The organism is Frankia sp. QA3, assembly GCF_000262465.1.
In the GTDB taxonomy this organism is placed as follows: Bacteria; Actinomycetota; Actinomycetes; order Frankiales; family Frankiaceae; genus Frankia.
This window is the reverse complement of sequence record NZ_CM001489.1, coordinates 4212106-4269776: the sequence shown is the minus strand read 5'-3', so window position 1 is coordinate 4269776 and position 57671 is coordinate 4212106. Positions and strand designations below refer to the sequence as shown.

The following is a 57671-nucleotide window of genomic DNA, read 5'->3' as shown; positions in this document are numbered from 1 at the left end:
GAGGCGACGTGGGCGCTCTACCGTCGAGTCGGCGGCTCCCCTGCCGTGTCTGTCGCCGCTGACGGGCGGGCGTAGTGTTGCCCCCGTTGAGTAGCAAGCGGTCACCGTGAAGCAAGCGGCCACCCCTGCCAGGGTGGCGCGTCAGGGAAGGAGCGCCGTGGGACCCCGGGTGCTCGTCGACGCGACTTCGGTCCCGGCCGACCGTGGTGGCGTAGGGCGTTATGTCGACGGGCTGGTCGCGGCGCTGGGCGCGGCCGGTGCGGACATGGCGCTGGTCTGCCAACGGTCGGACGAGGAACGCTACAGCCGGATGGCTCCACATGCCACCGTTCTGTCCGGGCCGGCGGCCATCGCCCACCGGCCCGCTCGGCTGGCGTGGGAGCAGACCGGGCTGCCACTGGTCGCGGAGCAGGTGAATGCCGATGTCATCCATTCACCGCACTACACGATGCCGCTACGGGCGCAGCAGCCCGTATGCGTGACCATTCATGACGTCACCTTCTTCACCGAGCCGGACATGCACACGGCGGTGAAGGGGACGTTCTTCCGCTCGGCGATGCGCACCGCGGTGCGCCGCGCCGCCCGGATCATCGTCCCGTCGAAGGCGACCCGTGACGAGCTCGTTCGCGTGCTCGACGGGGAGTCGACGACCACCGACGTCGCTTACCACGGCGTCGACACGTCGACGTTCCACCCGCCGACCGAGGAGGACAAACTGCGGGTGCGCCGCCGCCTCGGCCTGGGCGACGCGCGCTACGTGGCCTTCCTCGGGATGCTGGAGCCGCGCAAGAACGTCCCGAACCTGATCCGCGGCTGGGCCGAGGCGGTGCACTGGCGGGACGAGCCGCCGGCCCTCGTGCTGGCCGGCGGCTCGGGCTGGGACGACGACGTCGACGCCGCGGTCGCCTCGGTGCCCAGCCATCTGCGGGTGATTCGGCCCGGTTACCTGCGCTTCTCCGACCTGCCGGGGTACCTGGGCGGGTCGTCGCTGGTGGCCTACCCCTCGCACGGCGAGGGCTTCGGGCTGCCGGTGCTGGAGGCGATGGCCTGCGGCGCGCCGGTGCTGACCACCCCGCGGCTGTCGTTGCCGGAGGTCGGCGGGGACGCCGTCGCCTATACCCAGCCGGACGCGGACTCCATCGCCCGCGAGATGGGCGCCCTGCTCGACGACGCCGAGCGGCGCAGCCAGCTCGGGCAGGCGGGCCTCGCCCGGGCCAGGGAGTTCACCTGGGCGGCGAGTGCCGAGGCCCACCTGGCGAGCTACGCGCGGGCCGTCGCCGAGCGCTGAGCGCCCGACAGGCGGGCCAGCTCCAGCGCACCGACTAGCCGACCCACGGCGGTCGGTGTGCGTGAGCCTGCCCGCTGATACCGCCTGCCGTGATCCCCTCGGCGCGGGCGGCCGGCCCCGGGGCGAGGACCGCCGCAAAGGGCGCGCTACGGTCTCCTCGGCACGGATGCCGCTCGCCGTCACCACGGTGGCGCGGGCCGTGCCGGTCGGACGGATGGCGGGCGGGCCGGCGAGGCGGGCGGGCCGGTGAGACGGGCGGGCGAGGATATGGATGTGGAGCCGGAGATTCGGGTCGTCGTCGTGACCTTCCGGTCCGGGGAGATCATCGGACCCTTCCTCGACTCCCTGGCCAAGGCGACGACCCGTGCGTACGAGGTCGTCGTCGTCGACAACTCCCCGAAGCTCGACGCGGGCACCCGCGCGGCGGGGGAGCGCCCCGAGGCGCGGCTGCTGCGCCCGGGCCGCAACCTCGGTTACGGCAGTGCCGTCAACCGGGGTGCCGCCGGCGCCGCCGCGCCCTGGCTGGTGATCTCCAACGCCGACATCTCGTTCAACCCGGGCGCGCTGGACGAGCTGATCGCCGCGGCGCAGCGCTGGCCCGGCGGGGGCGCCTTCGGCCCCGGGATCACCAACCCGGACGGTGCCCTCTACCCGTCGGCCCGCGATCTGCCGTCGTTGGGGCGGGGGATCGGCCATGCGCTGTTCGGCTGGTGCTGGCCGACGAACCCGTGGACCGCCTCCTACCGGCGGGAGCGGGGCGCCCCGCGGGAGATGACCGCCGGCTGGCTGTCCGGTTCCTGCCAGCTGCTGCGCCGTGAGGCATTCGAGGCGGTCGGCGGCTTCGACGAGTCCTACTTCATGTTCATGGAGGACGTCGACCTGGGCCGGCGGATCGGGGCGGCGTCCTGGCAGTCGGTGTACGTGCCTACCGCGGTCGTCGAGCATCTCGGCGGGCACTCGACGAAGCGGTCGTCCCGGCGGATGGTGGTGGCCCACCACCGCAGCATGTTCCGCTACCTGTCCCGGCAGTACCCGGGGCCGGCGCGCGCCCCCCTGCGGCTGCTGCTCGGCGTCGGCCTCGGCGCCCGGCTGCTGCTCGCCCTCGCCTTCGCCAAGGACAGCGCCGGGGCCAGGGCGACCCGGCCCGCGGAGCTGCTCACCGCCCGTGGGACCACCCCCGGTGGCTGAGCCCCGGCGGCGGTCGAGCGCGTGGGGTGACCGCTCGGTAAACAGAAAGTATCTGCCTCATGGCGGCACGTTCGGGTAGTGGTCCCGCTGCCCATCCGTCTCCAAGGGCTACCCCATGCCCTGCGACACTGACTCTCCATGGACGCAGTGATGCTTGTCGGCGGTCAGGGGACCCGTCTACGACCACTCACGATGTCGGCCCCCAAGCCGATGTTGCCGGTCGCAGGGGTGCCGGTCACCGCGCACATGCTGGCCCGGGCGCGCGACGCCGGGATCGACCGAGTGGTGCTCGCCACCTCCTACCGGGCGGAGGTCTTCGAGGAGTACTTCGGGGACGGGTCCGCCCACGGCCTCGAGCTGGAGTACGTGACCGAGACGGAGCCGCTGGGCACGGGCGGCGCCATCCGCAACGTCGTGGGGCGGCTGCGCGCCGGCCCGGACGACCCGGTTGTGATCTTCAACGGTGACATCCTGTCCGGCCTGGACATCCAGGCGCTGATCCGCCGGCACACCGTGGCGGACGCGGCGGTCACCCTGCACCTGACCGAGGTGTCCGATCCGCGGGCCTTCGGCGTGGTGCCGGTGGACGCGGACGGTCGCGTCACCGAGTTCCTGGAGAAGACGCCCGATCCACCCACCAACCTGATCAACGCCGGCTGCTACGTGTTCCGCCGTTCGGTGATCGACACCATCGCCGTGGGTCGGCCGGTCTCGGTCGAGCGGGAGACCTTCCCCGGTCTGCTGGCCGCCGGCACGCCGGTGATGGGCTACCCGGACAGCACCTACTGGCTCGACCTCGGCACGCCGGCGGCGTTCGTCCAGGGCAGCCGCGACCTGGTGACCGGCCGGATGGTCTCCTCGGCGCTGCCCGGACCGGTCGGGGACTGCCTGGTCCTGGCCGGCGCAGCCGTGGCCGCCGACGCCAAGATCGGCGGCGGCGCCACCGTGGGAGCGCGCGCCCAGGTCGGCGCGGGCGCCGCGGTCGACGGCGCCGTGCTCTTCGATGGGGCGGTCGTAGCGGCCGGCGCCACCGTGCGGGACAGCGTGATCGGTCGCGATGCCGTGATCGGCCCCGGCGTCGTGCTCGACGGCGTGGTCGTCGGCGACGGCGCCGTCATCGAGCGGGGCAACGAGCTGCGGGCCGGGGCACGGGTGTTCCCCGGCGCGGTCCTCACCGCCGGCGCGGTGCGTTTCAGCTCCGACCGCACCTGACCTGGGCGATCCCGACCCACCATTGCGGCCGATCGTCGGATGTGCCCTGATCCGACGGGCCAGACTGATGTCCGTGCCGGTCAGCGCCTCGCTCAGCGCATCCGACGCGCTCACCGCCGTCGTCGTGCGTACCTTCGCCGCGCTGCGGGTGCTGGGCCTGATCACCACGGCGCTGTACCTGGCGGTCTGGTGGTCCTGGTACGGCCGGCATCCGGTGGGTCTCGCCGCCGCGCTCCTGATGCAGGCGTGGGGGCTCGGCTACGTGGCGCTGACCCTGCGCCGCGGGCTCGGCACCGGGCTCGTCCTCGCCAACGTCGGCGTCGGCGTGGCCGGGGCGCTCGCCGCCGGCGCCGTCGTGCCCGCGGTGTCCGTAGGCGGTGCGGGGACCTGGGTCTACCTCGGCTGCGCCCATGCCGCCCTGGTCGCGGGCGCGATGACCAGCCGGCGAGTGTTCGCCGGCGCGCTGGTCACCCTGTGCGCCGCCCTGGCCGGCGGGGTGGGCGTGGCCGGCCGGCTCGCCGCGGCCGTGCCCACCGGCACGGGCTGGACGGCGTCCGCCGCGGCGCGCGCGGCGTCGGACCCCGGTGGGTCGCACCGCCGGGTCGCCGTCGCCATCCTGCTCGTCGCCTTCCTGTCCCTGCTCGTCCGGTTCGGGGTGGGGCGGCTGCGGGCGACCGCGGGCGGGGCCGACGACCGGCTGCGGGCGGCGGCGAACCATCAGCGGGCCGAGACGATCGCCGCGGCCCGTGCCCGCGCGGAGCGGGAGCGTGAACGCGTCCTGCACGACACGGTGCTCAACACGCTCGCCGGCATCGCCTGGGGCGGTGGCGACGACGTGCGGCTCGCCCGGACCCAGGCCGAGGAGGCCATCACCGCGGTCCGGGGTCTGCTCGCTGGCCCAGCCGGCGGGGGCACGCGCAGCCTCGACGCTCGACTCGACGCCGTCGCCGACGCCGCCCGGCTGCGCGGGCTGCGGGTGCGGCTTGGCCGGACCGGCACCGTCGGCATGCCCGGTTCGCCCCTCCCGGGCACCGGGAACGGGCAGGACCTGCCCCCCGAGGTGGCTGCCGCGCTGGCCGCCGCGACCGCCGAGCTGCTGTCCAACGTCCGCCGGCACGCCGGCACCGGCCAGGCGTGGGTGACGGTGCACCACACGCCGACGGCGGTCGGGGTGATGGTGCGCGACGAGGGGCGGGGTTTCGACCCGGCCGCCGTCCCTGCCGACCGGCTCGGGCTGAGCCGCTCGGTCCAGGCCCGGCTCGCGGAGGTCGGCGGCCGCGTCCGGCTGGCCGCCGCCCCCGGCCGCGGCACCCGTGTGCTGCTGACCTGGGCGCGGATCGCGCCCGCCGAGCCGGACGCCGCAGGCGAGCCGCCCGGATCGTCCCGGTCGGCCGCCGCCCGCCGGGCCGTGTTCGCCCGGCTGCCCCGTGCGTTGCCCGTCCGGAGGCCAACCCGCGCCCGCGAGCCGGGACCGGGCCAGCCGTCCGCCGAGGAGCTGCGCCGCGCCTACACGGCGAGCCTGCGCCGCGCGGTGGCGACGGCCGCCGTGATCTGGTACCCGTTCACCGGGCCGGTGCTGATCGTGCTGCCCGGCGGGCTGCGCACGTCCCCGGCCGCCATCGGGCTGTGGTTCCTGCTCGGCGCCGCGGTCGTCGTGGTGACCCGGCGGGTGCGCCGCCGCCCGGCCACCCGGGTCGAGGCCCTCGGCCTGGTGGCGTGCGGGCTCGCGGTGACGGTCGCCACCGCCGCGCTGGTCGGCACCGCGGATCCGGGGGCGAGCCGGGTCGCGGCCTGGCCGGTGTTGGTGCTGCCGCTGCTGCTCATGCAGGTCACGGTGTCCCGGCCGCCGGTCGAGTGGATCGCCGCCCTGGGCTGCGCGGCCGTCACGCTCGCCGGCGTCGCGGCATTCGGCGCCGCGGCGGGGCCGTTGCCGTTCGCCCAGCTCCTGTCGGTGCTCAACGCCATGGTCGCGTTGCAGATCATGGCGGCGATGGGTGGTCCGGTGCTGCGCCGCTCCGCGGACGCGGCGGCCTGGGCCATCGGGCAGGAGGCCCACCTCGCGGCCGGGCGGGAGGCCGAGGTCCGGATCCGGATGGATCGGGCCCGGGCGCTCGGCATGATCGAGCGTGCGGTGCTGCCGCTGCTCGCGGCGGTGCGCGACGGCCTGCTCGACCCGCGTGACCCGGCGGTGCGCCAGCGGTGCCGACGGTTCGCCGCGATGATCCGCCGCACCCTCGTCGCCAGTCACGCGGCCGCTCTCGGCGACCTCGCACCGGCGCTGTTCGACGCGGAGTCGCACGGCGTGCGCATCGACGCCCAGGTCTCCGGGGATCTGCGGGCAGCCCCGGCGCCCGTGCGCGCCCGGCTCGAGGTGCTGCTGCCGCGGGTGCTACGGGCGATCCCGGGCCGCCGGGCGCTGCTCACCCTGATCTGCGACGCCACCGGAGGCAGCCTCACCCTCACCGCGGCGGGCTCCGCGATCCCGCCGGACTGGGCGCGCGCGATCACCGTCCCGGGCGTCCCGGGCGTCCCGGGCGGCGCGGGCGGCGCGCCCCAGCCGGGCGCTACGGCCGTGACGGTCAGCGCCGACGGCGACGATGGTCGGCTGTCCCTGCAGATGAGCTGGACGGTGGCCGCCCCGGGCGCCACCGACCGGACGGCAGGCGTCCCGCGCGGCGCCGGCCGGGCGAAGGCGAACACCGATCGGTGAATGCAACGATTTCCGGCCGAGGGCGGGGACAATCGGCCCCATGAGGTTCAGCGTGGAACGCGACGTGTTCGCCGACGCGACCGGCTGGGCCGCCCGGCATCTCCCGAGCCGGCCGGGTCTGACCCCGAACGTGCTGACGGGCCTGCTGCTCGAGGCGGCGGCGCCGGCGGCCGGCCCGCAGCCGGGCGCCGGCCTGCTGGTCTGCGCCTTCGACACCGAGGTGGCCGTGCGGGCGCCGGTGGCGGCGGCGGTCGAGGAGCCGGGCCGGGCCCTGGTGCCCGGCCGGCTGCTGGCGGACATCGTGCACAGTTTGCCGGCGACGACGGTCGAGGTCGCCATCGACGGCGACCGGCTGGTGCTGCGCTGCGGCAGCGTGCGCTTCACCGTCCCGCTGATGGACCCCGCCGACTATCCCGAGCTGCCGCGCTTTCCCGCCCCCATCGGCGAGGTGGACACCCTCGGGTTCGCCGCGGCGGTCGGCCAGGTCGCCCCGGCGGCCGGGCGGGACGAGACGGTGCCGGTGCTGACCACGGTCCGGCTGGAGATCTCCGGGCGGGGCCTGATCCTCGCGGCCACCGACCGCTACCGGCTGGCGGTGCGCGGCATCCCCTGGCAGCCGACCGTCGATGATCCGTGGGCCCTGGCGCACGTGCCGGCCAAGGTGCTCGCCGAGATGGCCCGCACGCCCACCTCGGCCTCCCGGATCGTGATCGGGCTCGACCTCGCCGATCCGGCGGGCGCCCGGCTGGGCCTGGCCGCAGCCGGCCGGCAGACCATCGTGCGGCTCATCGACGGCACGTTCCCCAACTACCGCAAGCTCCTGCCCGAGACGGCGGCGTACACGGTCACCGCGCAGACCGCCGTGCTCGCCGCCGCGGTCCGCCGGGTGGCCGTGGTCGCCACCCGGACCGCGCCGCTGCGCTTCACCTTCACCCAGGACCAGGTCGTCGCGGAGGCGGGGGACGGCGGCGGGGCCCAGGCCAGCGAGACGATCCCCGTCGAGTACTCCGGGCCCGAGCTGTCCGTGCTGTTCAACCCCTCATACCTGCTGGACGGGCTCGGCGCCGTGGAGGACGACGAGGCGACCATCGGGTTCGTGGCCGCCGACCCGGCCGAGGCCACCGCCCGCCCGGCCGTGCTCACCGGCAAGGACAGCGGCGGGGTGCGCGAACCCGGTGGGCCTCCCGTCGACGAGGGCGCCTTCCGCTACCTCCTGATGCCGATCCGCACCGGCTCCGCAGCCTGAGCCCTTCCGTCGCCCGACCCTTCCGCCAGGGTGCGGGCGTCGGTCAGGGTGCGGGCGTCGGTCAGGGTGCGGGCGTCGGTCAGGGTGCGGGCGTCGGGCTGGTGGGGGACAGCGACATGGTGCCCGCGCCCGGCGTGGGCGTGGCGGCGGACGCGCCGCCCTGGGCCGTCAGCGGGCCGTCGGCCGACACGTCGAGGGTGCCGCCCTGCGCGTTCGTCTCGGGCGCGGTCGGCGAGTCCCAGGTGGCCCCGGCCGGATCCGGGTTGGCGTACTTGTCGACGAAGTCGGTGATGACGTCCTCGGAGACGGTGGTGCACCGCTGGGTGCGGTCCCAGGCGGTCAGCACGAAGTGCTTGCCGTCCGGGAACGCGGACCGGGTCCAGGGGACGCCGATGAACCGCGGACCGGCGTTGGCGGCCAGCGACCGCAGCTTCTCGACCTGGGCGGCCGGCAGGCTCTTGTCGTACCACCCGACGACGAAGCCGTGTTCGAGGCTGTGGACGGCGCGTTCGACCGAGATGCCTGACGCCGGGTTGTAGAACGGGATGCCGTCGGGCAGCGGGTCGGGGTTGTGGCTGCCCGAGGACGGCGGCGAGGCCTTGTAGTTCACCGTCGTGCCGACGTGTGCGGAGCCCTGGGAGGCGTCGTTCACGGTGCCGGTGCAGCCGGCCGCGGCCGCGGCCGCGGACGCCGCCGTCACGTAGCCGACCTTGCGAGTCTTGTTCTTCGAGTGGGTGTCGGCGACGCTGTAGATGATGATCCCGACCAGGAGCAGCACCACGACGAACCCGGACGTGCCGTAGATGAGCAGCGCGCGACGACGTTCCTTGCGCTTCTGCTCGCGGCGCAACTGTTCGAGCCTGACGTTGCGCTCGGCGCTCTTCTTACCCACGAAGACTGATCCTACGAAGTGTCGAACCACTTCTCACCGGCAGGATGTGTTCGACCCGCCGGACGACACTCGGACCGCCCGGTTTCGGCGCCCTGCGTCACCTCCATACCCCCACGTTCCGCCCGGTAGTCGGGCGTAGCGGACGCCCGGTCTGGTTTCGTCGCCCGTCCCGGCTTCCTTGCCCTTCCGCAGGGCTACGCGCCCGCTTCGTCCCTGTGGCAAGGCAAGGCAGGGCCCAAGCCACCCCCAGCGGTGAAGATCGCCGTGCGGGCTGATCGGCGGTACGCGGAGATCAGCGGCGCAGGAGGAACGCCCCCGGATCGCGCGGGGCGCGCGGGGGGGCCGGCGCGGCGGCGTGCCCCACACCCACCGCGCCCATGGGTACCCAGCCGGCCGGCAGGTCGAGCACCGTGCCGACCACCTCGGCGCAGAACAGCGTCGAGGAGACCCAGCAGGAGCCGAGCCCCTCGGTAGCCAGCGCGACCAGCAGGTTCTGCACCCCGGCGCCGACGGCGACGGTGAACATCCGCTCCTCGGCCGCGGCGCGGCGGGCGTCGGGGTAGGGATGCGCCCCGTCCAGCACCATGATCGGCACGATGAGCAGCGGGGCCCGTCGCAGCACGTCCCCGCGCTGCAGCCGCCGACCGACCGCGGCCTCGTCGAACCCGTCGCGGCGCAGGTCCTCGGCCCAGGCGGCGGCCATCGCGTCGAGCAGCTCGGCGCGTCGCTCGGTGACCAGCACGAAGCGCCACGGGGTGGTGTGGTGCGGGGCCGGGGCGGTCAGCGCCGCCGCGACCGCCCGTTCGACCGCGACCGGGTCGACCGGGTCGGCGGTGAACTCGCGCACGGTGCGCCGCTCGCTCAGCGCCGACCGCCGCGCCTCCAGTGAGCCGAGGCGGAACATGTCCTCACCACTCGGCCGCAGCAGCGAACGCGCCCCCGTCCCGTCGTCGGGGAGCCGGCCGTAGCCGCGCACGACCGCCACCGGGGTGGCGCCGAGCTTGCCCTTGACCAGGTCGGCCGCGGCCGCCAACTCGTCGGCCTCGGCGACCTCGGTCATGCCCAGCTCGTTGCCGTAGCCGTCGATGTCGCCGATGTGGCTGCGCAGCGCGGCCATGCCGGCGACGCCGATCGCCATGTCGGTCAGGCCGCGCCGCCACGGCCGCCCGGCGGTGTCGGTGATCACGACCGCCACGTCCACTCCGAGCCGCGCGGCAACGCCGGCCCGCAGCCGGGCGGCGCTGGCGTCCGGATCCACCGGGAGCAGGGCGAGGGAGTCCTTGGCGATGTTCGACGCGTCGACGCCGGCGCTCGCCAGGACGAAGCCGTGATGCGTCTCGACGATCCGGGTCGGCCCGCGGCGGGCCACCTCGCGGACGGACTCGCCGTCGATCGCGGCCTGCCGGGCGGCCTCGCGATCGCCGGTGACGGTGATCAGCTGCCCCTCGGCCTTGGAGACGATCTTCGAGGTGACGACGAGGACGTCGCCGTCGGCGAGCGGCTGGCCGGTCGTGGCCGCGGCCACCGCGTCGGCGAGATCGTCACCCGGCCGGATCTCCCCGATCCCGGTCAGCCCGAACACCGTCAGCGCCCCGCTCGGCGGCACGCCCGTGGATCCCGTGGTCGGTTCGCTTCTCGTGGTCGGTTCGCTTCTCGTGGTCGGCTTCCGCTCAGACACCGGCGACCTCCAGGGCCGCCCGGACGATGGCCACCGTCGCCTCCAGGTCGGTCATCAGCAGGGGCCGGGCGAGCACGGTGGCGCCGGGCACCGCCGCGCCGGCGTCGACCGTGTCGACCAGCCAGCCGTCGAGCAGCCCCGCCTGCGACCCCCCGCCGGCCGCCGCGGGCGGCACCGCCGCGCGCCCGCGACCCCCGTAGTGCACCCCTACGGCCTGCGCGGACGTCTCCACGCCGATGGCGGTCAGGCAGGCGTCGGCCATCCCGCGCACCGCTGTCCCCCCGATGATCGGCGAGACCCCGACCACCGGCGCCGCGGTCTCCCGCACGGCCTCGCGGATTCCCGGCACGGCGAGGATCGTGCCGATCGAGACGACCGGGTTCGACGGCGGGAGCAGCACGACGTCCGCCTCGCCGATGGCGTCGAGCACCCCCGGCGCCGGCTTCGCCGTCTCGGCCCGCAGCGGCACGATTGCCTGCGCCGGCACGGCAGCGCGCAGCCGCAGCCACCATTCCTGGAAGTGCACGGCGCGCTGGCCGTCGTCGTCGGTGATGACCACGTGCGTCTCCACCCGGTCGTCCGTCATCGGTAGCAGCCGCACCCCCGGCTGCCAGCGTTCACACAGCGCCCGCACGACGTCCGACAGGGGATAGCCGGCGTCGAGCATCTCGGTGCGCACCAGATGGGTGGCGAGGTCCCGGTCGCCGAGCCCGAACCAGGCGGGCCCGACCCCATAGGCGGCAAGCTCCTCGGCCACGACGAACGACTCGTCCTCGCGGCCCCACCCGCGTTCGGCGGAGATCCCGCCGCCGAGGGTGTACATCACCGTGTCGAGGTCGGGGCAGATGCGCAGGCCATGCAGGGTGATGTCGTCGCCGGTGTTGCCGATCACCGTCACGTCGGCGTCGGGCAGCGCCGCGAGCACGCCACGCAGGAAGCGGGCGCCGCCGATCCCGCCGGCCAGGGCTGTCACTCTCACATCGAGCGATCCTGGCACCGACGCCCGGCGGATGGCTCACCGGCTGCTCCCGTGGCCCACCCGCCGGGGCGGGTTTCCGGCCGGTCGGGGAGCGTCAGCCGAGCCGGGGGCGGGCGAACAGCGGGGCAACCCAGCCGTTGAACTCCGGCCGGGCGGGCGGCGAGGCATCCCGGCAGAACGAGGCCAGCAGGAAGTGCACGAGATGGCTGGTCGGCCGGCTGGGCGCCGGGTTGGCCAGGCCACCCTCGATCGTGGCGACGACCGCGTCCGCCGCCAACGCCCGGTCGGCCTCGGGCACGTAGTCGTGCACCGCGGCCAGGGCGAGACCGTGCAGCCAGGCATGCAGCCGCTCGTGGTACTCCATCACCGGCTCGGCGTGCGGGGCGCGCTCGGCGACGCAGGGATGCAGCGTGCGCCGGCGTTCCACCGAGTCGAGGGCGAGGAAGAGCTTGTCCGCCGGGTTGCCCGGCAGGCCGGCGATCCGGTCCACCTCGACGTCGAGCAGGCGGTTGAGCACGGCCGCGAACGCGTGGTCCTTCGACCGGAAGTACCAGTAGACGGATCCGGGCTCGATCCCGGCGGAGCGGGCTATCTCCGCGATGGACGTCCCGGCGAAGCCGCGGGCCAGGAACTGTTCCTCGGCGACGGCGAGCAGCGCGTCGATCCGTTCCTCGCGGGGAACCTCCTGGCGGTTGCGTGGCACCTGATCAGCGTAACGACTTTGGCGCTCGGAAAGGAGTAATTCGTTTGGGAGCACACCGTGCTCGGCTGCCATACCCAGGCCGGCCGGTGGCCAAACGTGCGGGCAGGCGTGGTGACCCGAATCACGCCCGGTGGGCCCGGGGTGGCCGGCCCCTGCGCATTCGGGTGCCATCCGAGCAGGTCAGGGACCCGCTGCGGGCGGGCTTCCCGGATAGCCGGGCGGTCGTCCGGGGATGACCGGATCGTCGTCCCGCCGCGTGCGCCAGAGTGCCGGCCGGGATGTGTCGTCCCTCACCCGGTTTCTCTTGATTCCGGTTAGAGAGAGCTGTGAGAGTGAACGTGAGCTCTCCACGTCGCTGGAAGGACCGCCATGTCCGACATCAGGACCACCAAGAGCCTCGAAGCCCTGTCCGCCTCCCTCAATCGCGCGCTCGCGGGAGCGCGCGCCCCCCAGGTCGTCGCCGCCCGCCGGGCGCAGATGCGGCGGTCCGCGGCGATGGCCGCCGAGCCTCCCGCCCACGGCGGGGCCGACCGCCCGCACCGCCGCGCCCAGGCCGAGACCGACGTCCTCGCCGCCCGCAGCCGGACCAACATGCTGATCGGCACGCTCGACCGGTTGCGCCGGCCGGGCACCGGCTGGCGCGCCGCCGGCCGCGCGACTCCCTGACCCGATGGGTGCCCGGGCCGCCGGCGCCCCCCGCTGCCGGCGTCCCGGCGCCCGTCACCCGGATCCGCACCCGACCCGAGCGCCCCGCACCCGACCCGAGCGCCCCGCACCTGACCAGCCCCCCGCACCTGACCAGCCCCGCACCTACCAGCCCGCGACCCGGCCGGGCCGGCGCGTGCGCGGCGACTCCATCCCCGAGATGCCCCAGGTTCCGGCGCCGCTGTGGTGTCGTCGTTTCTGCCGATGTCCGCAACCCAGTGTTCCTTAACCCAGTGTTCCTTCGACACCGATGGTGACGGGCCGGGCCCGCCGGCCCGCCGGGCGGCGGCCGGCCCGGCGCCACGGAGAAGCCCGAGGAAGTCATGACCAGTACGGCGGCGACACCCGACGGCGCGGGCGGCCTGACGGCCGACCCCGACCCGGGCCTGCCCCACCCGTCGCCGGGCGCCGACGCCGTGCCGGCCGTGTCGGCGATGCGCCGGGCGCTGCGCCGGGCCCGTGACGGTGCCACCCTCGACGCCGTCGAGGCGGCGGTACTGCTGGCCGCCCGCGGCGAGGATCTCGCCGACCTGTGCGTGTCGGCGGGTCGGGTGCGCGACGCGGGCCTGGCTTCGCTCGGCCGCCCGGGCGTCGTCACGTACTCGCCGAAGGTCTTCATCCCGTTGACCCGGCTGTGCCGGGACCGCTGCCACTACTGCACGTTCGCCACGGTGCCGCACCGCCTGCCCGCGCCGTACCTCACCGTCGACGAGGTGCTCGACATCGCCCGGGCGGGCGCGGCGGCCGGCTGTGCCGAGGCGCTGTTCACCCTGGGCGACCGCCCGGAGGACCGCTGGCCCGCGGCCCAGGAGTGGCTCGACGCTCACGGCTACGACTCGACGCTGGGCTACCTGCGTGCCGTCGCGATCGCCGTGCTGGAGGAGACCGGCCTGCTCCCGCACCTGAACCCGGGCGTGCTGAGCTGGGCCGAGCTCGCCCGGCTCAAGCCCGTCGCCCCGTCTATGGGCATGATGCTGGAGACGACGGCGACCCGGCTGTGGTCACAGCCGGGTGGTGCGCACTTCGGCTCGCCCGACAAGGACCCGGCGGTCCGGCTGCGGGTGCTCACCGATGCCGGCCGCCTGTCGATCCCCTTCACCACCGGCCTGCTGCTCGGCATCGGCGAGACCCGGGCCGAGCGCGCCGAGACGATCTTCGAGCTGCGCGGGCTGGCCCGCCGGTACGGCTCCATCCAGGAGGTGATCGTCCAGAACTTCCGGGCCAAGGACGACACCGCGATGCGCTCCGCGCCCGACGTAGACGCCGAGGAGCTCGCCGCGGCCGTCGCCGTGACCCGGCTCGTGCTCGGCCCCACGATGCGGGTCCAGGCGCCGCCGAACCTCATCGACACGGCCGAGTGCGCCCTGCTGCTGTCCGCCGGCATCGACGACTGGGGCGGCGTCTCGCCCGTCACCCCGGACCACGTCAACCCCGAGCGGCCCTGGCCGGACCTGGACGTGCTGCGTGAGGCGACGGCTCGGGCCGGCTTCACGCTGCGCCCCCGGCTCACGGTGTATCCGTCGCACCTGGACGAGCCGTGGATCGACCCGCGCGTGACCGGGCACGTGCGCGCGCTGGCCGGCCCGGACGGGCTGCTCGCCGACGGCGCCCTGCCCGTCGGCCGGCCCTGGCAGGAGCCCGACGGCGGTCTCGGCGACACCGGCCGCGTCGACCTGAACACCGCGGTGGACACCGTTGGACGCCACAACGCCACCCGAGCTGACTTCGACACCGTCTACGGCGACTGGGAGTCGTTGCGGGCGGAGGTCAGCGCGGCCGGCACCGGTGTCGACGGCGTCGTGGGCACCGGCAGCCGCGCCGTAGCCGCCCGGGCCGCGGCCGCCACTGCCGCCGGCGCCGGCGCCGGTGCTGCTGGGACTGGCGCCGGCGCACCGGAGCGGATCGACCCCGAGCTGCGGGCCGCGTTGCGCAGTGCCGGCACCGACCCGGCCGGGATCACCGAGGCCGAGGCGCTCACCCTGTTCGGGGCCGAGGGGGCGGCGCTGGAGGAGCTCTGCTTGCTCGCGGACGGGCTGCGCCGCGACGTGGTGGGCGACGATGTCACCTACATCGTCAACCGCAACATCAACTTCACGAACGTCTGCTACACCGGCTGCCGGTTCTGCGCGTTCGCGCAGCGCCGCGGGGACGCCGACGCGTTCACGCTGTCGCTGTCGGAGGTGGGCAGCCGGGCCGCCGAGGCGTGGTCGGTGGGCGCCACCGAGGTCTGCGTGCAGGGCGGCATCCACCCGGACCTGCCCGGCACCGCCTACTTCGACCTCGCCCGCGAGATCAAGCGAGCGGCCCCGGGGCTGCACCTGCACGCGTACTCCCCGATGGAGGTCCTCAACGGGGTTACCCGGACGGGGATGTCCATCGAGGACTGGCTCGTCGCGGCCCGGGAGGCCGGCGTCGACACGATCCCCGGCACCGCGGCGGAGATCCTCGACGACGACGTCCGCTGGGTGCTGACCAAGGGCAAGCTGCCCACGGCCAGCTGGGTCGAGGTGGTCACCACCGCGCACCGGGTGGGCCTGCGCTCGACGGCCACCATGATGTACGGCCACGTGGACACCCCGGCACACTGGGTCGCGCATCTGCGGCTGCTGCGCCGTATCCAGGACTCCACCGGGGGCTTCACCGAGTTCGTCGCGCTGCCGTTCGTCCACCACAGTTCGCCGATCTACCTGGCCGGAGTGGCCCGGCCGGGTCCGACGGTGCAGGAGAACCGGGCGGTGCACGCGATGGCGCGGATCCTGCTGCACGGGTCGATCGACAACATCCAGTGCTCCTGGGTGAAGCTCGGCGTCGACGGCTGCCGCTCGGTGCTCGCCGGTGGGGTGAACGACATCGGCGGGACGCTGATGGAGGAGACGATCAGCCGGATGGCCGGCTCCCAGCACGGCTCGCGGCGATCCGTGGCGGAGCTGGAGGAGGTGGCCGCCGGGGCGGGTCGTCCCGCTCGGCAACGGACCACGACGTATGGGCGGGTCCCGGACGAGCGCTTTCACGCTGCCCGGGGCGGCCCCGTCCGGACGATGCTGCCGGTGGTGTCCTGACACCCGCCAAGTCGCCGCCACCGGAAACTACTCTAAGTAGTCGCGGGGGCTAGCTTGGCCAGATGTGATGCCTGGCCGGTATAGGTTTACAACGGTTGTCTGATTGCGTCCTTGCCCGTTTAGGCCCTTTATGTCCGTTAGCTTCGGACGGCATAATGCGGTCATCGTCGTCGGACCGATTGCACACAGTTACTGATCGGAAGGTCACCTGGACCCTCGGCGATGGTGTGTAGTGACTGTGAGCTATGGTCTCATCGCTGGTTGTAGAAGATGTTGCGCTGGTGGGGTTGACGCGACCGACTCGGGAGCGTGTAATTACCGGCGTGTCATTCCCCTCGCTGGCGAGGTTCGTGCGGTAGTGCGTCGCCTGACCGGTGTGGAACCAGTCACCTGCGCGCCGGCGCCCAGGGGGTGGCCGACCGCACCGCGACGGGTCTGGAGGAGTCCCCATGGAGCACACCGACGCGGGCGTCCACACCGTCCTCGCGGACGTCGAGCGTCCCGCTGAGCATGACCCGTTCGGTGACCACTCCGAGCGGGTGCTTGCCGAACGGCCCACCCAGGCCACACCGGAGCCGTGCCCGCGGCCGCAGCTGGCCGCGGCCAGCGTCCCACCGGCCCGGTCGGGCTCGCCCGGCCTGGTCACCGGTGCCACCCCGTTCGCCTCCGGCCCGCGGGCCGAGGCGGACGTCGACGTCATCGTGCGCGCGGACGATGAGGTCGACGTCGACGACGACCCGGCCGCCGACGATCCCGACGTCGACGACCTGGCCGCCGAGGCCGCCGACGACCCCGTCGGCGACGCGCAGGACACCCTCGCCCCAGTGATCGATCTGGGGTTGGGTGACCTGCTCGGCGAGGCGATGGAGTGGCAGGAGCGCGCCCTGTGCGCGCAGACCGATCCCGAGGCGTTCTTCCCCGAGAAGGGGGGGTCGACCCGGGAGGCCAAGCGCATCTGTTCGGGCTGCGAGGTCCGGGCGGAGTGCCTCGAATACGCCCTGGAAAACGACGAACGGTTCGGGATCTGGGGCGGCATGTCCGAACGGGAGCGACGCAAGCAGCGGCGCCGAGCGGTCTGAACCCGGGCGGTGGGTGGCGTCCGGCGGGGTGCAGGCGGCCCGGCCGCGCCGCGCGCCCTCGCGGCCCCGCCCGGACCGCGCCGGACGGCGGCGACGTCGCGGGTCGTGGTCGTCTGCGTGCACGGCCGGCGGCCGGGCGCCGCGCAGGCCCTGCGGTCGGCGGTGTGGGCGCAGGCGCCGCCGCCCGACCAGGTCCTCGACCTGCAGGTCGTCGAGGTCCGCGTCGGCGGCGGCGTTTCCCCCGGGCCCGACGCCGCGCCGTCGGCCGCCGTCCACCTGCCACGGCCGCGCAGCGCATCTGCGGCCGAGACGGTCGCGGCTCCCGTGCCCGCGCCAGCTGACGGACCCGGCTCGCCGTCGACGTCCGGGGTGATTCGTGGACCGGCGGGACGCGGCCCGGGCCCCGGCCGGTTCACCGTGGTCCAGCTCGCCGCCGGCACCCGTTTCGGGACGGCGGTGGCCGCGGGCCTGGCGCGCCACGGCGGGCTGCCGCGGGACGGCTACGTCTGGCTGCTCGACGACGGCGCCCTGCCCACCCCCGACGCCCTGCGCACCCTGCTGGCCTACGCGCGGCTCGATCCCGGCGCCGCCGTGCTCGGCCCCAAACTGCGCGCCGGACCCCCGGGGCCGTCGTCCGGGCCGCTCCTGCTGGAGGCGGGGGTGAGCGTCGACCGGGCGGGCCGGCGGCACACCGGTGTGCGCCCCGGTGAGGTCGACCGGGGCCAACGCGACGGGGTGCGCGACGTGCTCACCGTGGCCTGCTCCGGCATGCTTGTCCGGGCGGCCGCCTGGCGCCTGCTGGGCGGCCTCGACCCCGAGCTCGACGGCGGCCACGACATCGACCTCGGCTGGCGGGCCGCCCGCGCCGGGCTGCGGGTCGTCGTCGTCCCCATGGCGACGATGAACGCCCTCGCCGACGCCGACGCGGCCGGTCAGGCCGACCCCGGCGGCCCGGTCGGCCCGGTCGGCCCAGGCAGTCAGCACGGGCGGGGCGGGCGGAGCAGGCAGGCATGGGTGCCGGCCGACCGTGCCGGCGCGCTACGGGTCCGCCTCGCGAACACGGCGTGGCCGCTGCTGCCCGTGGCCGCCGCCGCCATCCTCGTCGCGGCGGTCCCGCGGGCCCTCGGCCTGCTGGTGCGCGGGCGGCCGCGGGCGGCGGCCACCGAGATCGCGCTGCCCTTCGCCGTGCTGGGCCGGCCGCGCCAGCTGGCTCGGATGCGTCGGCGCGCCGTGCGTACCCGTGCCGTGTCGCACCACGCAATCCGCTCCCTGTTTCCCGCCCGGCTGAGGCGCCGACCCGGATCCGCCGGCGCCCCGGTTCCCAGCGGGGCTCTCGATGAGGCCAGGGCGCGCCACGACGTCCCGGTCGGGGTTGACGTCCTGGCGGGCGTTTCGTCCGACCGGCGCTCGACCCGGGCTGCGGTCCTGCTCGCGGTCCTGCTCGGCGTCGCCGGCCTGGTCGCGATGCGGGGGATGCCGGCGGACGGGCTCGGTGCCGGCCTGCCGCTGCCCGCCGGGGCCCGCGACCTGTGGGCGGCGGTCTGGTCCGGCCGGGTCGGCACCGCCGGCGCCCCGCTCGACGACGCGGGGCCCCCGTCGCCGTGGACCGCGCTGCTCGCCGCCGCCGCGAGCCTGCTCGGCGGCCGGCCCGCGGCGGCGGCCTGGCTCCTGCTCGCCGCCGGACCGGCGCTTGCCGGGCTGACCGCGCACCGGGCGCTCGCCCGGCTCGGTCCGCGGCCGGCCACCCGCTTCGGGCTTGCCGCCGCCTACGGGGCGAGCCCGGCGCTGACCGGCGCGGTCGCCGCCGGCCGCGGCGACACCGTCGGCGCGCTGATCCTGCTGCCAGCCGTGCTCGTTGCTACGGACACCGTGCTGCGCGGCCGCCCCGGTCGGGTCGGTGGGCGCCTGCGGGCGATCTGGCTCCTGGCCGTCTGCCTGGTCGGACTCCTCGCCTGCGCCCCGTCGATGGCGCCGCTGGTATGGCTCGGCCTGCCCGCCGCGGCGTTGCTCATGGCCCGGCGGCGGCTGCCCGACGTCGCCGCCGCGCTCCCGGCGACGATCATCCCGCTGATCCCAGCGCTGCACGCGGGGGGCGCGGGGATCCGCGCCGAGCCGGCGGTGGCACTGGCCCGGTTCCCCCAGGCCTCCGTGGCGCTGGTGGCGGGCGCGGGGGAGCGCCCGAAGGCCGCTGTGGTCGGATTTCTGGCCGGCTGCCTGGTCTGCTGGCTGCTGGGCCGGTGTTCCGGCCGGGCCGGGCCGGGGTGGGCCGGCCGGGTCGGCTGGTCCCTGGCCGGCCTGGGCCTGCTCGCCGTGCCGCTCACCCCGTACCTGGCCGGCGACGCCGACCAGCGGGTCGCCGGCGGTGAGGGCTGGTGGGTCGGCCCGCAGTACGGCCTTGTCCTCGCCGGTGCCCTGATCGCCGCGGCGAGCGCGTGCCGCCCGGTCCGCGGCGCGCTGCGCAGCCGGGGTGCCCCCAGGGCCAGGGCGGCACCGGGTACCGGCCGGCTGGCCCGGATCGTCGCGGTCCTGGTGACGGCGCTCGTCCTCGCCGGTTCCGCTGGGCTCGCCGCCGGCCATCTCGTCGCGGCCACGGGGCGGCACGCCAGCCCGACCGGCTGGAACCGAAACTCCGCCACACCCGCGGACAAGACCACCCCCGCGGACAAGACCACCCCCGCGGACAAGGCCACCCCCCTGGACTCGACCATCCCCCTGGACTCGACCACCGCCGTGCGCCCGACCCCAGTCGCCGCTCCGGGCGCGCCCGCCGGCCCGGCCGGCTCGGAAGATCCTGCGGCGGAGAAGGACCCGGCCGGGGCCGCGGGTGACGCCGGGGGATCGGCCGCCGGGGTCACCGCCGCCCCCTGGTCGGGCACTGGTGAGTCGGCGGTGGCGCGGGCGGTCCAGGCCGAGACCCGGACCGCGCCCGCCGGCTCCCGCCTGCTCGTCCTGTCCCGGTCCGATCGGTTCGGCCTGATCCGGTACACCCTCGCCGCGGCCGACGACCCCCGCTTCCCGGCCGGCCAGGCCCGCCCGCCCCGGCGGGCCGCCACCTTCCTCGCCGACGTCGTCGCCGATCTTGCGGTCGGGGGTGACCATGCGGCCGGCTGGCTGCCCCTGCTCGGTGTCGCCGCGATCGCCGTCCCCGCCGCGGACGCGCCGGCGGACCTCGTCACCCGGCTCGATGCGACCCCGTCGCTGTTGCGGGACCGGGCCCGTCCGGGAGCCCTGCTCTGGCGCCCCGCGGCCACCGACCAGGCGGGGCCGGCGTCGGGGTCCCGCCCGCCCACCGCCGCCGTCCCGCCGGCCTTCGTGGTGGACTCCGACCTGCAGCCGGAAACCGCTCCCCGGGACCCCGCACCCTCGGGCCCCGTCCCCCGGGACGCCGCGTCGGCGGGTCCCGCGTCGACCGACGGCCCCTCGGCTACGACGGCTGCTCACCGTCCCGGTGGCGCCGGGAGCTCTGCGCCCCCGGGGACGGCGACGCCGCCGGTGCCCGAGCCGTTGCCGGCGGCCCCGGCGACCGAACACCGGTTGTCGCCCGACGGCCGCGTCGCGGCCCTGCCCGGCGCCGCGCAGTCCCCGAAACGGGACCTGATCCTCGCGGTCCCGGCCGGGACGGGATGGCGCGCCTGGTTGGACGACCGGCCGCTGCGGCCGTTCGCGGCCTGGGGCTGGGCGGCCGGTTTCCGGCTGCCCGCCGAGGGCGGCACGGTTCGTCTTCACCGCGACGACAGCCGCGGACACGAGCTGGCGCTCGCGCAGGCCGCGGCGCTCGGCGTACTGCTGCTGCTGGGCATTCCGGTCGCGCGCCGGCCGAGCCGCTCCCGACTCGACGCCAACGCCAACGCCGACACCCCGCCCACCCATGGTCCCTCCGGGTGTGAGACCGGCCCCAGGGGCGGGCCCGTGGACGGAGCGGATCATGGCCGTGCCGTCGCTGCCGGATCTGATCCCGGCCGCCCCGGCGGGCTCCCGCCGGCAGCCGATGGCGCTTGCGGGCGTGATGTCGGACGCGTCCGCCGGGCCGGCCCTGGCCCGGATCGCGGTGGCCCGGATCGCGGTGGCCCGGATCGCGGTGGCCCGGACCGAGAAGCCGGGGACGCGGCGGGCGGATCGAGATCGGCGGGTGAGAGGCCGTGACGCCCACAGCCGGAGGGTCCGGGGCGACCAGGCCGCCGCTGCGGCGCCGCGCCGCCGCACGGGTGCTCGTGTCGTTGGCCGTCGTCGGGATCGGTGGGGCCTTCCTCGCCGACGAGGGCGCCAGCCCAGCTCCGTCCGCCAGTTGGCCCGTGTCGGCCGCGCTGCTGGCCTGCCCGGAGCTGACGACGACGCCGTCCGGTGCCCGCGGTCCGGTGCTGGCCGGCCCCCTCGACCTCACCGTGCGTACCGCAGGGGCGGCCGACGGCCGGGTACGGGTGGCCACTCGGCCCGCCGAGCTGCGCACTCGCCTCGGTGGCGCGGCGCTGACCCTGCCACCCGCCGCGGCGACGAGCGGCCGCGGCTCGGTGCTCGTGTCCGCCCGGGGCGCCTCGGCGGCGGGATTGTCCGCGATCGTCACGGGAGTCGGTGACGGCGCGGGCCCAGCGCGGGCGCGCTGCACCCCGCCGCGGGCCCGCAGCTGGTTTGCCGGACCGTCGACCATGGCCGGCCGCGACCCGATCGTGATCCTGTCGAATCTGGCCGACCAGCCCGCTCAGGTCGGCGTGCGGGTGTTCACGGACGGCACGGCCACCCCACCGCGGGACATCTCCGTGCCGCCGGGGCGTGCGGTGACCCGCCGGCTCGCCGCGCTCGCGCCGGAGGCCGCCGTGACGGCACTCGACGTCGAGGTGCGGTCCGGCCGGGTGCTCGCCTGGATGGCGGACCGGTCAAGCGCCGGCGGTCCGTTCGCCGCACTCCGACTCGTGCCGGCGACCGCCCCGCCGGCCCGCCGGCTGCTGCTCGGTGGGGTGGTCGTCCCGGCGGGACCGCCCGGCCCGGCGGCCAGCCTGGTGCTCGCCGCGCCCTACCGGAGGGCCACCGTGCGCGTCAGCGTGTTGACCGCGTCCGGCCGGCACACCCCGGTCGGCCTGGAGGCGGTGCGGGTGCCGGCCACCGGTGCGATCATCATGCCGGTGCCGCTGCCGCCGGGTGGGGCGTCGGCAGTCCTCGTCGAGTCGACCACCGGCGCCGCCCCGGTGGTCGCCGAGCTGGGTGTGGCCTCGGGCTGGCCGGGCGTGTCGACCTGGGCGAGCGCCGTCCGGCTCGACGCCGCGCCGGGCCGCCGCGGTCTGGACGCGTTCGGTGCGGGCATCGGGCTGTCCGACCCGGCCGGCCCCACCGCCGGTGCCGGCACCGCGCCCGATGCGGTGGTCGGCGTGCCGTCGCCCCCGGCGGGAGCCGCCGGCGCCGTCGTGCTCGCCGCACCGGCGGGGCCCGTCACCGCCTGGCTTGACGGTGATCCCGTGCGGCTGCGGGCCGGCACGGTCGCCGTGGTCCGCGGACCGTCGGGCCGGGCCGGGGGTCGCCTCGTCGCGATCGGCGGCCCGCTGGTCGCGACCGCCGTCGCGGGCGCCGCCCAGCCGCTGGTCCCGTCCGCGGCGCAGCCCCAGGACACCTCACCCGCCGGTCCCCCCGTCGCCGGTCCGGCCGAGCCCCCGCTGGTGCTGCCGAAGATCCTGTCCACAGTCGTCGCGCTGGGGGGAGCGCCACGCCTGCTCGACGCCCCGCCGGCAGTGGCGGATCCTGCGGTCCCGTACCGCTGAGTGAGGTCCGCCGGCGGCGGCCAGAACCCCGAGCTGCGAGCCGCGGGTCAGCCTGGACTTCGGACTCGCTTGCTCGTCTAGGCCGGGCGGCGGCCCGCCGCGGCGAGGAAGACCCGGCCGGTGCCGGTCAGGGTGACCGCCGCCTGGCCCGCCACCAGCGCCGATTCGCCGCGGCGCAGCTCCAGCGGGGCGGCGGGTGTCCCGTCGCCGGCCGTCGCGGTGACCTCGACCCGCCCCTCGACCGCGAGCAGCACCGTCGGGTGCCCCACCGGCACGCTGCCGCCGGTGCAGACGGCCTCGGTGAGGGCGAAGTCGGCGACGGGAACGTCCCAGCCGAGCAGCAGCCCACCGGGAGAGTCCGCCACGGTGCGGGGGGTGCGGACCGGCGCGTCGCTCGGCGTGGGATCGAAAATCCGTAGCAGCTCGTCGACGTCGATGTGCTTGGGGGTCAGGCCGCCGCGCAGCACGTTGTCCGAGGTGGCCATGATCTCGATGCCCAGCCCGGCGACGTAGGCGTGCAGCATCCGGGCCGGCTGGAACAGCCCCTCCCCGGGGCGCAGCGTCACATCGTTGAGCAGCAGCGCCGCCGCGATGCCCACGTCGCCCGGGTGCGCCGCCGCGAGCCGCCCGACCAGGTCCGCCGCCCGAGCGAGGTCGTCCTCGCCGTCGTCTGTCGGGTCCTCGAGAGCCGGTCGGCCGCTGCTCCCGCCCTCGGCCTCGCCACCCGCCGGGCTGCGCCCGCAAGCGCGGTGCAGCCGGTCGGCCGCCGAGACGACAGCGTCGATCAGCTTCTCGGCGGGGCCGGCGGGCATGGTCAGCAGGGTCCCCAGCACCGTGGCCGCCCCCGCGGCGGGATCGTCCGCGAGGGGGCGGAAGGCGGCCACGAGGGCCGGTGTCCCCAGTCCTTCCACGACCGCGAGGGTGCGTGCCGGATCCCGGACACCCGCGAGCGCCCGGAACGGAGAGAGGGCGACGATGAGCTCGGGCTTGTGGTTGCGGTCGCGGTAGCGCCGGCGGGGATCGTCGACGGCGAGGCCGGCGGCCTCGTCCGCGTCGAAGCCCACGGCGGCCTGCACCAGGTCGGGATGCACCTGCAGTGACAGCGCCTTGTCCGCCGCCAGCACCTTGAGCAGGAACGGCAGCGGGCCGACGAGGTCGGCGGCCGGGCGGCGGGCGCCGTCCGCCTCGACGAGGGCCGGCGCCACGGGATGGGTTCCGAGCCACAGCTCCGCCACCGGCCCGCCGGCGGCGGGGGTGCCGAGCAGCTCGGGGATGGCCGTCACCGACCCCCACGCGTAGGGCTGCTCGGCGCCGTGCAGCGCGAGCAGGCGGGGGGACCCGACCGGCACCTGTGGGCCCGCGCCGGCGGATTCGCCGGCGGGCTCGGACGATGCGCCGACGGGTGTCGTGGACGCGGGGTTCCTGGTCACGGTCTCCCTCGGACGGGCATGGCTGCTGGGGGCGGGCATGGTCACTGGGGCGGACGCCCCCTCGAACCGGCTACTCCTTCGGACGCGCGCTCCCTACAGGCGGGCGGTGGGCGGGCCTGGCTACTCCTCCTCGCCCCAGCCGTGGCCCTCCGGGTCGATCACGGCCGGATCTACCCCCATCATCTCAGCCACCTCGTGGATGATCGCGTCGAGCACGAGCTCGGCCAGGTCCTCGCTGTCCACCGCTCTGGCCTCGATGGGCCGGCGATAGACCACGATGCGGCGGGGGGTGCCCGAACGGCCCTTTCCGGTGGCCGGCTGGAATCGGGCGAGCGGAATCTCCTCGTCGGTCACCGCCACCGGTGGCACGTCCTCGACGGCGAATTCGACGTCGGACAGCTCCGCCGACCACCGGTGGTCGAGATGTTCGACGGCGTCCAGGACGAAGTCGTCAAAGCGATCCCCGCGGGTGGCGTAGGCCGGCACGTCCGGCGGGAGCAGCGTCCCGCGGATGCCCCGGCCCCGGCGGTCGCGGCGCCGGCGGGGGGGAATCGGCCGGGCGGCCGCAGGGAACCGCTCGAGCTCGGTCACCCTGTGAGCGTAGCGTTCGTGGCAGGCTCGCCGGCCGGCGATCGACGGGCGCGTGTCCACCCCGGCACCATTCGGGGTGTCGCGCGCCCGCCGATCGCCGGGTGGTCGGTCCCGGCGGCCGTCGTGATCCGGCCGCTCCGCCAACCCCCGCCGTCCCGGCGGTTGACCCCGAATTCCCCTCCCAGCCCGAGGAGGTTCCACGATCTTGATGATCTCGATGCCGCGTCGGATGCCTTTGTCACGCGAGAGTTCGGACGCGAGGCGCAACGATATGGTCGACAACGCGTGACGATTCAGCCTCGCGCCACGCGACACGACGATAGGTGGTGGCCGTCGCCCGTTCCGGGGGCTACCGTCCGGAACGTGAAGCCTCGGCGCTGCTCCCGCTCGGCCTGTTCCGCAGCCGCGGTCGCCACGCTCACGTATGCCTACGCCGAGTCGACAGCCGTACTGGGCCCGCTGTCCCCGTACGTCGAGCCGCACTCGTACGACCTGTGCGGCACGCACGCCGACCGGCTCACCGTGCCGCTCGGCTGGGCGGTCGTCCGGCTCGAGGCCGAAGCGTCGCGTGAGGGTGGACGTGAGGTTGCCGGGGATGACCTGGAGGCGCTGGCGGACGCCGTGCGCGAGGCCTCCCGGCGCGGTCCCGAGGCGCCCCGGCGCGGTCCCGAGCCGCCCCAGGGGCCCCAGGGTCCACAGGGTCCGCAGGGCGGCCCCCAGACGCCCCCAGGGGGCCGCCGCGGTCACCTGCGGGCGGTGCCCAGCCCCTCCTGAGGCGCTCCCGGCGTCCGTGACCCCCGGGTGGGGACCGGGCAGTGGGCCGAGGCCCGGCCATCCGCTGTCCCCGTGGTCAGCCGGGCCGTGCGGCTGCCGGGCCGGCCCCGCGGGTGGCGTGTCGCGTGGCGTGTCCCGCGTGGGCTTCCCCGGACGCGGTCCCGGGTCTGTCGGACCCTGCGGATATGGTCAACCGAGTGCGGTCGCAGTGGCGCCGTGCGGGCCCGGGGCACCGTTCACCCGGTGCGGGGGACACCAGGGAGAAGGGTGGGGACCGGATGCGCGACCTCTCGCGGATCTTCAAGGCGTACGACGTCCGGGGTGTCGTGCCGGCAGAGTTCGATGCCGAGATCGCCCGTCAGACCGGCGCCGCGTTCGTGCGGCTGCTCGATGCGGAGCGGATCGTCACCGCCCACGACATGCGGGAGTCGTCCATCCCGCTCGCCGCGGCCTTTGCCGAGGGCGCGGCCAGCCAGGGCGCCGACGTGATCGCCGCCGGCCTCGGCTCGACGGACCTGCTCTACTTCGCCGCCGGCTCGCTCGACATCCCGGGCGCGATGTTCACCGCCTCGCACAACCCGGCGAAGTACAACGGCATCAAGCTGTGCCGGGCGGGCGCGGCGCCGATCGGCCAGGAGACCGGGCTCGCCGAGATCCGGGCGATGGTCGAGCAGGGCGTGCCCGACGGTCCCGGTCGCGTCGGCACCGTCACCAGCCGTGACCTCCTCGCCGACTATGCGCGCCACCTGCACACCCTGGTCGACCTGTCCGGCATCCGGCCGCTCACCGTCGCGGTCGACGCCGGCAACGGCATGGGCGGGCTGACCGTCCCGGCGGCCTTCGCCGGCCTGCCGCTGACCGTGATCCCGCTCTACTTCGAGCTGGACGGCTCCTTCCCGAACCACGAGGCGAACCCGATCGAGCCGGCGAACCTGCGCGATCTGCAGGCCGCGGTCCGCAGCTCCGGGGCCGACCTCGGGCTCGCCTTCGACGGCGACGCCGACCGCTGCTTCGTCGTCGACGAGCGCGGGGAGATCGTGTCTCCGTCGGTCATCACGGCGCTGGTGGCGGACCGCGAGCTCGCCCACGAGCCCGGCGGGACGATCATCCACAACGTCATCGTCAGCCGGGGCGTGCCCGAGCTCGTCGCCGAGCGCGGCGGCGTCCCGGTCCGCACCCGCGTGGGCCACTCGTTCATCAAGGCCGAGATGGCCCGCACGGGCGCGATCTTCGGTGGCGAGCACTCCGGCCACTTCTACTTCCGGGACTTCTGGCGGGCGGATTCGGGCATGCTCGCCGCGCTGCACGTGCTCGCCGCGCTCGGCGGCCAGCCGCGGCCGCTGTCCGACCTGCTCGGCGGCTACGCCCGCTACAGCGCCTCCGGTGAGATCAACTCCGAGGTGGCGGACGCCGTCGCGGCGATGAGCGCGGTCGAGAAGGTCTACGCGCCGCACGCCGCCGATGTCGACCATCTCGACGGCCTGACCATCTCGTTCGCGGACGGCTCCTGGTTCAACCTGCGCCCCTCCAACACCGAGCCGCTGCTGCGGCTCAACGTCGAGGGCCCCGACGACGCCACGATGCGCCGGCTGCGCGACGAGATCCTCGCGCAGGTCCGGAGTGGAAGGGAATCCTGATGAGTCTCGACCCGCTGCTGCTGGAGATCCTCGCCTGCCCGTGCAGCAAGCACGGTGAGCTCCGGCCGGACGAGCTCGACGGCGCGCCCGTGCTGGTCTGCCTCGCCTGCGACCTGGCCTTCCCGGTCCGCGACGACATCCCGGTGATGCTCCTCGACGAGGCCGTGCCGTTCTCCGGCAAGGCCGCGTCGGCGTCGAGCTGACACCGCGCGGCATCGGCGTGTACCTCGACGAGGCGATCCTCGACGACACCAGGCGGATCGACACCGGAAACGCCGCGGCCCTGCTGCCGCACATCGCCTCCGCGGCCCTGCAGGTGCGCCAGAGCGCCGTCCTCGCCCAGGAGGCGGGGGTGGCCCGGCTGGGTGTCGACGGCCGCCCGCGCGCGGTCCTCGTCGCCGGGGTCGGCGGCTCGGCGCTGGCCGCCGGCATCCTGGCCGCCGTCGCAGGCCCGGCGAGCCCGGTCCCGGTGATCGGCCATCACACCCATGGCCTGCCGGGGTGGGTCGGCGTGTCCGACATGGTCCTCGCCGTGTCCGCGTCCGGCACCTCGGCCGAGACGTGCTCCGTGGTGGAAGAGGCGGCCCGCCGCGGTGCCCGGATCGCCGTCGTCGCCCCGGCGGACACCCCGCTGGCCCACCTCGCCGACCTTGCCGGGGCCCCGTTCGTCCCGCTCACCGGGCAGCGACCGGCCCGGACCACGCTCTGGTCGCTGGCGGTGCCGCTGCTCGTCGCCGCCCGGGCCCTGGGCATCGTCCGGCTCGCCGACGATGCCGTCGAGGCGGCCGCCGCCCGGCTGGAGGACGTCGCCACCCGCTGCCGGTCGTCGAGCGAGTCGTTCGTCAACCCGGCCAAGACCCTGGCCCTGCAGCTGGCCGGCACCCTGCCGCTCATCTGGGGCACCTCGCCGGTGACCTCGGTGGCGGCCGAGCGCGCCGCCTCCCAGCTCGCGACGAACGCGAAGTACCCGGCCGTCGTCGGTGCGCTGCCGCATCCCGGCCACCATCAGGTGGCGCTCCTCGACGGCCCGTTCGGGGCCGGACTGGACACCGGTGGGACCAGCGGCCAGGACGAGCTGGAGGACTTCTTCCGCGACCGGGTCGAGGAGGAGCAGTCGATCCGGCTGCGACTGGTCCTGCTGCGTGACCCCGACGCCGAACGGCCCGAGGTCAGCCGCCAGGCGGAGGCCGCCGTCGCCGTCGCCGTCGAGCGCGGGGTCGGCGTCACCGAGCTGCGCGCCGAGGGGGCCGGGCCGCTGGAGCGTCTCGCCTCCCTGATCGGCCTGTTCGACTTCACCGCCGTCTATACGGCGCTGGCGCTCGGGATCGACCCGTCCCAGGTGCCGGCAGTCCGCGATCTCGGTCGGTAGTCGTCGCAGGTCAGCCAGGCTGACCGTTTCGTACGATTTTTTCCGGTCTAAGCGGGCCGGTGTTCCGACCCAATGTCACGGGCCCGGTTGCCGGATCGGTGACCAGCGCGCCGGCCAAGGTGCTCGAAACGTCGGGTCGGCCGCGGACGTGGTGGTCAGAATCGGGCAAAGCGGATTGGTCGGGGGGGCTCTGTATGGTCGTGCCTGGCCGGCATGGCTGATGGGCCGAGAGGACGTGCGGGTGGACGGGGGATCGAGTTCGGGGAGATCGTCACCAAGGCCACGCTGGCCGAGGCGCTCGCGCTCGCGCTGCGCCGCGACGGGTTCCGGTTCGTCCGCCGCGTGGCCGGGGCCGAGAGTCGCTGATGGACCGCATCCCCATCCTGAAGATGGGAAACCTGCTGCTCGTGTCGATCCAGGTGGATCTGCACGATCAGCTCGCCCTCGACCTGCAGGACGACCTGTCCGAGCGGATCGTGGCGACCGGTGCCCACGGCGTTCTGATCGACATCTCGGCACTGGAGATCGTCGACGGCTTCATCGGCCGCATGCTGTCGACGATCGCGTCGCTGTCGCGGCTGCTCGACGCCGAGACCGTCGTGGTCGGGATGCGGCCCGCCGTCGCGATCACCCTCGTCGAGCTCGGGCTGTACATGCCCGGTGTGCGCACCGCGCTGACCCTGGAGCACGGGCTCGCCCTGCTCGGCGCCGAGGTCCGGGTGACCCGGTCGGACGAGGACGGTGAGCCAGCCGGAGAAAACGAGATCGACTCGCTCGCCGGGTATGCCGCGGCGCGGGCCGGACGGGTGGTCGGTAACCCTGGTGGGAGCCTGCCCGGTCGCGAGATGACGGGCACGGACTCGCAGCGCCATCCCATCGGGACCGAGGGGTGGACCAGCGGTTCCGGTCTCGGTCTCACGGGCAGCCGGCGGCTCGTCGAGGAGTTCGCGATCGACAGCAGTCCCGGGGTGGGCACCACCGTGCGGGTCGTGAAGTGGTCGCGCTGACCGCGTTCGGAGCGTTCCCGCGGGTGGAGGACGTCGCGTGGTTCGGCGCGGGCGACGCGTCGGCGGCCGGGGCCGCCCGGCGGGCGGCCGTCACCCTGGCCGGCGGTCTGACCCGCCCGATCACCGGCAAAACCGTCCGCGGCGACGCCTACGCCGTGCGCCACCGGCACCGGACTCGCGCTGCTGCTGTGCGACGGGCTCGGCCACGGGGAGCTTGCCGCGCGGGCGGCCGGGAGGCGGTGCGGATCTTCCTGGCCGCCACCCCTGCCGCCGGACGCGCTCGTCGTCCTGCACAGCGACGGGGTCGGCACCCGCTGGAACCTCGCCGACCATCCCGGCGTCGCCAGCCACGACCCGCTGCTCGTCGCGGCGACGATCCTGCGGGACGCGGGTCTGCGCCGCGACGACGCATCCGTGGTCGTGGCCGGTCCGCCGCAGGCAGCGGGGTAGCCATGGGGGCGAGGCACGACGGCAACTTCGTCCGTCAACGCCGGGCACCTGCCGCCGCTGCTGATCGGACCGGACCGGCTGTCCTACTGGGAGGCCGGTGGCGGGGTGCTGCTCGGCATCGACGCCAGCGCCCAGGTCCCGGACACCATGCCCCTGTTCCCGGGCAGCCGGCTGATGCTGTTCACCGACGGCCTGGTGGAACGGCGCTCGGAGCCGATCGAGGTCAGCCTCGCCACCCTCGCGGGCTCCGTCGCGGCGGCGCACGGCCTGTGCGGCGGCACCGGGCCGCGGCGGGTCCGGCGGTCCATCGACGACGTCGCGGACGGTCTGCTCGCCGCCGCCGACGGGGCCGCCGACGACGTCGCACTCGTCCTCGTGGAGGCCACCGGCCCCCGCTGAGCCGTCCGGCTCCACACCCCCTCGGGCCCCGCCGCACCGGCGCGGAGACCCTGCCGGTTAGCGGCCGCCGCCTCCTGGCCCACCCCGGTTCTGGCCGTTCGGCTGCCCGCCGTTCTGACCGCCGCCGCCATTCTGACCGCCGCCGCCATTCTGACCGCCGCCATTCTGACCGCCGCCATTCTGACCGCCGCCGCCGTTCTGACCGCCGCCGTTGTTCTGGCCGTTCGGGACGGCCGGCTGGGCGCCGTTCTGGCCGCCGAGCGGGGCACTGCGGGCCTGCGGCTGGCCGAACAGGCCGGGCAGGACCTGCTGGCCGAGGTTCTGGAGCATGTCGCCGAGGCCCTGGCCCGGCGACGGCGCGGGCGGGGGCGGGGGGGTGTTCTGCAGGCCGCCCTTGGTGCCGCGAGCCACCGTCGGGTCGGCGCCGGGCAGCGGGACCACCGGCTGGTTGGCCAGCGCCGCCCGCATCGACTTGCCCCAGATGATCGCCGGCAGGTCACCACCGAAGACCCGATCCCAGGTCCGGCCGTCCGCGACGACCCTGCGCAGCGGGTGGGCCTCGGCGCCGGTGGGGTCGCCGACGGACACCGCCGCGGTCATCTGCGGGGTGAAGCCGACGTACCAGGCGGCGGAGTACTCGTCGGTGGTACCGGTCTTACCGGCCGACGGCCGGCCGATCGCGGCGTTGCGCCCGGTGCCGTTGATCGGAACGCCGGCCAGCACGCTGGTCACCGTGTCGGCGACGCCCTTCGCGAGCACCTGCTCGCACTGCGGCGGGCGGGCGATGTCGATCGGGTCCTTGCTGGAGTCCACGGCCCCGGTGGCGAACCGGGGGGCGCAGCGTAGGCCGCCGCCGGCGATCGTCGCGTAGGCGTCGGCCATCTGCAGCGGCGAGACGTACATGTACTGGCCGCCGCCGATGGCGGTCGCCCCGTCCGTGGCCCCGATCTTGTCGGCCTTCGGCGGGACGACGCCGAGCCGCTTGGCCATCTCCAGCACCGCCGGGATGCCGGTCTTCTCCGCGAGCTGCACGTAGAAGGTGTTCACCGAGTCCCAGGTGCCGCGGGAGATGTCGTAGATGCCCGCTTCGGCCGGGTCGGAGTTGGAGAAGCCCTTGGCGCAGTCGCCCTCGCCGCGGTCCAGCGGGAACTTCGGACTGACGTAGCAGGCCGGTGAGTAGAAGGCCGTCGACGTGCCGTAGCCCTGTTCGATCGCGGCGGCGAGCACGAACGTCTTGAACGTCGACCCGGGCTGGAACGTCGCGTTCGTGGGCAGCGGCACCACCGTCTGGTTCAGGCCGGCGTTCGACCCGTACACCCGGTTGACCGCCATCGCGAGGATGTTGCCGGTGCCGGGCTGGATGACCACCTCGGTCGCCGACACCCGGTTGTCCGGGGCGATCGTCGAGTTCACCGCGTCCTGCGCCGCCTGCTGGACCAGCGGGTCCAGGGTGGTGCGGATCACGAGGCCGCCCTCGTAGATGCGCCGGTTGCGTTCCTCGACGGTGGTGCCGAGCGCCGGGCTCGCCCGCAGCTGCGAGCGGACGTAGTCGCAGAAGAACGGCGCGGTCGACGTCTCACAGGAGTCCGCGGCCGGCGGCGGGGCCGGCACCACGTTCAGGGGCATCTGCTTCGCCGCGTCCGCCTGCGTCGGCGAGATGTACTCGTTCTCCGCCAGCTTGTCGAGCACGGTGTTGCGCCGGACCGTCGCCGCCTGCGGATGCGCGGCCGGGTTGTACCGCGACGGGCTCTGCACCAGCCCGGCGAGCAGGGCTGCCTGCTCGAGGGTGACCCGGGAGATGGGCACCCCGAAGTAATGCTCGGCGGCCGTGCCGACGCCGTACGCGCCGTCGCCGAAGTAGGCGATGTTCAGGTAGCGCTCCAGGATCTCGTCCTTGGAGAAGCGCTTCTCGATGCCGAGGGCGTAGCGGAGTTCCTGGATCTTGCGATCCAGCGAGTCGCCGGCGGCCACCTCACGTTCCTGGGTCGTGCGCGCGTTCTGCAGCAGCACGTTCTTGACGTACTGCTGGGTCAGCGTCGACCCGCCCTGGGCGACCCCGCCGGCCTCGCTGTTGCGCAGTGCCGCGCGCAGGACGCCCTGCGGGTCGACCCCGCCATGCTCGTAGAAGCGGGCGTCCTCGATGGAGACGATCGCCTCCCGCATGATCTTCGGGATGTCGCTGCCCGGGACGACGATGCGGTTCTCGGCGCCTCGCAGCGTCGCGATCACCGAGCCGTCGGCGGCGAGAATCGTCGAGCTCTGCGGCAGCGGCGGGGTGATGAGCTCGCTCGGCAGCCCGAGAAAGTGATCCGCGCTGCCCTTGGCGAACAGGCCCACCGCACCCACGAACGGCAGCGACAGAAGGGCGACGACCACGCCGAGCGCGGTCGCCGTCAGCGCCATCTTCTTCAGCACGCGCCGCCGGTTGACCGGCGGCCGCTGGAGCACGCCGGCGCCCGGCCCGCCACCCGCCGCGCTCCCCGCCGGTGCCTGGGAGTCGAGGGTGTCAGCGCGCCCCGGGCCGCCCGCGGTCTGGTCCTGTCCCCTCGTGGCGGCGTCGGCCGGTGTCGCCGGGCCCCCGTCGGCCGCCGGCCGGACGGTCGTCGCCGTTGCGTCGGCCGCGTCCGAACCGGTCCCGGCCGGCTTCGGTCGCGGCGGCGCGCCGGCGCGGATCTTCGCGTCGGCGGCAGCCGGTCCCGCCTTGCTCGCCGGTCCCGCCTTGCCCGCCGGTCCCGCCTTGCTCGCCGGTCCCGCCTTGCCCGCCGGTCCCGCGGTGCCTCGCGGCCCTGCCTTGCCCGCTGGTGCGCCCCGCGGGGCCGCGGCCGCCCGTGGCGGGGCGGCCGCTCGTGGCGGGGTGGCAGCGCGTTCGGCCGGGACGCCGCGGGGCGTGCCGTCGGCGCGGGGGGGTACCCCGGCAGATCCCCCTCGCGACGAACCACCCGCGGGTGCGGGCGGGCTGGGTCGGGATGGAGTGCTCGACTCCCGTCCGCCAGACGTCGACGTCACCCCCTCGGTGGGCCGGCGGAACCGCCGGGATCTTCGTGGGACCTCAACCAGCATGCGTGTCCCGGCGCTTGGTCGCTCATCGGCGCCGGGGGCTCGCGGGCTGACCGAACAGTTCGGGCGAAGCGAACCTGGCTGCGGACGGGCGCCGATTCACGGCAGTTGGCATGGACGGTCCGATACCGCTGGTAACGGTAGACGAGCGTTTCCCGCCCAGACGAGCCGGCGGGTCAGGTGTGTGCGGTACGCCTCGGATTGTTCAGCGACCGTTAGGGGCGTGGGGCTCCGATGGTCCGGCTCCGACGGGCCGAACGGGTCCCGGCATGCGCAGCAGCCGGCGGGCCTTCTGCGCATCGAAGTCGAGGGCGGCGACCGGCGGGGACGGCGGGATGCGGCGGGTGAGCTGCCCGAGCCGGCGGACGTCGGCGGCGACCTCCGCCTCGGCCAGCACCCGCAGGGCGAAGGCCAGGTCGCTGGGGCTCACGTGGTAGCGCCGCTCCAGCTCGTCCGCGTAGGCGGCGGCGAGTAGCTCGCGCTCGCCGTACTCCCGGTGACCGCCGGGGGAGCGGGCGGGTACGAGCAGGCCCAGCGACTCGCGGTAGCGCAACATGCGTGGCGTGGTGTCCAGCACCGCCGCCGCCCGGGCGATGGGGAGCCGCTGCTCGGGCCGCAGCTGGACCCGCTGGCGTAGTCGCTCCAGCACATGCCGCACGGATGAGTCCTCCCGGCGGGGTGGGGCGGCACCCTCCCGGCCTCTCACGTCGATCCGATCATGCGACGAAGAGTACGGGCAGGGCGCCGCTGGAGGCTCCGAGTCTAACAACAGGCTGTCAGATTCTTTGACATCGTCTCGCCGGGCTCGTCATCGTCCGAGCTGCCGGCGTTCCGCCCCGGATCCCGGCCGCCGCCCCGGCGTCCCACCCACGGCAGGAGCACCATGTCCGATCTGGCCGACCTTCCCGAGCTGCTGCCCGACCGCCCCGACGCCGCCGGGCTGCCGCGCCACGACGTCGCCGACCTGGCCCTCGCCGCGCAGGGCCGGGCCCGGATCGAGTGGGCCGACCGGGCGATGCCCGTGCTGCGCCAGATCCGGGAGCGCTTCGCCGCCGAGCGCCCCTTCGACGCAGTGCGCATCGCGGCCTGCATGCACGTCACCACCGAGTCGGCGAACCTCATGCGGGCACTCGCGGCCGGCGGCGCGCAGGTCACCCTGTGCGCGTCGAACCCGCTGTCCACCCAGGACGACACGGCCGCGGCGCTCGTCGCCGAGTACGGCATCGCCACCTTCGCCCGCAACGGCATCGACCGCGACGGCTACTACGCCCACATCGACGCCGCCCTCGACGCCGAGCCGCACTATGTCTTCGACGATGGCTGCGACCTGGTCAACATCCTGCACACCGAGCGCACCGACGTGCTCGGCGGCGTCCGCGGCGGCTGTGAGGAGACCACCACCGGGGTGATCCGGCTGCGGCAGATGGCCGCCGCCGGGGCCCTGCGTTTCCCCGTGGTCGCGGTCAACGACACCGACACCAAGCACATGTTCGACAACCGTTACGGCACCGGCCAGTCGACCCTGGACGCGATCTTCCGCGCCACGAACACCCTGCTCGCCGGCCGCACGGTCGTGGTCGCCGGCTACGGCTACTGCGGTCGGGGGGTGGCGTCGCGGGCCAAGGGCATGGGCGCCGCGGTGATCGTGACCGAGATCGACCCGACCAAGGCGCTGGACGCGGCCATGGACGGCTTCCGGGTCATGCCGATGAGCGCGGCGGCTCCCCTCGGCGACGTGTTCATCACGGTCACGGGCAACCGGGACGTCGTGCGCCGGGAGCACTTCGTGGTGATGCGCGACGGCGCGATGCTGGCGAACTCCGGCCACTTCGACATCGAGATCGACATCACCGCCCTCGCCGAGCTCGCCGTCGAGGGGCCGCGTCGGGTGCGGCCCTCCACCGACGAGTACGTCCTCGCCGACGGGCGCCGGCTGCTGCTGCTCGCCGAGGGCCGCCTGGTGAACCTGGCCGCGGCCGAGGGGCACCCCGCCGCGGTGATGGACATGTCCTTCGCCGACCAGGCGCTGACCGCGCAGTGGCTGCACACCGCTGGGCAGGAGCTCGCCCCAGGCGTCTACGACGTCCCCACCGCGATCGACAAGGACGTCGCCCGGATGAAGATCGATACGATGGGTATCGAGATCGACACCCTGACTCCGGCGCAGGTCGAGTACCTGAGCTCCTGGGAGCACGGATCCTGACAAGTTGATGTAAGGGTCTACGACTTCTCGATATAAAAATCTGACATTTCGATGTCAAGAATGGTGTTGGCTGTTCAGTGGGGGAGTCTGCCCGGGCCAGGTGCCCCCCGGACCCGGAGTGGGCGGTCGCGTACCCGTCCAGGGGGCGCCCGGCAGCGGGGGGACGGCGCCGGGCGCCCCCTGGGGGGTCACGATCGGGCGCTGCGCGGCGAGCCGTGCGTAGGCCCGGCGGGTGCGTTCCGCGAGCACCGCCGACAGGTAGGCCCAGCCCGGTGTGCCGGGGGGCGGCGGCGGCGTGACGACCGCGCGCACCTCGTCGACCAGGCCGCGCCCCAGGCGGTCCAGCGCCTGCGGCGACAGGGTGTGGGAACGGCTGAGGAACTGGCGGGCGCGCAGGGCGAGGCCGTCGTCGAGTCCGGTCAGGTCGAGCAGGGCCGCCCACCCGAGCAGCGCCGGCGGGACGAACGGCGCGGTACTGACGGTGCGCGGCACGCTTACCTGCAGCACCACCGTCCCGGCGAACACGTCGCCGAGGCGCTTGCTGTGCCGTGAGGCGATCATGCTCACGATGGCGGGCAGGCCGAGCAGGACCCCGGGGCGTTCGACGACCGCACCGATGAGGCCCCGGGCGAAGGCGTGCCGGAACCGGATGGGCCCGCCGTCGTCGCGGACCACCCGCAGGCCCAGCGCCATCTTGCCGAGGGTCCGCCCGCGGCTCAGCGTCTCGCACGCCACCGGGTAGCCGAGCACCATGGTGACGTAGATCAGCAGGAATGTCGCGGCGACCAGCGCGTCGTCGTCGGGCCGCACGACGAGCACGACCAGGGCGCCGAGGATGTAGAGGATGTAGAGCTGGGCGAGCAGGTCGATCAGCCCGGCCACCAGGCGCGAACCCAGCCGGGCCACCCGCAGGTCGATGGCGACCGCCTCGCCGGTCACGACCGACTCCGCGCCCGGCGCCACGCTGGCGTGCCCTGCCCCGGTGGGGCCGCTCCGGACGACCTGGTTCATGGGGCCCCCGGGATCTCGGTGTGCGTGCGGATCTCACCATATGGTGTCCGTCGGGTACCCAGGGCGGCCCGTCCGGGTGATCCGGGACGGCTCCGGTGCCCTCCCCCTGCTGTCAAAACGGTCTGCATCGGCACACTACCGTCACTTACTCGCAGGCCCGGACCAATCACGTTGGTATACAAATCCTGGTTCAGGATCGGGTGTTGTGGGCACATTCGGCGCCCGCCGCCGCCTTCTCCGTGAAATCCGGCCGGTCCGGCGTGCGGACTCTTGACGGTGCCGCGGAAATCCCTCCATCATGCAGGGGTGATCTCCGTTCCGTAGTGTTGAGAGCAAATCGGCCGTCGGTTCGTTCGGCGGCTTTCTCGGATCTCCGACCGGTGGGGACGTGGCGGTGGACGTGGCCGCGGTGCCCCGGCCTGTTCGGATCATGATTGGTAAATCCTTTGTTCGGGCAGTGCTGGGATGCCTGCCGTCAGTGGACCGGATGACGTGGGACCGGTGACCGGAGACCGGGCCGTCGCCCAGCCGAGCGCGCAGTGGTGACCGGGCACCGCTAACACGGCTCCAGTTGCACCAAATTTGCGGTCGATCCTGTCCGCATTTTGTCGGGCCGCCTGCGTCCGGTAAAGCTACGCGTGCGGCATTCTTTTGCTGTCGGCAAAAAGATGGTTGCGCTGTCCGCGCGGGACAGGGGTGGCAGCCTGCCCGCGGTATCGGCGCCGCGCCCTCACCGTCCGGAGCGTGACAGCATGCCCGACCAGTCGATCCACACGTTGATCGTGGAGGACGACGCCGCCCTCGCCGCCGCGCTGCGTGGCTACGTCGAGAGCGTCCCCGGGTTCGTCGTCAGCGGGGTGGCCCGCAGCGGCAAGCAGGCGCTGTCGCCCGCTCTGCGCGGCCGGCTCGATCTGATCCTGTTGGACTTCTTCCTGCCGGACATGAGCGGGCTGGACGTGTGTCGGGCCCTGCGCGCCCGCGGCTCGACCCTCGACATCATCGCCGTCTCCCATGTCCGGGACCTGGCGATGGTGCAGGCGGCGATGTCCTACGGCGTCATCCAGTATGTGGTGAAGCCGTTCACCGCCACGGTGTTCCGGCACTGCCTGGAGCGTTACTCGGCCTTCCGGCGGCAGATCACCGCAGGCCCCGCCGGTCCCGTCGGCCAGCGCGACGTCGACCTCGCCCTGTCCCGGCTACGGCCCGACGGCTCCGGCGTGACGCTGCCCAAGGGGCTGTCCGCCCCCACTCTCGACACCGTGGTCGGCCACCTGCGCGGGGCGGTGCGGCCGTTGTCCGCGGACGAGGTCGCCGGGGGCCTCGGGCTGTCCCGGGTGACGGCGCGCCGTTACCTCGAATGGCTCGCCGGGCAGCGCCTGGCGATCCGGACCATGAGCTACGGCCACACCGGCCGGCCGCGCCACCTCTACCTGTGGCGTCAGCCGTGACGCCCGGCCCGTCCCCGTGGTTTCGGCCGTGACGCCCGGCCAGCCGGCCCCACGGCTCGCCCGGGTCGTCGGTATCGCCCGGGTCGTCGCCGCCGGATCGGGCCAGGCCGACCACTATGACCTAAACGGCGACAGTGCCCGAGCCCCGCGCGAAGGTAGCTGTGGCGGCCTCATCGGCCGGCTCCATGACTGTGGTTACCCCGCCTTCCCCCATAACCCGCCTCCTTGTTCGCCTCCCGGGCCCCGGCATCCGCACGGCGTCTCCCGGGAATGCCGTCGCGCCAGGCGGAGTCGCGCCGCCGACGCCGGCCATCAGCCATTCCGGGTGCCCATCGTTCGTGCATCCCGGTGCGGCGTGGACGGTTCCCGCTCCAATTCTCTCGCGACCTGAGCGCCCGGCGCCGTTGTGCCGCGCCGCCACCTGTGCCCTGCCGCCACCTGTGCCCTGCCGCCCGGACCATATGGAGTGACCGCGATGGCCAATGACCGCACTGTCGCCGCGTCCGGGGAACGGGACGTGCTGCTGACCGGAATGGGATTCTGCCTGCCCGGTCTCGACGGCCCCTGCTTCACCGCGGATGATGTCTGGGCGGTGGCGTCGAAAGGGGTTTCCTGCCTGACGCGGGGCGACATCTACTACGGCTCCGTCGCGCTCACCGAGAAGATGTTCGACGAGCGGCTGCCCGACATCCCGGCGCTTTACCGCCAGCAGCTCACCCGATCGCACCGGCTCGGGCTGATCTCGTTCGTCCAGGCGTGCGCGGACGGTGGACTGGACTTCCGCGCCGGCGACCTCACCGAGGCGGCCATCCTCACCGGCCGCGGCAGCGTCGACGACAACGTCCGCGTCTACCGTGACCTGATCGAGGCGCGCCCCGAGGAACTCACCCCGGATGCCGCCGTCGGGATGTTCATCCAGACCCAGCTCGGGGTCACCCCGTACGACGTCGCGTTGCTGCAGGCGTCCCTTGCCCGCACTCGCGGGCCGAGCTTCTCGGTCACCTGCGGCTGCTCGTCCTCGACGATCCAGCTCGGGAACGCGCTGCGCATGATCCAGGCCGGTGAGGTGGAGGTGGCGGTCGTCACCGGCGTCGACTCCGGTAACGCGGAGCTCGCCCGCCAGGGGCAGGGGATCTTCCTCGCCGCCGAGCGGGGCGGGCCGGCGGGCGCCCCGGGCTTCGTCCCGGACCAGCTCCCCTCCACCGATCATCCCATGCACCCGTACGACGAGCGGGCGGGCAGCGTCGGGTTCGGCGAGGGGTCGGTGACGGTGGTGCTGGAGAGCCGGGCCCATGCCGAACGCCGCGGTGCCCGCCCCCACGGCCGGCTGCTCGCGCAGGCCACGACCCGCGACGGCCTGTTCAGCCCGCTGTCGGTGGACATCGCCGGAACGGCCCTGGTGACCGGGGTCCGCCGCTGCCTGGGCGAGCGGTGGAGCATCGACCAGATCCCCTACATCAACGGGGGCAGCGACGGCGACCCCAACGTGACGAACGTCGAGGTCAACGCCGTACGGGAGCTGTACGGGCCGAGGGAGCCGGCGGTGCTGCTCAGCTCCCAGGAGGCGTGCTTCGGCCACAGCGGCGCGCAGGCCGGTGCGCTGGGCGCGGCTCTGACGACGCTGATGATCGCCAGGGGCGAGGTGTGTCCCACCGCCGGCTGCGAGCGGCCGGCCGCGGACCTCAGCTTCGACCCGATCCCGGGTACGAGCACGCGCCCGCTCGACTTCGACTACGCCCTCAGCTTCACCTACCAGATCGGCGGTCTCAAGGCCGTGATCCTGCTGGGCTCCCCGGACGCGACCTGACGCCCCCCTCCCGGCTCCCCGTCTCGTCTGTCCGCCCGCCATGGCCCGGCGCGGCGCGGCGCCGCTGGTTTCGCCGTGTCCCCGTGCCGCCCGATGCCGGGGCGCGCTGTCGAGAGTCGAGAAAGGAACTGCACACGTTATGAGCGAATATGTGGCCACCCGGCCCGGTGAGCAGCCGGCGTCCGCGGTCGGCGCCGCCGAGGACGGCGGCATCGCGGTGATCGGGATGGGTTGCCGGCTACCCGGGGGAGTGGACTCTCCGGCGTCTCTGTGGCAGCTGCTGGTCGACCGGCGCGACGCCATCGGCGAGCCACCGCCCGGGCGCTGGGTGGCAGAGGAGTACCTCGACCCGACCCTGACGGCGCTCGGCCGGTCGGTGCCGCGGCAGGCCGGCTACCTGGAGGACATCGCCGGCTTCGACGCGGACTTCTTCGGCGTCTCCCAGCGGGAGGCCGACGTGCTCGACCCGCAGCACCGGCTGCTGCTGGAGGTGGCCTGGGAGGCGTTCGACCACGCCGGCCTGCCGGCGGAACGGCTCGCCGACACCTCGACCGGCGTGTTCATCGGGCTGAACGGCTCCGACTACGCCGAGCGGCTCGTCGGGCGGCCCGAGGAGCTGGAGGGGTCGCTGCTCGTCAACGGGCCGTGCGTGGCCAGCGGCCGCATCGCCTACCTGCTGGGCCTGCACGGGCCGTGCCTGACGGTGGACACGGCCTGCTCCTCCTCGCTCGTCGGTGTGCACCTGGCCTGCCGCAGCCTGGCGGGCGGCGAGTGCGATGTCGCGATCGCCGGCGGCGTGGCGATGATGCTCTCTCCCCGGGTGTCGAAGTCGATGGTCCGGATGAGCATGCTGTCGCCGACGAGCCGCTGCCACGCCTTCGACGCCGCCGCCGACGGTTTCGGCCGCGGCGAGGGCGCGGGCCTGGTCGTGCTCAAGCGCCTCGCCGACGCCCGGCGCGACGGCGACCGGGTGCTCGCGGTGATCCGCGGCACGGCGGTGAACCAGGACGGCCGCACCGACGGGCTGAGCGTCCCGTCCGAGCAGGCGCAGTACGCCGTGGCCCAGGCCGCGCTGCGCCGGGCCGGCGTCGACCCGGCGAACGTCGGCCTGGTCGAGGCGCACGGCACCGGGACGCCGGTCGGCGACCCGGTGGAGTTCACGGCCCTGTCGCGGGCCTACGGCGCGGGTACCCAGCGTTGCGCCCTGGGATCGGTGAAGACGAACCTCGGCCACCTCGAACCCGCCTCGGGCGTCGCCAGTCTGATCAAGACCGTGCTCTGCCTGCAGCACGCGCAGATCCCGGCGAACCTGCACTTCCACGAGTGGAACCCGGCGATCGCGGGCGTGCAGTCCCGGTTCTTCGTCCCCACCGACCTGGTCGACTGGCCCGTGCGGACCACGGGCCGGGTCGCGGCGGTGTCCTCCTTCGGGTTCTCCGGCACCAACGCCCACGTCGTCGTCGCGCAGGCGCCTCAGTCCGCCGCCGACCCGCAGGCCGCCGCCGACCCGCAGTCCGCCGCCGACCCGCAGGCCGCCGCCGACCCGCAGGCCGCCGTCGACCCGCAGGCGGCCGGTGTCGCGTCGGGGCCGGGCGGCCCGGACGTCGTCGTCGTCCCGGCCGGTTCGGCCGAGGTGCTGCCGGCCGCCGCCACCCGTCTCGCCGACTGGCTGGCCGGCGGCGCTGACCTGGCCGGCGGCGCTTACTCAGGCGGCGGCGAGGCCGATGCCGGGGCCGGCGCGAATGCCGCCGCGGTGCGCGACGTCGCCTACACCCTGGCCCGCCGGCGCGCGACGGGACGCGGCCGGCTCGGGGTCGTCGCCTTCTCCCGGGAGGAGCTGGTCGCCGGCCTACGCTCGTTCGCCGCCGGGCGTCCCGCACCGAACGTGGTGACGGGTACCGCCATCGCCGGCGTGCCGCGGGACACGGTCTGGGTGTTCTCGGGGCAGGGCTCGCAGTGGGCCGGCATGGGCCGCGACCTGCTGGTCGTGGAGCCGGCGTTCGCCGCGGCGATCGCCGAGGTCGACCCGCTGATCCGGGCGGAGACGGGGTTCTCGGTCCTCGACGCGTTGCGTGCCGGCGAGGAGCTGGCGGGTTGCGACCGCATCCAGCCGGTGCTGTTTGCCGTGCAGCTTGGGCTCGCGGCGCTGTGGCGGGCGCACGGCGTGCGGCCCGCTGCCGTGATCGGGCACTCCATGGGGGAGGTCGCGGCGGCCGTCGTCGCGGGCGCGCTGAGCGTCGCCGACGGCGCCCGGGTGATCTGCCGCCGATCGCGGCTGCTTACCCGCATCGCCGGGGCCGGGGCGATGGCCACCGTCGGCCTCGACCGGCGGGCGGTCGAGGCCGATCTCGCCGCGACCGGCGCCGACCGGGAGGTCTCGGTGGCCGTGCTGGCCGCGCCGGGCTCGACGGTCGTCGCCGGAGCCGCCGACCGGATCGACGAGCTCGTCGCGCACTGGACCGCCCGCGGCATCCCGGCCCATCCGGTCGCCGTCGACGTCGCCTCCCACTCGCCGCAGGTCGACCCACTGCTCGGCGAGCTCGCCACGCAGCTCGCCGAACTCAACCCGGGCCGGCCGGAGCTCGGCTTCTACGGCACGGTCGAGGACTCCCCGCACACGGTGCCCGCCTTCGACGCCGCGTACTGGAGCGCGAACCTGCGCCGCACCGTCCGGTTCACCGACGCCGTCGCCGCGGCCGCCGCCGACGGGCACCGCGTCTTCATCGAGGTCGCCCCGAACCCGGTGGTGGCCCGCCCGATCGCCGACAGCCTGGCCGGTGGCAGCCGCACCCCGGTGGTGCTGCCGACGCTGCGCCGCGACGGCGACGGCCAGGAGGAGTTCCGGATCTCGCTCGCGGCGGCCCACTGCGCCGGCGTGCCCGTCGACTGGTCGGTGCTCTATCCCGACGGGGTGATCGTCGACGTCCCGCCGCTGGTGTTCGACCGCCGGCGCCACTGGATCGACGCCCCCCTGCCCGGCCCGCGGACCCCCGCGGCGACCCCCGGCCACGGGGCCGCCCCGGCGGCGACCACCGCGGGCGCGCCGGGCGCGGTCGGGGCGGGTGCCGGTGGTGTGGGCACACCACCGCTGCCGGGCCCGCACACCGAGGTGCCGGGAGGCCCCCTGCGGCACCTGTGGCGCTGTGACGTCGGGACCGGGGCCGTCCCGTGGCTCGCCGACCACCGGGTGCACGGCCGGGCGGTGCTGCCGGGCGCCGCGTACTGTGCGTTCGCACTCAGCGCCGCGGGTGAGGTGTTCTCCGGCGCCGGGCCGGGGGAGGTCGTGCTGACCGAGACCGCGTTCGAGGAGCTGCTCGATCTCGACGACCACACCGACGCGCTGATGACCGCGACATCCCAGGACCCGGACCGGGCCCTGATCGAGATCTTCGCCCGCAGCGACAGCGCCGAGGACGGCTGGAGCCGGCGCATGTCCGGCGTGCTGCGGCGGACCACCCGACCCGGGCCGGACGGCGGCGAGGCGCTGCTCGCCCTCGCCGCGGCGCATCCCCGCCGCGTCGGGCCCGACGAGGTGTACCGCAACCTGCGCGACCGCGGGATCGACCACGGACCCGCCTTCGCCGCCATCACCGACCTGCACGCGGGGGTGGACAACCGCGGAATCTGGGCAGCCGTGGCCGTCCCGCCGATCGCCGCCGCCGCCGCGCAGGAGCTGCCCATCCATCCCGTGCTCATCGACGCCTGCGCCCAGGCGCTCGTCGTCAGCCTGCCGGCCGCGACCGAGCAGGGGCTGGTCCTGCCCGCCGGCATCGACGAGATCCGGGTGTTCGGGGACACCTCGACCGTGCGGTACGTCCACGGCTGGCTGGAGTACCCGGACACCGGTGACGTCGGCAACCCCACCGGGCACGTCCGCCTGCTCGACGCCACCGGCACGCTCGTCGCCACCCTCGACGGGATGCGCTACATCCACCACAGCACGGCCGACTCCGCCGCCGCGGGCTCGGCGCCGGCGGAACTCGCCGCGCGGATCGACGGCTGGCTGTACGGGGTGGCGTGGCAGCCGGCCCCGCGTCCCCCGGCCCTCGGGCCCGGCCGGCCAGGCCGCTGGCTCGTGCTCGGCGACCTCACCGGCTCCGGGCACGACCTCGCCGCCGCGCTGGCCGCCGCCGGGGCGGACGCCGAGTTCGCGCTGCTGCCCGGCGCCGCCGACGACACGCAGCGGTGGACGCGGAGCACCGGGCAGGCGTGGAGCACCGGGCAGGCGTGGAGCACCGCGGGCCGGCCGGAGCGGGTCGTGGTCGTTCTCGACGGCCCGGCCCCGGCGGCCGACGCGGGCGGGGTGCGCGCCGGCACGCCGGACTACGGTTTCGCCGACGCCCCGCTGGACCCGCCGGCCGATCCGCTGGCGCTGTCCCCGGCGGCCGCCGAACGGGCCACCCGGTCGCTGCTGACGGTGGTGCAGACCCTCGCCGGGCTGGCGGGCGCCGCGCCGCGGCTGTTCATCGTCACCCGCGGCGCGCGGGCTCTGACGCCGGCGGTGGTGCCCGACCCCCACCGGGGCGGGGTGCGCGGCCTGCTGCGGGTACTCGCCCACGAGCACCCCGAGTTCCGCATGGTCTACCTCGACGCCGACCCGGCCGGGGTTCTGCCCGCGGGGGCCGTCGCCGCCGCCTCCGGCGGTGCCGCCTCCGGCACCGGGCGTGGCCCGTCGTTCGCCGCCGACGCCGACGATCTCGCCGACGAGCTGTTCGCCGACGACGCGCTCGCCCCGCCCGGCTCCGCCGGCCCCGTCGCCGCCGACGACGAGATCGCCCTGCGCAGTGGGATCCGGTTCGTCGCCCGGGTGGTGCCGACGCCGGTGACGGCCGCCGAGCGGCACGACGCCGGCCACCAGCCGGTGCGCTACGGCCGTGACGGCTTCGCGCTGCGCACCCCCGAGTCCGGCGACCTCGACGACCTGCGCATCGCCGTCGCCAAGCGGCGTCGGCCGGGCCCCGGGCAGGTGGAGGTGCGGGTGCGCGCCGCCGGGGTGAACTTCCGCGACGTGCTGCTCGCCCTCGGGGTGCTGCCGTCGACACCGATCGGGTTCGAGTGCGCCGGCGTCGTCACCGCCGTCGGCCCGGACGTCACCGCCCCGCGCCCCGGGGACGAGGTCATCGCGGTGGACCTGCTCGGCGGCGGGGCGTTCGGCTCCTTCCTGACCACCGACGCGGACCTGACCATGCCGATCCCCGCCGGGGTGGACGCGGCCGCCGCCGCCGGCATCCCGGTCGCCTTCGCGACGGCGTGGTACGCCCTGCGGGAGGTCGCCGACCTGCGCGCGGGCGAGTCGGTCCTCATCCACTCGGGCACCGGTGGGACCGGGCTCGCCGCGATCGCCGTCGCCCGGCTGCTCGGCGCCGAGGTCCTCGCCACCGCCGGCACCCCGGAGAAGCGGGCCTACCTGCGTGGCATCGGCGTCCGCCACGTGATGGACTCCCGCTCGCTGGACTTCGCCGACGAGGCCCGCGCGGCGACGGGGGGCCGGGGCGTCGACGTCGTGCTCAACTCCCTGGCAGGCCCGGCGATTCGCGCGGGGCTGGAGTCCCTGGCGCCGTTCGGCCGGTTCATCGAGCTTGGGCTGCGCGACATCCTCGCCGACAACCCTCTCGGCCTGCTGCCGTTCCGTAACAGCATCACGCTGGCCAGCGTCAACGCGATCGAGCTGTGCCGCGAGCAGCGGCACCGGGTGGTGGCCCTGCTGCGTGAGCTCTCCGCCGCCTTCGCCGCCGGTGACCTCGTCCCGCTGCCCGTGCAGAGCTTCCCGCTCGAATCGGCCGCGGAGGCGTTCCGGTTCATGGCCGGCGCCCGCCACATCGGCAAGATCGTGCTGACCGTCCCGGACGACGGGCAGACCGTGGCGATCCGGCCCGGCGGTGCCCCGCCCCCGGTGCGGCCCGGCGCGTCATACATCATCACCGGGGGTCTCGGTGGGGTGGGCCTGGCGACCGCCGCCTGGCTGGCCGCCCACCGGGCCGGCCGGGTGGTGCTGGGCGGTCGGTCGGCGCCGAACCCGGAGATCGACAAGAGGCTCACCGAGCTCGCCGCCCAGGGCACCGACGTTCGGGTGGTGCTCGGTGACGTCGCCGAGCCGGGGGTCGCCGAGCGGCTCGTCGCCGCCGCCACCGCCGACGACGTCACGCTGCGCGGCGTCGTGCACTCGGCGATGGTGCTCCAGGACGCGGCGCTGACCACCATCACCACCGAGCAGCTTCACGGCGTCTGGCATCCCAAGGTGCTCGGCGCCGCCCGGCTGCACGAGGCGACCGAGGGCCGTCCGCTGGACTGGTTCGTGCTCTACTCGTCGATCTCGTCGCTGCTGGGCATCCCCGGCCAGGGTTCCTATGCCTCGGCGAACTCCTGGCTCGACGGCTTCGCCGACTGGCGCAGCGCGCAGGGGCTGCCGACCACCTCGATCAACTGGGGGGTCTGGGGTGAGATCGGCGCCGGCATGATCTTCGGTGAGCGGGGTTACGAGACCATCCCGACCCGCGACGGCCTGCACACCCTGGAGACGGTCCTCGCGCACGGCCGCCGGCACGCCGGGCTGCTGCCCGGCGACCCCAGCGCCTGGATACCGCCGGCCGGTCGCCCGCTGTCGGTGTTCCAGGCCATCGTCCGGGACGGTGGTGCGCAGGCGGCCGAGGACGACGGTCCGACCGACATCCGGGCGAGACTGCGGGCCGCGGCGCCGGGGGTGCCCCGGCGGACGCTGTTCGAGGAGTACCTGGGCGAGCATCTGCGGGTGGTGCTCCGCCTGAGCCAGAGCACGCTCGACCCGGACACGCCGCTGCGGTCGTTCGGCTTCGACTCGCTGCTCGCCCTGGAGCTGCGTTCCCGGCTGGAACCCGCGCTCGGCATCACCCTGCCCGGCAACTTCATCTGGAAGTACCCGACCATCGCCGCGCTCGCCACCGGCCTCGCGGACTTCGCCGACCTGGCCCTCGACGGCGGCGACGGGCCCTGACGGACGGCGGGGTCACGGGCGGTGGTGGCGGGGCGTCCCGGCGCCACCGCCCGTCTGCGCCGTCTGCGAGGATGGGACCGCCATGGATCTCGATGCGTTCGTCGCCGTGCACCGTCCGGAGTGGATCCGGCTCGGCCGGCTCGTCGACCGGGCCGGCCGGCCGCGCCGGATGAGCGCCGACGAACTCGACGAGCTGGTCGAGCTCTACCAGCGGACCACCACCCACCTGTCGGTGATCCGCACCCGCTCCTACGACACCAGCCTCGTCGACGACCTCACCAACCTGGTGACCCGCGCCCGCGCGGCGGTGGGCGGGGCGCCCGACCCCGGGTGGCACGTCGTCGGCCGGTTCTTCGCCGTGACCTTCCCGCTGGCCGTCTACGAGCGCCGCTGGTGGGCGATCGCCACGGCGCTGGGCTCGGTGCTGGTCGCGCTGGCCGCCGGGCTGTGGATCGTCAACGACGCCGACGCGCAGGCCAACCTGGCCCCGCCGAGCGCCGTCGCCGAGCTGTGCCGCTCCGACTTCGCCTCCTACTACACGGAGAACCCGGCGCCCTCGTTCGCCAGCCAGGTCTGGACGAACAACGCCTGGGTGTCGGCGACGGCGGTCGCCACCGGCGCGCTGCTCGGCCTGCCGACCCTGCTGGTGCTGCTGGTGAACGCGGTGAACACCGGCGTGATCGGCGGGTACATGACCAGTTGCGGGCAGAGCGGCCAGTTCTGGAGCCTGATCCTCCCGCACGGCCTGCTGGAGCTCACGGTCGTGTTCCTCGCGGGCGCGGTGGGGTTGCGCCTGGGCTGGTCGATCATCGCGCCGGGTCCGCGGCGCCGCGTCGAGGCGCTGGCCGCCGAGGGGCGGGCGGCGGTGTCGATCACACTCGGCGCCGCGCTGGCCCTGGCGGTCTCCGGCCTCATCGAGGCGTTCGTGACGCCCTCGGGGCTGCCGACGGCGGTGCGGATCGGGATCGGTGCGCTGGCCTGGGCCGGCTTCGTCGCCTACGCCTGGGGCTACGGGTCGCGCGCGGCGGCGGCCGGCCAGACGGCCGACCTCGATGCCGCCCACGGCGCCGCCGACCTGGCCCCCGTGGTCTGAACCCGCCGCCGGCGGCCGCATTAGGCCGCCATAACTGACGTTAGGCTGCCATAACGGCACTAGGCTGCCAGGATGAGTCCGACCGCAGCCAGGGATGTCAGCGTCGACCGCGCGGGCCTGCTCGACTTCGTCCGCCCCCGCCACCGCGGCATCCTCGTCACCACCCGCCGCGACGGCGGCCCGCAGCTGTCCCCGGTGACGATGGGAGTCGACACCGCGGGCGACATCGTCGTGTCGACCTACCCGGAGCGGGCGAAGACCCGCAACGCGCGCCGCGACCCGCGAGCGTCGATGTGCGTGCTGTCCGACGAGTTCAACGGCGACTGGGTCCAGGTCGACGGCACGATCACGGTGGTCGACCAGCCCGCCGCGGTCGAGGACCTGGTGGAGTACTTCCGCTGCATCAGCGGCGAGCACCCCGACTGGGACGAGTACCGCGAGGCCATGCGCCGCCAGGAGAAGGTGCTGCTCCGGCTGCGGATCGAGCGGTGGGGGCCGATCAGCCGCGGCGGCTTCCCCGCGCGCCTGCTCGCCTCGGCCGACGAGGGCTAGCTAGCCCGGCCCGGGGGCCCGCGCGCGGCCGTCCGCCGCCCGGAGGTGGTCGCCGACCAGGTCCGCCACCGCCGCCGTGGCCTCGCGGTGGGGGAAGTGGCCCACGCCGTCGAGGACGACCCGGCGGTACCCGCCGGTGAAGTACCCCGCCTGGCCCGCGGACGCGGCCGGTGAGTCGCAGCGGTCGTCGCCGCCCTGGATCATCAGGGTGGGCACTGCGATCCGCTCGACCTCGGCGAGGCGGCGGCGCAGGTCGTCGTAGCGGGGGTCCCGCGGCTCGTCCGCGCGGAACCGCGCCCGGTAGGCGTTCAGGGTGATCGCCGCCCAGTCCGGATTGGTGAACGCCGGCGCGGTGGCGGCGAACTCGTCGTCGTCGAACCAGCCGGGCGGGCTCCAGGTGTCCCACTGGAGGCGGGCGAAGCCGACGGGGTCCTCACGGACCGCCCGCGCCCCGGCGTCGACGAACATCAGCCACTGGTACCAGAACGCTCGGGCCTGCTCGAAGCCCGGCATGGTGAAGCTCCCACGCGGCTGGTAGGCCAGGGCGAGCGCGGCGATGGCGGTCAGGCGCTGCGGGGCCAGGGCGGCGAGGGTGTAGGCGACGCGGGCGCCCCAGTCGTGGCCGACCACGGCGATCCGGCCCAGCCCGAGGGCGTCGGCGAGGTCGAGCGCGTCTGCGGCCAGGGCGACGGCCTGGCCGTCGCGCGGCGTGTCGGTGTGGCGGAACCTGGTCGCCCCGCTGCCCCGCAGGTCCGCAACGATCGTGCGCCAACCCTGCTCGTTCAGCCTGGCCTGGACGCCGTGCCAGCCGCGGGCGGCGTCCGGCCAGCCGTGCAGAAGCACCACCGGCGGCCCGTCGGCGGGCCCCGTCACCTCGACGGAGATGTCGAGGACCTCGGTGCGGACGGTGGTGGGCATCGCCGATCCTCCGCGTTCCTAGAACCCGTGATGGACGGCCTCGACGTTGTGGCCGTCGGGATCGCGTAGGAAGACGCCGTAGTAGGTGGGGTGGTACTCGGGCCAGACGCGCGGCGCGTGCAGCACCTCGACGCCGTCGCGCACCGCGGCCTCGTGCACCGCGTCGACGGCCGCCCGGTCCGCGGCACGGAAGGCCACGTGCAGCTCCCGGGCCTCGGTGCCGGCCGCCGGGCTCAGCCAGAACGACGCCTTCCCGTCCGGCCCGGACAGGCCGACCACCACGGAATCGCCGGCTGGGAAGCGCACCGCCTCGCGGATGCTGAGGGCCGCGAAGGTACGCAGGTAGAAGGCGAGCGACGCCTCGACGTCGGCTGCCTGGACACCTATGTGATCAAGCATGGCCGCATGCTAGCGCCGCCCTCCGACAGTTCGGCCACGATCGGGATCGGCGCCGTGTCCACCAACCGGTCCGGGTGGCGCGGCTCACACTCGGTGCGGTCGGGAAGGGCCGTCGCCGGGATTCCTGTTCGGACAGGTAGTCCGCGACCGCGCTCGGCGGGGCGTGACGGCGACGAGAGGAAGACCGATGACCACCGCCTTCGACCCGATCGACCTGGCCGGCCTGCGCCTGGCGAATCGCATCGTCATGGCGCCGATGACCCGCAACCGGGCGTTCGGCCCCGGCGCCACCCCGACGCCGTCGATGGCCACCTACTACGCCCAGCGGGCCGGCGCCGGGCTGATCATCACCGAGGGCGTCCAGCCCTCCGCCGTCGGCCAGGGCTACCCGAACACCCCCGGCCTGCACAGCGCCGAGCAGGTCCAGGCGTGGCGGGCGGTCACCGCCGCCGTCCACGACGCCGGCGGGGTGATCTTCGCCCAGCTCATGCACGCCGGGCGGATCAGCCACCCGAGCCTGCTGCCCGCGGGCGCAGTCCCGCTCGCCCCGTCCGCGGTCCGCCCCGCCGGCCAGGTGTTCACCGGCGCGGGCGTGGTGGACTTCGAGACCCCGGCCGAACTGGCCGAGGAGCAGATTCCCGAGATCATCGCGGAGTTCGCCGCGGCGGCCCGCAACGCGGTCGCCGCCGGCTTCGACGGCGTCGAGGTGCACGGCGCCAACGGCTACCTCATCAACCAGTTCCTGGCCACGAACGCCAACCGCCGCACCGACGCCTGGGGCGGCTCGGTCGCCGGCCGGATCCGGTTCGCCGTCGAGGCCACCCGGGCCGTCGTCGAGGCGGTCGGCGCGAGCCGGGTCGGACTGCGGATCTCGCCCGGCGGCAGCTTCAACGACATCGTCGTCGACGACGTGCCCGCCACCTACACCGCGCTGGTGGACGCGGTGCGCCCGCTCGGTCTGGCCTACCTGCACATCGCCGAGAACGCCGAGCGGTCGCTGACCGCGCAGCTGCGGAGTCGCTTCGGCGGCATCCTGATCCTCAATCCGGCCACCGGTGACCGGCCGACCGGGCTCGCGGACCTTTCCCTCGTCGAGGACGGCACCACCGACCTGCTCAGCTTCGGCGCCGCGTTCCTCGCCAACCCGGACCTGCCCACCCGGCTCGCGGCCGGCGGACCGTTCAACCCGGCCGACCGGGACACCCTCTACGGCGGCGACGACCGCGGCTACCTGGACTATCCGACGCTGCCCCCGGTGGCGACCGGCACTCCCGCCGTGCCCGCCCAGCTGGCAACCGTCACGGTCCTGCCCGCCTGAGGTACGGCGAATGTCGGGTCTCGGATACCGTCCGGACTCGACCTGCAGCCCGACGAGGGGAGCGCCCGCCATGGCGGACACCGAGGACTTCAACGCCCGGATCATCGCCGACTTCCGGGCGACCCAGGGGCATCCCGGTGGTCAGTTCGCGGGAACGCCGATCCTGCTGCTGCACACCACCGGGGCCCGCAGCGGCAACCCGCGGATCAACCCGTTGATGTACGTCGAGGACGGCGACCGTTACCTGGTGTTCGCCTCGTACGCCGGGGCGCCGAAGGATCCGGCCTGGTACCACAACCTGAAGGCGCACCCCGAGGCGAAGATCGAGATCGACACCCGGATCCTGGCCGTGCGCGTCGACGAGGTCACCGGCGTCGAGCGTGACGCCGTCTATGCCCGGCACGCCGCGAACTACCCGGCGTTCGCCGAGTATGAGGCGAAGGCCGGCCGGAAGATCCCCGTCATCGCGCTGACCCCCGTCCCCGCGACCTGACGGCGCCCTCCGCGACGATCGCGGCGGCACCCACCGGTCGCGGCGATGTGCCGGTGCCGCCGCGCTCCGGCAGGTGACGGGGGCGGGGATGATGGCGGGTGCGCAGCCGCCTCGAGGGCCTCGACCTGCGTGGCCGCCACATCCAGGGCCGACTCGGAGCGCGCTTCCTCTACCTGTCCTGGGGCGACGTCGACGATTCCGGCAGGTTCGCGATGTTCCGGCGGGCGAAGCTGATGCTCGACGCCGTCGACCCGGACGTCCTCGCCGCGGCGGTCCGCGCCGGGGAGCTGGTCGGCCGGCTTGGCCTGACCGACGCTCGCGGCCAGCCGCTGTGCGCCGCGGTCCGGCCGCCGGTGATCAGCTGGTCGGCGGTCACAGTCGGCCGAGGGACTTCAGGGTGAGGTAGGCGTCGGTGACGGCGGCGGCGTAGCCGGCGGGCGGCGCGTCGACGACCTCGACGCCGCGGCGGCGCAGCGTCTCGGTGAGCTCGCGGCGGCGCATCAGGGTCTGTTCGGCCGCCGCGGCGGCATACACGGCGCGGACGTCCTCACGGCCGGCGGCCAGCTCGTCGACGCGGGGGTCGCGCAGCGCCGCCACCACGACGGTGTGCCGCGCGGTCAGCGTCCCCAGCGCCGGCAGCAGCCCCTCCTCGATCACGGCCGGCACCAGCTCGGTGAACAGCACGACCAGACAGCGGCGCGAGGTCTCCCGCAGCACCGTCGAGACGATCCCGCCGTGGTCCGCCTCGACGATGGCCGGCTCCAGCCGGGCCATGGCGTCGGTCATCCGGGCCAGGAACGCGTGGTCGTGCGAACCGGGCAGCGTCACCCGGGGCACGCTGTCGTGCGCGACGAGACCGACCCGGTCGCCGGCCCGCAGCGCGACCGCGGTGAGCAGCAACGCGGCGTCGAGTGCGTGGTCCAGTCGGGGGACGTCGCCGACCCGCCCGGCGGAGGTGCGCCCGGTGTCGAGCACGCAGACCACCCGGCGGTCCCGCTCTGGCCGGAAGGTCCGGACCACCACCGCCCCGCGTCGTGCGGTGCCCCGCCAGTCGATCAGGCGGACGTCGTCGCCGATCACATAGTCGCGCAGGCTGTCGAACTCCGAGCCGGCGCCGGCCCCACGGATCGCGACCTCGCCCTCGACCTCCCGCAGCCGGGCGAGCGCCGCGGGCAGGTGCCGGCGCGACGTGAACGGCGGCAGCACCCGGACCCGCCATGGGCAGTGGTGACGGCCCTGCCGGCCGGCAAGGCCGAGCGGGCCGAGGGAACGCACCGTGATCCGGAAGGGCTCCCGGTCGCCGCGCCGCGTCGGGTACAGCGTCGTCTCGAGGAAGCGCCGTTCCCCGGCGGGGACGATCACCCGGTGCGCCCGCGGCCGGGCGCCCGCGGACGGAGGCCAGGCGTCGCGGACCCGGGCCCGCACGGTCCGGGCGCCGTCGTTGGCGATCCCGAGCACGAGGGGGACCGGCTGGCCCAGCCGGGCGGACGTCGCCCCGGACCGGGTGAACTCCAGCGTGCGGACCCCGCCGGCCAGCGCGAGGTCGACCCCGACGAGCCCCACGACCACCAGGTCGACGAGCACCATCGTCAGGCCGGGCGCGGGCGAGAGCAGGACGACCAGCACCCCGAACAGGGCCAGCGCGACGGCGCGGCCAGTGATCGCCACCGCAACCCGCCTACCGGGGCACCGGGACGGTGGCCAGCACCTGTTCCAGCACCACGTCCGCGGTGACGCCGTCGAGCTCGGCTTCGGGCCGCAGGCTGATCCGGTGGCGCAGCGTCGCCCGGGCCAGGGCCTTGACGTCGTCGGGGGTCGCGTAGCCGCGCCCGGACAGCCACGCCCAGGCCCGGGTGGTCGCCAGGAGCGCGGTGGCGCCGCGCGGCGACACCCCGAGCTGCACGCTCGGCGCCACCCGGGTCGCGCGCGCCAGGTCGACGATGTAGGCCAGCACCTCCGGGTGCACCGCGACGGTGAGCACCGCCGCCCGCGCCGCGGCCAGGTCCGCCGGGCCCGCGACCGGCCGCACGCCGGCCGCGGCCAGATCCGTCGGGTCGAAGCCGCCCGCGTGGTGGGCCAGCACCCGGATCTCGTCGTCGCGCGGCGGCAGCGGCAGCGTCACCTTCACCAGGAACCGGTCGAGCTGCGCCTCGGGCAGCGGGTAGGTGCCCTCGTGTTCGACGGGGTTCTGGGTCGCCAGGACGGCGAACGGGCTGGGCAGCGGCCGGGGTGTCCCCTCCACGCTGACCTGCCGCTCCTCCATCACCTCCAGCAGGGCGGCCTGGGTCTTCGGCGGGGTCCGGTTGATCTCGTCGGCGAGCAGCAGGTTCGTGAAGACCGGGCCCTCGCGGAAGGTGAACGCGGAGCTGCGGTTGTCGTAGACGAGCGAGCCGGTGACGTCCCCCGGCATCAGATCCGGGGTGAACTGCAGCCGCTTGGTGTCCAGCGACAGCGCGGTCGCCAGGGTGCGCACGAGCAGGGTCTTCGCCACGCCCGGCACGCCTTCGAGCAGCGCGTGTCCACGGCAGAGCAGGGCGACGACCAGCCCGCTGACGGCGGCGTCCTGGCCGACCACGGCCTTGGCGATCTCGCCGCGCAACGCGATCAGTGCCCGGCGCGCGGCGTCGGCGTCGGGCGGCGCGGGCCACCCGCCGGGCCGGGCGGCCACCGGGGCCGGCGGGGCCTGCCGCGTCGGCGCGGTGCCCGGCCGGCGTGGCGTGTCCTCGCCCGACGCGTCATCGCGTGCCGGTGGTACGTCGCGCACCGGGCTGGCGTTCTCCTCGGAATTCCCTTGGGCGGCCTGCGCATCGTGAGCGATCTGACCGGCCTGAGCGGGCTGCGCGGCCTGAGCGGGCTGCGCAGCCGGTGCGGGCTGACCGGCCTGAGCGGGCTGCGCGGCCGGTGCGGGCTGCGCGAGTCCAGCGGGTGGGTCCGGGATCGGCGCCGCGGGCCGACCCGATCCCGCGGCGGTCGGCTCCGCGTCGATGTTCGGGGAGGTCACCGTCCACCTACCTGTCGGTCGAGTTCGTCGAGCGCCCGAGCCAGCGCGAGCAGTGCGGCGTCCCGCTCGCCGGGCCGGCCGGCGCCGCCGGTGCCGACGGTGCCGCGCCGGGCGCCGGACACGCCGCTCGCCGCCGGCTCTGCCGGCCGGGCGGCGTCCGGCGGGAGATGGCGCGACTGGTAGCGGTCCCGGGCCCGCCCGAGCGGGCTGGGCGCGCCGGTGGTCTGCGGCGGCATGCCCGAACCGTACAGGAGCGATCCGATTTCCGAGGGTGACCGCCCGGTCTGTTCGCTGACGGAGGCCACGAGGGCTACGGGATCGGGTCCGGGTGTCCCGGTCGGTCCGGCCAGCACGGGCAGCCCCGTGCGTTCCGCCAGCCGGACCCGGGTGCCGGCCCGCAGCGCGTCGGCGGCACGGTCCCGGGCGTGTGCGGCGGCGTAGAGCCGGCCGCGCCCCTCCACCGTCTCCGCGGCCCGGACGATCACGGGCAGTGGCTCGGGCACCGGCGGTCCCAGCCGCCGCCCCCGCCACAGCGCCAGCAGCACCAGCACGACGAGGGCCTGCAGGCCCGCCCACCGGAACCCGGCGGGCAGCAGCTCTGCCGCGCTGCGGGTACCGACGCCGCCGGCGGCGTCGGCGGCCGGGGTGATCCAGGACAGCGTGGGATGCCGGGCGAGCAGGCCGAGGGCCAGCGCCGCGTTGCCCGAGCGGTCCAGCTCCCGGTTGGTGAGGAAGTCCGCGGACCCGAGCAACACCAGCCGCCCGGCCGCGGGCGCCGCATCGGTCCGGTCGGGGCTGAGCACGGCGAGCTGGGCCGCGTCGGGCGGGTCGCCGTAGCAGAGCGTCAACCGCATGTCACCGAGGTCGCCGCCGTCGGCTGGGGTGAAGGCACGGCTCCCGCCGATCGTGGCGCTGCCCGCCACGGCCGCCTCGGGCAGCGCGCAGCGCGGGTCGGACCCGCCGCCCGCCGGCTGCCGGTCGGCCGTGGCGATGCCCACGTCGAGGGCGTCGAGTACGGCGTTACCCGGCGCCACCAGTACGACGTCGGAGCCTCGCCAGACGCGACCGAGCAGGTCGGTGAGCGCGTCGTGGGTCAGCCGTCCGGGGCCGACGACGACGAGCGTGTCCTGCTGGCCGGCCGACCCCGCGGGCATGGCGTCCGCGGGGGACACCGCCACGCCGCGGGTGCGCAGGATCTGGGCCAGGGCGCGGGTCCCGTCGGACTCGGCCGATGCCACGTCCAGCGCCGGCCGTCCGGCCGGACGGGTGACCAGGGCGGTAACCACGAGGAAGCCGAGCAGGAGGGCGCCGACGACGGCCACCACGAGGACCCCGCGGCGCACCGCCGGCGGTTGCGGACCGCTGCGCACCGCGCTGGGCGAAGCGCCGCCCGGGCTGGCGCCGCCGGGCGTCAGGGTGCCGCTGGCCGTCATGCCGGCACCGCGAGGCCACCCGCCGCGCCGTCCCGCCCACCCGTGCCGCGCCGCAGGTGGGACAGGGCGGTGTCCGCGTCGACGAGCACCTGGTAGCCGGCGGCGGTGGCCGGGCGCCCGCCGTACCAGATTTCGCTGAAGACCTCTACCGCGGCGGCCAGGGCAGTCTGCCCGTCGCCGGCCGGGGCGATCCGCGCGACCTCGGCGACGAGCTCCCCGGCGGTGCGCCCGGGGCGTGGATCGAGCACGCCCTTCTCCTCGAGCATCCGCACGATCGCCCGCAGCCGGGAGCGCACCGCCCGCGCGTAGTCCTCGCCGGCCGCGTGCCGGTCGGCCTCGACCCGCAGCTGCGCGGCGGTCAGCGGGCTGGACAGGTCGTCCGCGGCCGCCTGCCGCGCCCGCGCAGTCCGCCGGACCGGACCCAGCCACCACCGCAGCGCGATCACCCCGACGACGAGCACCGCCACGAGCGCGAGGACCCCGAGCCCGCGGGAGCCGCCGCCCGCCCCGCTGTGCGGGAGTACCCAGTCGAACAGGTCCGCGACCCGGTCGCCGATCCAGCTGAGCAGCCGGTTCCACCAGTGCGGCCGGCTGTCGCCGTAGATGCCGTCCGACAGCTCGCGGTGCGCCTCCTGCCGGGCACCGTCGCGGGTGACCGGACCGCCCAGCGTCATCCGGGTGTCCCCACCCCGGCCGCCCGGGCCCGTGCGGCCTCGGCGAGGGTGACGTCCAACCCCTCCCGCCGGATCCGTAGATCGATGTACAGCAGCACCACGGTGCCGGAGACGATCGGCGTCGAGATCGTCGTGGCCAGCAGGTTGCCGATCCCCTGGACGATATGGCCGGTCACCGTGAGGTCGCCGTCGAGGAAGTCACCGAACACCTCCGACGACGACCCCAGGATCACCGCGGTGACGACGGCAAGGACTGCGCTGAGCATGAGCGCGACGAGCATCGCGAGAACCAGGATGCCGAGGGTCCGCCACCAGGAGCCGCGCACGATCGCCACCGACCGGCGCAGGGCATGGCGGACGCCGCCGCCCTCGAGGATGTACGCGGGCGTCGCCAACCCCAGATAGACGCCCACGACGACGGCGCCGACGAGCAGGGCGACCAGCCCGAGCGCCACCGCCGCCGTGACGATGACCGTGAGGGCGAACAGTCCGCCGAGGCGCGGGGCGACCCGTCGGACGGCCTCGATCGGGCCGATGCGGCTACCCAGCGTCGCCTCGCTCACGACCACGCTGAGCACGCCGGACAGGAACAGCCCGAGGATGAGGTCGAGGGCGAGGGGCACGAGCGTGCCCAGTGCCCTCACCCCGGTCGAGGCGTTCTCCGTGCTGATTGCGACCACCGTGGAGATCGTCTCGACGACGGCTGCGGACGCGAGGGTGACCCCGATGGTCGCGCCCGGGTTCGCGCGGATCGTGGCGAAGGTGCCGTCCAGGATCTCCCCAAGGGCCAGTGGGCGCAGTGGGATGATCCCCGGCCTGGGTGCCGCCGCACCCCAGCGCCACGGTCCCTGGGGACCGGGCGGGGGCTGGTGCCATCCGGCCGACCCACCCTGAGAGGGCCCATGCCATCCGGGCGGCCCGCCCTGCGGGGGCCCATCCTGCGGGGGCGCGCCGAGGGGTGCCGGTGGCTGGCCGGCGGGCTGGTCGGGACGCCCCCACCCGTCATGGGGCAGCGGCGCGCCCCACGACGGCCCGGCGGAACCGTCGCCCGCGGGCGACGGTGTGCCGGGCGCGGCCCAGCCGGGTCCGTCGGTCATCGGTGTGTCTCCACTCGTCGCTCGGGCGTCGCTCATCGGTCTCGCGGTCGTTCA

The 57671-nt window shown here is 75.0% G+C and carries 40 protein-coding genes and 3 pseudogenes (1 of these 43 running past the window's edge); 27 read left to right on the top strand and 16 right to left on the bottom strand.

The window, feature by feature from the left end; translation table 11 throughout:
* The 6 genes from FRAQA3DRAFT_RS17450 to dnaN form a co-directional block, all read left to right on the top strand.
* Window positions 1-75: the 3' portion of a glycosyltransferase family 1 protein gene (locus FRAQA3DRAFT_RS17450; protein WP_009740367.1), read on the top strand. 1266 nt of this gene lie to the left of the window's left edge; 75 of the gene's 1341 nt are visible here — the last part of the coding sequence; the start codon falls outside the window, past its left edge; its stop codon occupies window positions 73-75.
* A gap of 82 nt (window positions 76-157) precedes the next feature.
* The gene (locus FRAQA3DRAFT_RS17445) at window positions 158-1288 is read left to right on the top strand and encodes a glycosyltransferase family 1 protein (RefSeq protein WP_009740366.1); all 1131 of its coding nucleotides are present in this window, start codon (window positions 158-160) and stop codon (window positions 1286-1288) included.
* Window positions 1289-1555: 267 nt separating this feature from the next.
* Window positions 1556-2476, top strand: a complete 921-nt coding sequence (locus FRAQA3DRAFT_RS17440; RefSeq protein ID WP_009740365.1) for a glycosyltransferase family 2 protein — start codon at window positions 1556-1558, stop codon at window positions 2474-2476.
* Between the two features lie 138 nt (window positions 2477-2614).
* Window positions 2615-3688: a sugar phosphate nucleotidyltransferase gene (locus tag FRAQA3DRAFT_RS17435; RefSeq protein WP_035921084.1), complete on the top strand. Its 1074-nt coding sequence runs from the start codon at window positions 2615-2617 to the stop codon at window positions 3686-3688.
* A gap of 67 nt (window positions 3689-3755) precedes the next feature.
* On the top strand, window positions 3756-6398 hold the full coding sequence (locus tag FRAQA3DRAFT_RS17430; RefSeq protein WP_009740363.1) for a sensor histidine kinase: 2643 nt from the start codon (window positions 3756-3758) through the stop codon (window positions 6396-6398).
* Window positions 6399-6438: 40 nt separating this feature from the next.
* Window positions 6439-7644: a DNA polymerase III subunit beta gene (dnaN, locus tag FRAQA3DRAFT_RS17425; protein WP_035921082.1), complete on the top strand. Its 1206-nt coding sequence runs from the start codon at window positions 6439-6441 to the stop codon at window positions 7642-7644.
* Between the two features lie 79 nt (window positions 7645-7723).
* Here the strand turns inward: dnaN and FRAQA3DRAFT_RS17420 are convergent, their stop codons facing one another.
* The 4 genes from FRAQA3DRAFT_RS17420 to FRAQA3DRAFT_RS17405 form a co-directional block, all read right to left on the bottom strand.
* A complete protein-coding gene (locus tag FRAQA3DRAFT_RS17420; RefSeq protein ID WP_009740361.1) occupies window positions 7724-8536 on the bottom strand; it encodes a DUF3105 domain-containing protein in 813 nt (270 codons plus the stop codon).
* Between the two features lie 292 nt (window positions 8537-8828).
* A complete protein-coding gene (locus FRAQA3DRAFT_RS17415) occupies window positions 8829-10142 on the bottom strand; it encodes a coenzyme F420-0:L-glutamate ligase (RefSeq protein ID WP_232291642.1) in 1314 nt (437 codons plus the stop codon).
* Window positions 10143-10206: 64 nt separating this feature from the next.
* Window positions 10207-11193: a 2-phospho-L-lactate transferase gene (gene cofD / locus FRAQA3DRAFT_RS17410; RefSeq protein ID WP_009740359.1), complete on the bottom strand. Its 987-nt coding sequence runs from the start codon at window positions 11191-11193 to the stop codon at window positions 10207-10209.
* Window positions 11194-11287: 94 nt separating this feature from the next.
* A complete protein-coding gene (locus FRAQA3DRAFT_RS17405; RefSeq protein ID WP_035921081.1) occupies window positions 11288-11896 on the bottom strand; it encodes a TetR/AcrR family transcriptional regulator in 609 nt (202 codons plus the stop codon).
* Between the two features lie 369 nt (window positions 11897-12265).
* Here FRAQA3DRAFT_RS17405 and FRAQA3DRAFT_RS17400 point away from each other — a divergent pair, with 369 nt between their 5' ends.
* From FRAQA3DRAFT_RS17400 to FRAQA3DRAFT_RS17380, 5 genes are all read left to right on the top strand, one after another.
* Window positions 12266-12562 carry a hypothetical protein gene (locus FRAQA3DRAFT_RS17400; RefSeq protein WP_009740357.1) on the top strand — a complete coding sequence of 99 codons (297 nt, stop codon included), beginning with the start codon at window positions 12266-12268 and terminating at the stop codon, window positions 12560-12562.
* A 362-nt stretch (window positions 12563-12924) separates the two neighbouring features.
* Window positions 12925-15660, top strand: a complete 2736-nt coding sequence (locus tag FRAQA3DRAFT_RS17395) for a bifunctional FO biosynthesis protein CofGH (RefSeq protein WP_009740356.1) — start codon at window positions 12925-12927, stop codon at window positions 15658-15660.
* A 449-nt stretch (window positions 15661-16109) separates the two neighbouring features.
* On the top strand, window positions 16110-16739 hold the full coding sequence (locus tag FRAQA3DRAFT_RS38800; protein WP_009740355.1) for a WhiB family transcriptional regulator: 630 nt from the start codon (window positions 16110-16112) through the stop codon (window positions 16737-16739).
* 105 nt (window positions 16740-16844) lie between these two features.
* Window positions 16845-20882, top strand: a complete 4038-nt coding sequence (locus FRAQA3DRAFT_RS17385) for a glycosyltransferase (RefSeq protein ID WP_009740354.1) — start codon at window positions 16845-16847, stop codon at window positions 20880-20882.
* Complete coding sequence (locus FRAQA3DRAFT_RS17380) at window positions 20879-22486, top strand: DUF5719 family protein (RefSeq protein ID WP_009740353.1); 1608 nt, start codon at window positions 20879-20881, stop codon at window positions 22484-22486. The genes FRAQA3DRAFT_RS17385 and FRAQA3DRAFT_RS17380 overlap by 4 nt, the downstream gene beginning before the upstream one ends.
* A 77-nt stretch (window positions 22487-22563) precedes the next feature.
* On the opposite strand, the gene FRAQA3DRAFT_RS17375 is transcribed toward FRAQA3DRAFT_RS17380, so the two are convergent.
* Together FRAQA3DRAFT_RS17375 and FRAQA3DRAFT_RS17370 are read right to left on the bottom strand one after the other, a co-directional pair.
* On the bottom strand, window positions 22564-23916 hold the full coding sequence (locus FRAQA3DRAFT_RS17375; RefSeq protein ID WP_009740352.1) for a type I phosphomannose isomerase catalytic subunit: 1353 nt from the start codon (window positions 23914-23916) through the stop codon (window positions 22564-22566).
* 120 nt (window positions 23917-24036) lie between these two features.
* Window positions 24037-24429, bottom strand: coding sequence for a metallopeptidase family protein (locus FRAQA3DRAFT_RS17370; RefSeq protein ID WP_035923044.1), 393 nt, complete (start codon window positions 24427-24429; stop codon window positions 24037-24039).
* Window positions 24430-24870: 441 nt separating this feature from the next.
* Here FRAQA3DRAFT_RS17370 and FRAQA3DRAFT_RS17365 point away from each other — a divergent pair, with 441 nt between their 5' ends.
* The 7 genes and pseudogenes from FRAQA3DRAFT_RS17365 to FRAQA3DRAFT_RS17340 all read left to right on the top strand — a co-directional run bounded on the left by FRAQA3DRAFT_RS17365 (window position 24871) and on the right by FRAQA3DRAFT_RS17340 (window position 30143).
* Window positions 24871-25281 carry a DUF3499 domain-containing protein gene (locus FRAQA3DRAFT_RS17365; RefSeq protein WP_009740350.1) on the top strand — a complete coding sequence of 137 codons (411 nt, stop codon included), beginning with the start codon at window positions 24871-24873 and terminating at the stop codon, window positions 25279-25281.
* 278 nt (window positions 25282-25559) lie between these two features.
* Window positions 25560-26918 carry a phosphomannomutase/phosphoglucomutase gene (locus FRAQA3DRAFT_RS17360; RefSeq protein ID WP_035921080.1) on the top strand — a complete coding sequence of 453 codons (1359 nt, stop codon included), beginning with the start codon at window positions 25560-25562 and terminating at the stop codon, window positions 26916-26918.
* Complete coding sequence (locus FRAQA3DRAFT_RS17355) at window positions 26918-27121, top strand: Trm112 family protein (protein WP_009740348.1); 204 nt, start codon at window positions 26918-26920, stop codon at window positions 27119-27121. Before FRAQA3DRAFT_RS17360 ends, FRAQA3DRAFT_RS17355 begins: the two co-directional genes overlap by 1 nt.
* Window positions 27122-27138: 17 nt before the next feature.
* Entirely contained in the window at window positions 27139-28287 is a 1149-nt protein-coding gene (locus FRAQA3DRAFT_RS17350; protein ID WP_009740347.1) for an SIS domain-containing protein, read from the top strand.
* A 249-nt stretch (window positions 28288-28536) separates the two neighbouring features.
* Window positions 28537-28653, top strand: a pseudogene (locus tag FRAQA3DRAFT_RS33270) (anti-anti-sigma factor); the annotation flags it as partial.
* Window positions 28653-29066 (top strand): annotated as a pseudogene (locus tag FRAQA3DRAFT_RS38795) (STAS domain-containing protein); the annotation flags it as partial. The pseudogenes FRAQA3DRAFT_RS33270 and FRAQA3DRAFT_RS38795, both read left to right, overlap by 1 nt.
* Window positions 29067-29792: 726 nt before the next feature.
* Window positions 29793-30143 carry a SpoIIE family protein phosphatase gene (locus FRAQA3DRAFT_RS17340; protein ID WP_369809464.1) on the top strand — a complete coding sequence of 117 codons (351 nt, stop codon included), beginning with the start codon at window positions 29793-29795 and terminating at the stop codon, window positions 30141-30143.
* Window positions 30144-30200: 57 nt separating this feature from the next.
* On the opposite strand, the gene FRAQA3DRAFT_RS17335 is transcribed toward FRAQA3DRAFT_RS17340, so the two are convergent.
* Window positions 30201-32591 (bottom strand): transglycosylase domain-containing protein, encoded by a 2391-nt coding sequence (locus FRAQA3DRAFT_RS17335; protein ID WP_009740344.1) that lies wholly within the window; start codon window positions 32589-32591, stop codon window positions 30201-30203.
* 814 nt (window positions 32592-33405) lie between these two features.
* Complete coding sequence (locus tag FRAQA3DRAFT_RS17330) at window positions 33406-33858, bottom strand: MerR family transcriptional regulator (RefSeq protein WP_009740343.1); 453 nt, start codon at window positions 33856-33858, stop codon at window positions 33406-33408.
* A 225-nt stretch (window positions 33859-34083) separates the two neighbouring features.
* On the opposite strand from FRAQA3DRAFT_RS17330, the gene ahcY reads away from it, so the two are divergent.
* A complete protein-coding gene (gene ahcY / locus FRAQA3DRAFT_RS17325) occupies window positions 34084-35403 on the top strand; it encodes an adenosylhomocysteinase (protein WP_009740342.1) in 1320 nt (439 codons plus the stop codon).
* Between the two features lie 54 nt (window positions 35404-35457).
* Here the strand turns inward: ahcY and FRAQA3DRAFT_RS17320 are convergent, their stop codons facing one another.
* Window positions 35458-36414 (bottom strand): RDD family protein, encoded by a 957-nt coding sequence (locus tag FRAQA3DRAFT_RS17320; protein ID WP_009740341.1) that lies wholly within the window; start codon window positions 36412-36414, stop codon window positions 35458-35460.
* Between the two features lie 752 nt (window positions 36415-37166).
* On the opposite strand from FRAQA3DRAFT_RS17320, the gene FRAQA3DRAFT_RS17315 reads away from it, so the two are divergent.
* The 5 genes from FRAQA3DRAFT_RS17315 to FRAQA3DRAFT_RS17295 all read left to right on the top strand — a co-directional run bounded on the left by FRAQA3DRAFT_RS17315 (window position 37167) and on the right by FRAQA3DRAFT_RS17295 (window position 48284).
* Entirely contained in the window at window positions 37167-37862 is a 696-nt protein-coding gene (locus FRAQA3DRAFT_RS17315) for a response regulator (RefSeq protein ID WP_009740340.1), read from the top strand.
* 475 nt (window positions 37863-38337) lie between these two features.
* Window positions 38338-39669 carry a beta-ketoacyl synthase N-terminal-like domain-containing protein gene (locus tag FRAQA3DRAFT_RS17310; protein WP_009740339.1) on the top strand — a complete coding sequence of 444 codons (1332 nt, stop codon included), beginning with the start codon at window positions 38338-38340 and terminating at the stop codon, window positions 39667-39669.
* Between the two features lie 139 nt (window positions 39670-39808).
* A complete protein-coding gene (locus FRAQA3DRAFT_RS17305; RefSeq protein WP_009740338.1) occupies window positions 39809-46639 on the top strand; it encodes a type I polyketide synthase in 6831 nt (2276 codons plus the stop codon).
* Between the two features lie 82 nt (window positions 46640-46721).
* The gene (locus tag FRAQA3DRAFT_RS17300; RefSeq protein WP_009740337.1) at window positions 46722-47732 is read left to right on the top strand and encodes a stage II sporulation protein M; all 1011 of its coding nucleotides are present in this window, start codon (window positions 46722-46724) and stop codon (window positions 47730-47732) included.
* A gap of 72 nt (window positions 47733-47804) precedes the next feature.
* Window positions 47805-48284, top strand: coding sequence for a PPOX class F420-dependent oxidoreductase (locus FRAQA3DRAFT_RS17295; protein ID WP_009740336.1), 480 nt, complete (start codon window positions 47805-47807; stop codon window positions 48282-48284).
* Here the strand turns inward: FRAQA3DRAFT_RS17295 and FRAQA3DRAFT_RS17290 are convergent, their stop codons facing one another.
* Together FRAQA3DRAFT_RS17290 and FRAQA3DRAFT_RS17285 are read right to left on the bottom strand one after the other, a co-directional pair.
* Complete coding sequence (locus FRAQA3DRAFT_RS17290; RefSeq protein ID WP_009740335.1) at window positions 48285-49202, bottom strand: alpha/beta fold hydrolase; 918 nt, start codon at window positions 49200-49202, stop codon at window positions 48285-48287.
* Window positions 49203-49220: 18 nt separating this feature from the next.
* Window positions 49221-49601, bottom strand: coding sequence for a VOC family protein (locus FRAQA3DRAFT_RS17285; protein WP_009740334.1), 381 nt, complete (start codon window positions 49599-49601; stop codon window positions 49221-49223).
* A gap of 187 nt (window positions 49602-49788) precedes the next feature.
* Here FRAQA3DRAFT_RS17285 and FRAQA3DRAFT_RS17280 point away from each other — a divergent pair, with 187 nt between their 5' ends.
* The 3 genes and pseudogenes from FRAQA3DRAFT_RS17280 to FRAQA3DRAFT_RS17270 form a co-directional block, all read left to right on the top strand.
* Complete coding sequence (locus tag FRAQA3DRAFT_RS17280; protein ID WP_009740333.1) at window positions 49789-50919, top strand: alkene reductase; 1131 nt, start codon at window positions 49789-49791, stop codon at window positions 50917-50919.
* A gap of 70 nt (window positions 50920-50989) precedes the next feature.
* Entirely contained in the window at window positions 50990-51412 is a 423-nt protein-coding gene (locus tag FRAQA3DRAFT_RS17275; protein ID WP_009740332.1) for a nitroreductase family deazaflavin-dependent oxidoreductase, read from the top strand.
* A gap of 140 nt (window positions 51413-51552) precedes the next feature.
* A pseudogene (locus tag FRAQA3DRAFT_RS17270) lies at window positions 51553-51813 on the top strand (DUF5990 family protein); the annotation flags it as partial.
* On the opposite strand, the gene FRAQA3DRAFT_RS17265 reads toward FRAQA3DRAFT_RS17270, so the two are convergent.
* From FRAQA3DRAFT_RS17265 to FRAQA3DRAFT_RS17245, 5 genes are all read right to left on the bottom strand, one after another.
* Window positions 51785-53080: a DUF58 domain-containing protein gene (locus tag FRAQA3DRAFT_RS17265; protein ID WP_009740331.1), complete on the bottom strand. Its 1296-nt coding sequence runs from the start codon at window positions 53078-53080 to the stop codon at window positions 51785-51787. The pseudogene FRAQA3DRAFT_RS17270 and the gene FRAQA3DRAFT_RS17265 sit on opposite strands and share 29 nt — an antisense overlap.
* Before the next feature lie 10 nt (window positions 53081-53090).
* A complete protein-coding gene (locus FRAQA3DRAFT_RS17260; RefSeq protein WP_009740330.1) occupies window positions 53091-54176 on the bottom strand; it encodes a MoxR family ATPase in 1086 nt (361 codons plus the stop codon).
* A 233-nt stretch (window positions 54177-54409) separates the two neighbouring features.
* Window positions 54410-55846 (bottom strand): DUF4350 domain-containing protein, encoded by a 1437-nt coding sequence (locus tag FRAQA3DRAFT_RS17255; RefSeq protein ID WP_009740329.1) that lies wholly within the window; start codon window positions 55844-55846, stop codon window positions 54410-54412.
* Window positions 55843-56520, bottom strand: a complete 678-nt coding sequence (locus tag FRAQA3DRAFT_RS17250; RefSeq protein WP_009740328.1) for a DUF4129 domain-containing protein — start codon at window positions 56518-56520, stop codon at window positions 55843-55845. Before FRAQA3DRAFT_RS17250 ends, FRAQA3DRAFT_RS17255 begins: the two co-directional genes overlap by 4 nt.
* Window positions 56517-57617, bottom strand: coding sequence for a hypothetical protein (locus FRAQA3DRAFT_RS17245; protein WP_009740327.1), 1101 nt, complete (start codon window positions 57615-57617; stop codon window positions 56517-56519). Before FRAQA3DRAFT_RS17245 ends, FRAQA3DRAFT_RS17250 begins: the two co-directional genes overlap by 4 nt.
* Window positions 57618-57671: the final 54 nt, after the last annotated feature.

Coding starts and splice junctions, on each gene's coding strand:
- FRAQA3DRAFT_RS17440 (WP_009740365.1), top strand. CDS start 1,556: ATGGATGTGGAGCCGGAGATTCGGGTCGTCGTCGTGACCTTCCGGTCC.
- FRAQA3DRAFT_RS17435 (WP_035921084.1), top strand. CDS start 2,615: ATGGACGCAGTGATGCTTGTCGGCGGTCAGGGGACCCGTCTACGACCA.
- FRAQA3DRAFT_RS17430 (WP_009740363.1), top strand. CDS start 3,756: ATGTCCGTGCCGGTCAGCGCCTCGCTCAGCGCATCCGACGCGCTCACC.
- dnaN (WP_035921082.1), top strand. CDS start 6,439: ATGAGGTTCAGCGTGGAACGCGACGTGTTCGCCGACGCGACCGGCTGG.
- FRAQA3DRAFT_RS17400 (WP_009740357.1), top strand. CDS start 12,266: ATGTCCGACATCAGGACCACCAAGAGCCTCGAAGCCCTGTCCGCCTCC.
- FRAQA3DRAFT_RS17395 (WP_009740356.1), top strand. CDS start 12,925: ATGACCAGTACGGCGGCGACACCCGACGGCGCGGGCGGCCTGACGGCC.
- FRAQA3DRAFT_RS38800 (WP_009740355.1), top strand. CDS start 16,110: ATGGAGCACACCGACGCGGGCGTCCACACCGTCCTCGCGGACGTCGAG.
- FRAQA3DRAFT_RS17360 (WP_035921080.1), top strand. CDS start 25,560: ATGCGCGACCTCTCGCGGATCTTCAAGGCGTACGACGTCCGGGGTGTC.
- FRAQA3DRAFT_RS17355 (WP_009740348.1), top strand. CDS start 26,918: ATGAGTCTCGACCCGCTGCTGCTGGAGATCCTCGCCTGCCCGTGCAGC.
- ahcY (WP_009740342.1), top strand. CDS start 34,084: ATGTCCGATCTGGCCGACCTTCCCGAGCTGCTGCCCGACCGCCCCGAC.
- FRAQA3DRAFT_RS17320 (WP_009740341.1), bottom strand. CDS start 36,414: ATGAACCAGGTCGTCCGGAGCGGCCCCACCGGGGCAGGGCACGCCAGC.
- FRAQA3DRAFT_RS17315 (WP_009740340.1), top strand. CDS start 37,167: ATGCCCGACCAGTCGATCCACACGTTGATCGTGGAGGACGACGCCGCC.
- FRAQA3DRAFT_RS17310 (WP_009740339.1), top strand. CDS start 38,338: ATGGCCAATGACCGCACTGTCGCCGCGTCCGGGGAACGGGACGTGCTG.
- FRAQA3DRAFT_RS17305 (WP_009740338.1), top strand. CDS start 39,809: ATGAGCGAATATGTGGCCACCCGGCCCGGTGAGCAGCCGGCGTCCGCG.
- FRAQA3DRAFT_RS17300 (WP_009740337.1), top strand. CDS start 46,722: ATGGATCTCGATGCGTTCGTCGCCGTGCACCGTCCGGAGTGGATCCGG.
- FRAQA3DRAFT_RS17295 (WP_009740336.1), top strand. CDS start 47,805: ATGAGTCCGACCGCAGCCAGGGATGTCAGCGTCGACCGCGCGGGCCTG.
- FRAQA3DRAFT_RS17290 (WP_009740335.1), bottom strand. CDS start 49,202: ATGCCCACCACCGTCCGCACCGAGGTCCTCGACATCTCCGTCGAGGTG.
- FRAQA3DRAFT_RS17285 (WP_009740334.1), bottom strand. CDS start 49,601: ATGCTTGATCACATAGGTGTCCAGGCAGCCGACGTCGAGGCGTCGCTC.
- FRAQA3DRAFT_RS17280 (WP_009740333.1), top strand. CDS start 49,789: ATGACCACCGCCTTCGACCCGATCGACCTGGCCGGCCTGCGCCTGGCG.
- FRAQA3DRAFT_RS17275 (WP_009740332.1), top strand. CDS start 50,990: ATGGCGGACACCGAGGACTTCAACGCCCGGATCATCGCCGACTTCCGG.
- FRAQA3DRAFT_RS17255 (WP_009740329.1), bottom strand. CDS start 55,846: ATGACGGCCAGCGGCACCCTGACGCCCGGCGGCGCCAGCCCGGGCGGC.
- FRAQA3DRAFT_RS17250 (WP_009740328.1), bottom strand. CDS start 56,520: ATGACGCTGGGCGGTCCGGTCACCCGCGACGGTGCCCGGCAGGAGGCG.
- FRAQA3DRAFT_RS17245 (WP_009740327.1), bottom strand. CDS start 57,617: ATGACCGACGGACCCGGCTGGGCCGCGCCCGGCACACCGTCGCCCGCG.